Below are 57,671 nucleotides of genomic sequence, written 5' to 3'. Positions count from 1 at the left end.
GACATTATTGAAGCCTATATTATGGAAGAAGTTAAACGCGTTTAATGATTGTTTATGCAGAGGTTGAATTTATGATTCAAACTGCCCATTCGTTGAAGGAAAAACGTGCTGTCTTACAGCGTATGCTTACCCGCACAAAGCAAAAATTTAATGTATCCATTGCGGAAGTTGACCATCAAAATGTATGGCAGCGCACGAAATTAGCGCTTGTTGCTGTTTCTTCTTCAAAAGAAGCAGCCGAGCGTGAAATGAATCACGCGCTGCACTACTTACAGTCAAATCCGGCTTGGGAACAGTTAAATGTGTGGCGAGACTATTTATAAGTAACATTAAAAGTTGTGTTGTATGATTTAGCCATACCTTGTATGTAACTATATGTGCAAGTGAAGACATAACTTTCTGTACATCGAAATTGAGGTGACAAACTATGTCTCTACGCTCAAACCGTGTCGCTGAGCAAATGAAAAAAGAACTCGGTGATATTATTGGACGTAAAATAAAAGATCCGCGTGTTGGTTTCGTTACTGTTACTGGTGTTGAAGTGACAGGTGATTTACAACAAGCGACAATTTATATTACAACTCTAGGCAATGAACGTGAAAAAGAGGAAACATTAAAAGCTTTATTAAAGGCTTCTGGTTTCATTCGTTCAGAAATCGGGTCACGAATCCGTTTACGTCGTACACCAGAACTAATCTTTGAATTCGATTCATCGATTGAATATGGTAACCGTATTGATTCATTGCTACGTGGTTTAAACGAAGAATAAGCTTAACTTAAAAAAGTCTGCCTATGCATGTTCATGCAGGCAGACTTTTTACATTCATTAGAATGTAACACTTTTTTTGGCTCAGCTTTCGTGCAGAGCTTACCTATATGTTTTGGCGACCGCCCGCCAGTTTTTTTCGGTAGGTGTGTCAGGCATCCACTTCTATCTTAAAAGTGGATTTATCCTCAAAAGTCGTGGATGACAATTGTTAAAACATATACTATGTAAATAAGTTGATTGGAGTGTGAGACTGGGCGCCTCCTTGGGGATTAGCAATAGAGGAACGAAGGCTAAAAGCATCACATCCTGTGATAACGCCTTCATGACCAACATCGTGTTGGCCCGAGACCCTGCAGCGAAGCGGATGTTTTCTGTGCGAAAGCGTAGTGTTAACGTAGCGGCAGCACCAAATGTTTTCTGTAGCGAAAGCGAAGCGGCAGCACCAAATGTTTTGACTGTGCGAAAGCGAAGCGGCAGCAACAAATGTTTTTTCTGTGCGAAAGCGAAGCGGCAGCAACAAATGTTTTTTCTGTGCGAAAGCGAAGCGGCAGCAACAAAGCGCCCAGTCGGAACGGAAATCAACCACACGTTTTGGTGATGAACCTAAAAGTGATGAAAATCTAACGAAGATCAAAATTGCTAAAAATGAATTGATTTTAGGAGGAAATTTATGAACGGTATTTTACCGCTTTGGAAAGAACGTGGCATGACAAGTCATGATTGCGTTTTTAAATTACGAAAAATTTTACGTACTAAAAAAGTTGGCCATACAGGCACACTTGATCCAGGTGTTGAGGGAGTTCTTCCCATTTGTATTGGTCAAGCAACACGCATCGCAGAATACTTAACTGATGCAGGGAAAACCTATGAAGCTGTTATTTCAATTGGCCGTACAACGACAACGGAGGATGCAGAAGGAGAAACGGTTGAGCAAGATAGAACGGCTAAAAAGTTCACACGTACTCAATTGCAAGAAGTTTTAGCATCGCTAACAGGTGTTATTCAACAAACGCCACCGATGTTTTCAGCTGTCAAAGTAAATGGTAAACGTCTCTATGAATATGCTCGAAAAGGCGAAATTGTCGAAAGACCTACACGTCAAGTTACCATTTATGCATTAGAACTACTAGATGATGTAGAAATATATGAAGGGCAAGAAATTACATTCCCAGTACGTATAGCGTGTAGTAAAGGGACGTATATTCGAACACTAGCTGTGCAAATCGGAGCGGCACTTGGCTATCCAGCACACATGAAAGAGCTCGTACGGACAGCCTCAGGTACATTTACGCAAGAGAATTGCTTTACGTTGGCACAAGTTGCTGAACTGATGGAAGGTGAACAAATTGATACATGCATTTTACCAGTTGAGTATGCATTAACAGATTATCCATATATGGAGATCACTTCCGCAAATGAAAAAGAAATTTTCAATGGACAAGTGCTTCCCGCAGATGCATTATTAAAGATACATGATAAAATTGTTTTTGGAATTAGTGGGAAAGCAATTGCGGTCTATCATGCCCATCCTACAAAGGAAGGGTTTATGAAGCCACATAAGATGTTTCCGACGATAGAGTAGGAGGATTTTTAGTATGGAGGTCATTCATTTAAAATACCCACACCAACTACAGCAACGAGAAATCATGCAGCCATATTCATTGGCACTTGGTTTTTTTGATGGTGTACATAGAGGGCATCAGGCAGTTATTAAGGCAGCGAAAGAAGAAGGAGACAAGCGTCAAATTCCAACGGCTGTTATGACATTCGATCCACATCCTTCTTTAGTGCTTGGCGGACGTAATGAAAAAGTATTTTATATAACGTTATTACAGCAAAAATTGCAGCTTTTTGAAGAACAGGGTGTTGATACAGTATTTGTTGTGCATTTCACATCTGATTTTGCAAAGCTTTCACCTGATGCATTTATTGATACATTTATTCGTGGGTTGAACATTCAACATGTTACAGCAGGCTTTGATTATTCTTTTGGTGCATTTGGGAAAGGTACAATGGAAGAAATGCGTGCATTGAGTAATGGAGATTACGGCGTAACGGTTGTTGAAAAGAAAACTGATGATATTGAAAAAATTAGCTCTACACGTATCCGTAAACTTTTGCAAGAGGGAGATATGGAGGAAGCAAGATTACTCCTAGGACGTCCATTTGAAGTTACGGGAATCGTTGTACATGGTGATAAGCGAGGACGCACAATAGGTTTCCCAACTGCAAATGTCCAAGCGTTAGAGGGAACTTATATTCCAGCAAGCGGTGTATATGCGGTTCGAGTACTTGTACAAAATAACTGGTATGATGGTGTATGTAATGTAGGCTATAAACCAACATTTAAAGATCCGAACGACAAACAATTATCCATCGAAGTCCATATATTAAACTTCGAAAAAAATATTTACGGTGAAGAAGTGCATGTCGCTTGGTATAAACGTATAAGAAGTGAACGAAAATTCGATGGCATTGAAGCGTTGAAAGCGCAAATCGAAAAAGATAAACAGGAAGCAATTCAATATTTTACACTTATTGCCGAAAATTAAAACATACGTCATGACTTATGTTGAGTGAAATGGCTCATCGGACGCTCCCAGCCGGAACGAAAATTAACTACACACATTGTAGTGATGAGCCATTTTTGTCGAGTTAATGCAAATTAAATGTGCTTTAACATTTGAATTGACTTATGTTAACGCTTGCTTGACCTATTGATTTATGGTAACATTCATAAGTGCATAATATGCTTATCCTTAGCTCGGTATATCGATTACTCCAACGTGTACTGTGCTAATGGGGATTAACAATTATTTAGGAGGTCCATACAAAATGGCTATTTCAAAACAACGTAAAAACGAAATTATTGCTGAGTTCCGTACTCACGAAAGTGACACTGGTTCTCCAGAAGTACAAGTTGCAGTGTTAACAGAGGAAATTAACGCTCTAAACGCTCACTTACGTACACACAAAAAAGATTTCCACTCTGAGCGTGGTCTTCTTAAAATGGTAGGTCGTCGTCGTCACTTATTAAAATATCTACGTGAAACTGACGTACAACGTTACCGTGAACTAATCACTCGTTTAGGCTTACGTCGCTAATTGTCAATCGAAAAGCGGGATTAATCCCGCTTTTTCTTTATGTTTATAAACATAAACAAGGTAAGCTTTACTATTGAGATAAAAGCATGTATGATATGAACTTTAAGCAAAAAAACACTGTTTCAATCAAATACAGAAATAAATCCTAAATAAATTGGCAATAACTGAATTTAAATGTATTATTATTTCATGAAATATTTAGCATAGAACAAGCATTTTTGGTACACTTACTATTAGTACATACAGACGCAGTAAGTGTTTTTATAATAGAGAGGGGTTCATTGAATGAACGAAAAGAAAGTCTATTCCTATGAATGGGCTGGCCGTCCACTTGTAATCGAAGTTGGACAGTTAGCAAAACAAGCAAATGGGGCCGTATTAGTACGCTATGGTGATACATCCGTACTTTCAACTGCAACAATGTCAAAATCACCGAAACCACTTGATTTCTTCCCATTAACAGTAAACTACGAAGAACGTTTATACGCAGCGGGTAAAATTCCTGGTGGCTTTATTAAACGTGAAGGACGTCCATCTGAAAAAGCAATACTAGCAAGCCGTTTAATTGACCGTCCAATTCGTCCAATGTTCCCAGATGGTTTCCGTAATGAAGTACAAGTTATTTCAATGGTTATGTCTAACGATCCGGATTGCACGTCTGAAATGGCTGCAATGGTTGGTTCATCATTAGCGTTAGCTATCTCGGATATTCCATTCGACGGGCCGATTGCAGGTGTACAAGTTGGATATATTGACGGTAAATTTATTGTGAACCCGACAGTGGAACAAGCTAATCAATCGACGATCCATTTATCTGTAGCAGGTAACAAGGATGCTATCAACATGGTTGAAGCAGGTGCACTAGAAGTACCGGAAGAAGTAATGCTAGAAGCCATTATGTTCGGTCATGAAGAAATCAAAAAAATTATTGCTTTCCAAGAGCAAATTGTTGCAGAAGTAGGGAAAGAAAAATTACCGGTAACATTATTTGAAATTGATGAAGCGATTCAAGCAGATATAAAAGCAGCTTGTGAGACTGACATGCATGATGCAATTCAAACTGCAGAAAAACATGCACGTGATGAGGCGATTCAAGCAGTAAAAGACCGTGTTATTGCTTCTTATGAAGAGCAAGAAGCGGATGAAGTAACAATGAAGCAAGTTTACACAATTTTAGATAAAATGGTTAAAGACGAAGTACGTCGCCAAATTACAGAAGATAAAGTTCGTCCAGATGGTCGTAAGTTAGACGAAATCCGTCCACTTTCTTCTGAAACAGGCTTATTACAACGTACTCACGGTTCAGCATTATTTACGCGTGGTCAAACACAAGCTCTTTCTATTTGTACATTAGGTGCACTTGGTGATGTACAAATTATCGACGGTTTAGGTGTGGAAGAATCAAAACGCTTTATGCATCACTATAACTTCCCGCAATTCTCTGTAGGGGAAACTGGCCCAATTCGTGGACCAGGTCGTCGTGAAATCGGTCATGGTGCACTAGGAGAGCGTGCTCTTGATGCGGTTATTCCAGATGAGTCTGTATTCCCATATACAATCCGTTGTGTATCGGAAGTACTTGAGTCAAACGGTTCTACATCTCAAGCTTCTATCTGTGCTTCAACATTAGCGATGATGGATGCTGGTGTTCCATTAAAAGCACCTGTAGCAGGTATTGCGATGGGTCTTATTAAAAAAGGCGAACATTACTCTATTTTAACTGATATACAAGGTATGGAAGACCACCTTGGAGATATGGACTTTAAAGTTGCTGGTACAGCTAAAGGTGTAACAGCACTTCAAATGGACATTAAAATTGATGGTTTATCACGCAATATTTTAGAAGAAGCATTAACACAAGCTAAAATTGGCCGTATGCACATTTTAGAATCAATGCTTGCTACTCTTGCAGAACCACGTGAAAAATTATCTACGTTTGCACCGAAAATTGTCATCGTGAAAATCAATCCTGATAAAATTCGCGATGTCATCGGACCTGGTGGTAAACAAATTAATAAAATTATTGAAGAAACTGGCGTAAAAATTGATACTGAGCAAGATGGTACAATTTACATCTCTTCTGCAGATGAAGAAATGAACGCTCGTGCAAAACAAATCATCGAAGACATCGTACGTGAAGCAAAAGTTGGCGAGTACTACTTATCAACAGTTAAACGTATTGAAAAATTCGGTGCGTTCTGTGAAATATTCCCTGGGAAAGACGGCTTACTTCACATCTCTGAAATTCAAGAGGAACGTACAAAACAAGTTGAAGATGTCTTAAAACTTGGCGATCAATTACTTGTAAAAGTTATTGAAATTGACAAGCAAGGTCGTGTGAATTTATCTCGTAAAGTTGTGATTCAAGAGGAAAAAGAACGCGCTGAGCAAGATAAATAATAAATTGTAGAAAAGGCTGCGTATAATGCGCAGCCTTTTTTAAATCAAGTATAAGGAATTTGGTTCTATAAGGAATAATTTTGGGGAAGCTTCACATTATGGTTCATCACTAAAAGACGTGGATGACTTTTGGTAAAACGTATATTATGTAAATAAATTGATTGAAGTGGCTCATCGGACTTAAAGCTATGATCTGTGCGAAAGCGAAGCGGCAGCAACAAATGTTTTCTATAGCGACAGCAACAAATGTTTTCTGTAGCGCCAGTCGGAAATCTACCACACGTTTTGGTGATGACCCCACATTATGCCTTTGATGTAGAACCAGAGATAAATTGGGGGAGATTTTTTGGTACAAGTACATACATGTCAGAATGGTGTTCGTATTGTGTCTGAGCAAATCGATCATGTAAGATCTGTTGCGCTAGGCATTTTTGTTAATGCAGGATCTCGTTATGAGCTTCCTGAGGAAAATGGCATTACGCATTTTATAGAACATATGCTTTTTAAAGGGACAAAAACTCGAACAGCTCGCCAAATCGCTGAAGAATTTGACCGAATTGGTGGAGAGTTAAATGCCTTTACATCTAAGGAAAATACTTGTTATTATGCAAAGGTTTTAGATCATCATGCGGAGCTTGCAGTTACAATATTAGCGGATATGTTCTTTAATTCTACGTTTGCAGAGGAAGAGTTAGAGAAGGAAAGACAAGTGGTACTAGAGGAAATATTAATGAGTGAAGACGCAGCGGATGACGATGTTCATGAAAAGCTTTGGGGAGTCATGTATCCAAACGATGCACTCGGTCGTCCAATTCTAGGAACAGCGGCTACTTTAAAAACATTTACAGCAGATATGATCCGTAATTACATGGCGAAACATTATGGTCCAGAATCAGTTGTTATTTCAATAGCGGGAAATATTTCTGCGAAGCTCATGCAAACAATTGAAGACTTATTTGGCCAATATCAGCCATCTCCACTTGCGGTAGAGCCTGTGCTTTCGAATCCTCATTTTTATCCAGGAGAGATTTCAAAAACTCGCGATACGGAGCAAGCGCATTTGGCCATTTCTTATCCAGCAATTGGTGTGAAAAATCCAGATATGTATAGCTTTATTGCACTTAATAATATTATTGGTGGTAATATGAGCTCTCGTCTGTTCCAAGAAGTACGCGAAGAACGTGGTTTAGCCTATTCAATATTTTCTTACCAATCTTGTTATGCGGATGTTGGAGCATTTACGATTTATGGTAGTACAAGTCGTCAACAATTATCACAGCTTCAACACACAATTGATGCGACATTACTTGATATCGTAGCAGGTGGCGTGACAGAGGAAGAACTTATGAATGCGAAGGAACAGCTTAAAGGTAGTTTTGTACTCGGTCTAGAGGGGACAGGTGCTCGTATGAATCGCAACGGTACAAGTGAGTTAGTACATCGTAAACATCGTTCAGTAGATGAAGTATTAGCGTCAATTGATGCTGTCTCAATGGAATCGATCGATCGCTTAATCGCTAAAATTTTGAAAGCTGAACCAGCTATTTCAATTATCGGTCCCGAAGATTAAAACAAGGTTGCCGTTAATAGGCAACCTTTTCTCGATTGTGTTGCTTTAAAAAACCTCTCTTGCTAAATATAACGTATGGCTTTGACGAAAAATAAAATTACTAATGAGTAAACTTATAAGTGTAGGAATTAACATAATGATCAAATTTTCGGCTATTTGAGATAAATAGTAATGAATAGGGAAATTAATTATAAAAATAAGGAAGATGGCTATTATCATTCTGAAATAACGCATCCGCTTTTCTAGATGATGGATATAAAACTGGATGGAGATGAGTAAGGAAGCACTGCTAATATAGGCGAAGTACATGGCAAAATGCTCCGGAAAATTATTATCAGCTGCTGTTTGTGAAAAATAAGTAGGTGCTATTACAACAAAAAGTAGCATCACGATGCAGTGACAATATAGAAAATCAGCTTGTAGCTGTGTTTTTCTTGTCAAAGGTAGACTATTCACAAACAATTCCCAATTTACTTTTTGATCGTCCTTATAGATTCCTTCCACAATGGAAGCAGAAAAAACTGCCGCAAATATTACTATTGCGGGATTATCTAAAAAAGGTATTTCCATATAACTTATGATTGTACAAATAAGAACTGCAAAGAGAATGGACCATTTTTGGATCATTATTCTTTGTAAAAGTAAAGCCTGCATTGACTCTTTCCCTCCTAGAATTCTTTGTGTTGATAAATTGCGGTTGAAATGAGAGAGGACAACCATAAAATTAAAAGTCCAGCAAAAGGAGCAAAAAACATAAACTGTTTTAAGTTGGATAAAATGACTGTCATATCTGGAAAATACTCTTTTAAAAGACCAAATAAGAAACCAGGTACGAAGCAAAGAACAATAAGAACCATTCTTCCCTTTATCGAACCGAATTTAATGTAGATCGGTAATAAAAGCGCAAGTATACAAAAGGCTAATGTCACAAGAAGATTAAATGTTGGAAAAAACGCTGCTGATGCCCAGTTATTCGTAAAACGATGAATAATAAAGACAATCGGTAGTGCGATTATAAGCCCAAAAAGCATAAGGAGGATACTAAGTATATATTTACTGAGTACTATGTCCCCTTTTGAAATGGGTAAAGTATTTGCATATTTATCCCAACTGCTTTGTTCATCATAGGTAAGAGCAGTTATAGTTTGAAAGGTCACGATAAATATAATTATTGTAAAGAGCATTAACCCTTGTTCCATAAAAATTGATATAAATAGGAAAAAAATTAGCACGAAAGCCTGTGTTTTTAGTTGACGTTGAATCGTCATTAAATCTTTTAAGATAAGACCTGCCATGTTTAAACACTACCTTTCACATAAAATAGCATGATATCTTCTATAGATGGCTTTTCAAGGGAGAATACCTCATTTACTTCATTTTTTAGTACTAAGACTTCTGTTCCAAAGGTTCCATTACGTTTTCTTATAATGGCATGTTCTGGTATTACACTTACTTCTTCATGATCTCCTTTAAATATGCCGTATTCATAGATAAGTACATCTTTACTTTCGCTAAATAAAATTTCCCCATTATGAATGAATGTAATGTAGTCAGCTATTTTTTCTAAATCACTTGTTATATGAGAAGAAAATAGGATGCTATGTGTTTCATCCTGCATAAACGTTAAAAACAAATCGAGAATTTCATCACGAATAATTGGATCTAGCCCACTCGTAGGTTCATCTAAAATTAATAGCTTTGGATGATGCGACATGGCTAATGCAATGGACAGCTTCATCCTCATTCCTCGAGATAATTCTTTTACCTTCTTCCTCACTGGAATTTTAAATTGTGCTAATCGTTCGAAATAATAGCCTGAATCCCATGTTTTAAATACTTTTTTCATAAATTTGTCGAGCTGCGTCGCATTGAGCGTTTCAGGGACATGTAAATCGTCAAAAACTACACCGATGTCGTTTTTTATCGATAATTCATGTTCGACAACATCCTTACCAAATAGCAAAATTTCGCCATGTTCTTTTTTGAGTAAGTTAAGTATGCATTTAATTGTAGTAGACTTCCCAGCACCGTTTTCTCCTACAAAACCCATGACAGTGCCTTGAGGTACTGAAAAACTTACATCATTAAGAGCAAACCCTTCAAAGCTTTTCTGTAAATCATAAACTTCAATAGCATTCATTTAGTTGTCCTCCTCCAAAATTAATGAAAGTAACTCCTGTAATTCCTCTTTTGTCAGCCCTGCAGTTTTGGCCGTTTTCACTGCCAGTTGCATATGCTTTTCAACTTGACGTAATAATTCCTCGCGCAGAAAATCCTGATTTCGTTCTGTAACAAAACTTCCTTTACCAGCTACTGTTTCAATAAATCCATCTCGCTCTAAATCAGCATAAGCTCGCTTCGTTGTCATAACGCTAATTTTTAAATCCTTTGCAAGTGCACGAATAGATGGTAGTGCGTCACCTGCTTGTAATTTATTGGCTAGTATCGCTTCCTTAAGCTGTACGGTTATTTGCTCATAGATAGGTTTATCACTAGCGTTGCTTAAATGAATATGCACAAATTTCTCACCTCACCAAACTGTATATACACACTATACACAGTTTGGTGAATAAATGCAATATTTTCATACTTTGGGTAAGGGTCACGAATTGCAAAAACTCGGCATATATTGGGGTAACGGTTCAAGGAGGGAGATGAGGCATGCTACTATCAGAGATGGTGGATAAAGAGTTAATTCAAATTGAGGGTGGCGTACATTTTGGTATATTGGCACATACAGAATGTCTATTAGATGTGCAAACAGGAAAAATTCATGGTTTTGAGATTGTTAAAGATAAATTGCCATTCCAAAAAAAGAAAGTAAAAGTTAGTGAAATGATACCTTGGCATGAAATTATACTAATTGGAGAAGATCGAATTTTATTTAACAAAACAACGACGGTACAGTCAGAATTTTTACAGTGAGGTGAGCTTTTGGAAAATGAAAAATGGCTTGTTATCGGTGAGGATCTAAGGTTAAAGGAATTAGCTACTATGCTAAGAAGCCCATCGAGAACGGTATTTTATAAAAGAACATCAGTTTGGAATGAAGAGTTAAATAAGCTTGTATTAGAATTCCAACCAAATAGAATTATTCTTCCCATCCTTCCACTAAAAATTGAAGTGGAACAGCTTTATGGGATATCCCAAGTTAAGTTTTATACAGGGCGTTTGACTATGCATTGGAAGCAATTGCTTGAGAAAAATGAAACAAATTGTTATTTACAACAAGAATCTTTTATTTGGCAAAACGCAAGATTAACAGCCGAAGGGTTTATCGCCACGTTTTACGGACTCGAGCAAAAATGCATTTACGGACAAAACTTTACGATCGCAGGTTTTGGACGCACAGCTAAAATGCTTGCCTCTTTACTCGTTAAGATGGGCGCTAATGTCCATATAGTTGCGCGTTCAGTTGTACAAGTGAGTGAAGCAAAGGCATATGGTTATAAAGCTACGAATTTAGACGACCGCAAATGGTCAGTTAATGATGGGATTTTTATCAATACGATTCCAGCTAAATGGATTACAGAATCATTCCTAGATCATGTCCCAGCTGTCCTATATGATTTGGCTTCAGAGCCTGGTTGTTTAGATATAGACACTGAGCAATTACAAACGTACGTACTATTGCCATCATTACCTGGGAAATACTTTGCACATGATGCAGCTACAATATTGTGCAAGGCAATAGAGGAGGAAGAAAATTGCTAACGGGTAAACGAATTGGTTTAGGTATTACAGCCTCTCACTGTACGTATGAGGATGTAGTACCTAAAATTCAAAACTTTATAGATGCAGGAGCAACAGTTATTCCAATAATTACGCATTCTGTGTTACATGCGGCTACGCGTTTTGGTACCGGAGAGGAGTGGATTGCAAAAATAGAGGAATTGACTGGAGAAAAGGTAATAACCTCTATTAAAGAGGCAGAACCATTCGGACCATCCAATCCATTGGATGCGATGGTCATAGCGCCGATGACTGGCAATAGTATTAGTAAATTTGCTAATGCAGCAACAGATAGTCCAGTATTGATGGCTGCTAAGGCAACATTGCGTAACGGTTCGCCTGTTGTTCTAGGCATCTCAACAAATGATGCGCTTGGCTTAAATGGTATGAATATTATGAGGCTGCTAAATGCTAAAAACATTTACTTTATTCCATTCGGGCAGGACTCCCCGCATTCCAAGCCAAATTCCTTGATTGCTGATTTTGATCAAATGGTCGCAACTGTACATGAAGCGATTACGGAGAAAAAACAATTACAACCACTGTTTATACAATATTTCAAATAATTCACGAATTACACACAATTTTCAGTATTTTTGTGATACAATAGCACACATTATGGAACATGTATTCAAGGAGAGATGACAGATGACAAAGCAGTTAGTAGTTGCGGTTGTTGGAGCAACAGGGGCAGTAGGCACAAAAATGATGGAACAGCTAATTAAACGGAACTTTCCAATCGGAGATATAAAATTTTTAGCTTCTGCACGTTCAGCAGGGAAACCAATCGAATTTAATGGTAAAACATATACAATTGAAGAAGCGACACCTGAAGCTTTTGAAGGCGTCAATGTCGCTTTATTCTCAGCTGGTGGTTCTGTTTCAGCGGTACTGGCGCCGGAAGCGGCAAAACGTGGTGCCGTAGTAATCGATAATACGAGCCATTTCCGCATGGATCCAGAGGTACCACTAGTTGTGCCTGAAGTAAATCGTGGCGATCTTGCTAAGCATAAAGGGATTATTGCGAATCCAAACTGCTCTACAATTCAAATGATGGCTGCACTTGAACCTATTCGTAATGCATTTGGCTTAACTAAAATTATTGTATCAACATACCAAGCCGTTTCAGGTGCAGGTATTTCTGCTATTCAAGAATTAAAGGCACAAAGTGAAAATTGGGATGCAGGTAAGGATGTAGAAGCAAATATTTTACCTTCTGGTAGCGACAAACGTCATTATCCAATTGCTCGTAATGTCATTCCACAAATTGATAAATTTACAGACAATGGCTTTACATACGAAGAAATGAAAATGATTAATGAAACGAAAAAAATCATGCATGCACCAGAACTAAAAGTAGCAGCAACTTGTGTTCGCGTGCCAGTCGTTTCAGGACACTCTGAATCTGTTTATATTGAAGTAGAAAAAGAAGCAACGGTACAGGAGGTTTTTGAAGTATTACGCAGTGCACCAGGAGTAGTATTACAAGATGATATCGCAACACAAACTTACCCAATGCCTATCTATGCAGAAGGGGAAGATGCTACTTATGTAGGACGTATCCGTCAAGATTTAGACAATAAAAAAGGATTCCACCTATGGATCGTTTCTGACAATCTTTTAAAAGGCGCTGCATTAAACTCTATTCAAATTGCAGAAGCAATGCTGGAGGATAATTTACTATAAGAGGGGTGTAAGGATGAATTTAGGTCGAATTGGAACGGCGATGATTACGCCGTTCAAAGAAGATGGCACGATTAATTATCCAGAACTAGAACGTATTATTAATTATTTGATTGATAATGGTACAGATTGTATTGTCGCATGTGGCACAACCTCTGAAAATCCAACTATGTCCACAGAAGAAAAAATTGAAGTTGTACGCTTTACAGTAGAAAAAGTAGCAGGCCGTGTACCTGTAATTGCAGGTACAGGGGATAACGAGACTGCTTACTCTATTGCAATGACGCACAAGGCTGAAGAAAATGGTGCAGATGGTATCATGCTTGTAGCACCGTATTATAATAAGCCAAATCAACGCGGTATTTTTGCCCATTTTGAAACAATTGCAAAAGAAACAAGTTTACCTGTCATGCTTTATAATGTGCCAGGACGTACAGGCGTCAATATTGCCTATGAAACTTCCGTTGCTTTAAGTAAAATTCCTAATATTTCCTGGATTAAAGAAGCGAGTGGCAATTTAGATCAAATGGGCGATATTATTGAGAATGTTGATTCAGATGATGATTTCTTCGTTTATAGTGGGGATGATGGTTTAACACTTCCGCTACTAGCAATAGGCGGAGCGGGAATTATTTCTGTTGCTGCTCATGTTGTTGGAAATGATATGCAATTAATGATTAAAGCGTTTGAAGAAGGAAATCACGAGCTAGCAGCCAAAATTCACCGAGCATTACTACCACTTGTACGTGCGTTGTTCGCACAGCCAAACCCATCGCCTATAAAATACGCGATGACAAAATTAGGCTTTGATACACTTAATGTTCGTCTGCCAATGATGGAAATGACAGATGAAGAAAAAGCAAACTTTGACCGCATTTGGGATACGTATCAAGAAAAAGCGAAAAGCTTTAGAAAAATAAGTACCTTTAGTTAAATCCTCAGACCGTAAACAAACGTGAGATTTTTTAGTTTGTTTGCGGTCTTTTTTCTTTTTGTTAAAAATATAAAGATCATTGCTCGAAGGGATGCCCCCCTCATGGTAGATAGTATCCGCTCAAGCTCTGGAACAACCTTACAGAGAAAAGGCTTACAATCCGCGATATACCCATTGCCAAAAGCTTACGTCGCTAAATAAAAGGCAAAAATTAAACCTTTCACAATGCTACATACTTATCAAGCTTTCCATCTATTAGTAATAAAATTAGCAAAAAATTTCTGTTTCCTTCATGAAAGTTGAATTTTTAATTTGTGCAAAAGCTTTGCAAACCGTATAATAAATCTTAAGTGGTTGCTGTTCGGGATATTTTTTAGGAGGAAATAAATTGACAAAAAAGAAAAATGAATTAATTCGCATCATCCCACTTGGTGGCGTCGGCGAAATTGGGAAAGCAATGTACGTAGTAGAAATTGACGAAGAGCTATTTGTAGTGGATAGCGGCTTAATGTTCCCTGAAGACGAAATGCTGGGCATTGATATCGTGATTCCGGATATTACGTATTTAGAAGAAAATAAAGATCGTGTGAAAGGGATTTTCCTAACACATGGTCATGAAGATGCAATTGGCTCGATTGCCTATGTATTACAAAAAGTGAAAGCGCCAGTGTACGGATCAAAATTAACAATTGCACTTGCCAAGGAACATTTAAAGGAGTTGCCTGCACCACATCAGGTGAAATTCTTTGAGGTGACGAACCGTAGTCGTATGAATTTTAACTCAACGTATGTGACATTCTTCCATACAACACATAGTATTCCCGATTCGTTAGGGGTAGTGTTCCATACATCTGAAGGAGCAATTGTTCATACAGGGGAGTTTAAATTCGATCAATCAGCGACAGGTAAATTTAAGCCTGATTTAGCAAAAATGGCTCAGTTAGGAGAAGAAGGCGTATTTATTCTATTATCTGAGTCGAGTGAAGCTGAGCGACCAGGTTATACGACATCTGAGATTGTCATTGAAGAGCAATTATCAAAAACATTCCATTCAGCACCAGGTCGTATTTTAGTTGCTGTTTATGCATCGAATTTTATTCGTATTCAACAAGTAATTACACAAGCTCAAAAGTCTTTCCGTAAAGTAGTCATCGTAGGAAAACCTTTAGAGAAAGCTGTAGATTTAGGTGTACAGCTAGGTTACTTAACGGCTGAGGAAGATACAATCATCCCTATTTCTGAAATGCAAAAGTATCAAGATGATGAGATTATTATTATTGCTACAGGTAATAAAGGGGAGCCACTTGATGCATTAGAGAAAATCGTCCGTAAACATCACCGAGACATTAAAATAAAGCAAGATGATACCGTATTAATTACTTTTACACCATCACCTAGTATGGAAGTACAGATGGCTAATACGATGAACTCTATTGCAAAAGCAGGCGCTGAAATTTTAACATCTAGCAAAAATGTACATGTGTCGGGTCACGGTAGCCAAGAGGATTTAAAATTAATGCTAAACTTAATGCAACCGAAGTACTTTATCCCTGTGCAAGGTGAGTACCGTATGCTTATTGCTCACTCTAAGCTTGCTCAACAACTAGGTATGCAAAAATCACAAATTTTTATCGCCGATAAAGGGGATATTGTAGAATATAAAAATGGTAAAATGCGGATGAGTGGCCGTGTACAAGCTGGTAATGTATTAATAGACGGTATTGGTGTTGGAGATGTAGGCAACATCGTACTTCGCGATCGTAAGTTATTATCGCAGGATGGTATTTTCATTGTTGTTGTAACGTTAAACCGTGCTCAAAAGAAAATTGCATCTGGTCCAGAAATTTTATCGCGTGGTTTCGTATATGTACGCGAATCAGAAGAATTGATGGTAGAAGCTTCTGAGATTGCGAAAACTGTTATTGAAAAATACGTTGGTAAAGATACATTTGAATGGACAAACATTAAACAAGAAATTCGAGATACACTGAATACGTATTTATTCCAAAAAACGAAGCGCCGCCCAATGATTATCCCAATCATTATGGAATATTAACTTCTTTCAGCAAATCACTTTTGTACCGAAAGCGTAGCGGCAGGTACAGAAGTCTCCCCCTCTATAGGTGGTGAGATGAATGCGAATGTAAGCTATTTTTCAGCGGGTGTCCAAACGGCGCTGAAATAAAGGAACTCAGTCTAAGAACGCCACATCCTGTGGCAACGACTGAGTGACCAACGTCATGTTGGCCTAAAGCCTCCGGCGGATGTCATGGAATCGGAAAGGAGTTCGCATAGGATGTTAGCCTAAAATCATCGCATCCATGCGATAACGGCTAACTGACCTACATCACGTAGGCCTAAGCACAAAGCCGATTCCAGACGCAATTATGCCAAGGCACAATTGATAAGTGAAAGATCATCGTTGAATGAAAAAGGATTTTCTAACCGAATGTAAACGGTGGAAAATCCTTTTTTTGGCTCGAACCTAATGGTGAGAATATATTTGTTAAAACGTATGTCATTTATTTTCATTGAGTAGAAGACTCCCACCTCTGAACCTACGTTGGTAAAAATGCCATGTCCTGTGGCATTACCGAAATGACCAACATCGTGTCGGTCCTCGTACAGGCCTGCGCACAATGCAAAATTGTTTATTTGTAGCGAAAGCGAAGCGACAGCCACAATTACGCCGAGGCAAAATTGATCAGAAAGTAGATTTCCGTTCCGGCTGACGCCTCCAGGAAAGCCCAGCCGGAACGAAGATTAACGACACGTTATGGTGCTGAGTCTATTTTTTGAAATAAACAAGTTCTACATGATATTATTCGCTACATATATAGAATGGATTACAAAAGAAGGTGAAATAGATGGCCACTAGAAAAAAAAGAAAAGTCACGAAAAGTAAAACGTCTACAGAAAAAAAAGAAATGCATCCACTTATGTATGAAATTTTAGGACTTATCTTCATTGCATTAGCGGTAATTATGATGTTTGAATATGGCATGATTGGACGTGTTCTCCAAACAATAGCAATGTTTCTTTTAGGAAATTTACATTTTGCTGTGCCATTTATGTTGATATTTGTTGCGTTATTACTAATGATTGGGCGGAAAAAAGTGAGCATTTATGATCGTCTCATATTAGGGATGCTCCTCATTGTTATGAGTTTAACAATTTTTAGTCACGGTATTCTTTTTGAACAATTATCAAAATCTGGTGGATTATTATCCGACTCTGTGTTGCGAGAATCTTGGCGAATATTAATTAATTCAGAGGGTATTATCCATCGAAGTAATGCACTTGGCGGAGGTATGATTGGTGCACTGTTATTCAGCGCTTTACATGTATTATTTGAGGCAACAGGTGCGAAGGTCGTTGCATGGGTTATTTTCTTTATCGGCTTAATTTTAGTGACAGGAAAGGCGCTTGTTCCATATTTAGCAGAAAAAATGCCTGACCTTTTTGGGAAATGGCAAAAGAAACATCGTGAAAAGAAAAAAAATATGCCAAAGAAATCTAAAAATCGCCGTTCAAAAGTAGAAAGCAAGGATGAAATCGCAGCTGTTGAACAGGAGCTAGAGGTACAAGAGGAAGAAGAAGATTCTTATGAACCAATCATCTCTGCCTTTACTCAAAATGTATCTCATGAACGGGAAGAATATGCAACAGCTGAAAATGAAGATATTGAACATGGAGATATGGTTGATGATGTCCATATCGAAGGGGCAGATGCTGTAGAAAATGCAGATTATCAACTACCGTCTTATAATCTATTACAATTACCGCCACAGCATGATCAAAGTGGCGAATATTCTGTTATTCAGGCCAATGCGAAAAAGCTTGAGCAAACGTTGCAAAGCTTTGGTGTAAAAGCAAAAGTAACGCAGGTTCATTTAGGCCCAGCTGTCACGAAGTACGAAATATTACCGGATATAGGTGTGAAAGTAAGTAAAATTGTAAACTTACAGGATGATCTTGCCTTAGCACTTGCTGCAAAGGATATTCGTATGGAAGCACCTATTCCAGGGAAGTCTGCAATCGGCATTGAAGTACCAAATAGTGAGGTAGCAATTGTTACATTGCGGGAAGTGTTAGAGTCTAAAGATGGTGCAAAGCCAGAAGCTTTATTACAAGTCGCATTAGGTCGTGATATTACTGGACAAGCAGTACTCGCCGAGCTCAATAAAATGCCACATTTACTTGTTGCAGGTTCGACGGGAAGTGGGAAAAGTGTGTGTATAAATGGTATTGTCGTATCAATCCTAATGCGGACAAAACCACATGAAGTAAAGCTCATGATGATAGACCCGAAAATGGTGGAGTTAAATGTTTATAATGGAATTCCTCATCTACTGGCACCAGTTGTTACGGATGCTCGTAAAGCGTCTCAGGCGCTAAAGAAAGTTGTGGCTGAAATGGAGCGCCGCTATGATCTATTTTCGCATACAGGTACTCGTAATATCGAAGGCTACAATGGTCATGTACAAAAAGTTAATGAGCAAACGGATGAAAAACATCCGAAATTACCTTATATTGTGGTAATTGTGGACGAGTTAGCAGACTTAATGATGGTTGCCTCAAGTGATGTAGAAGATTCTATTACACGTTTAGCACAAATGGCACGTGCAGCAGGGATTCATTTAATAATTGCAACCCAACGACCAAGTGTTGATGTATTGACAGGTGTTATTAAAGCAAATATTCCTTCGCGTATTGCCTTTGCAGTTTCATCAGCAATCGATTCTAGAACGATTTTAGATATGGGTGGAGCGGAACGTTTACTCGGACGAGGCGATATGCTGTTTTTACCTGCCGGTGCATCTAAACCGAAACGTGTGCAAGGTGCCTTTTTATCAGATCAAGAAGTTGAGTCAGTTGTTACCTTTGTTATAGAACAGCAAAAAGCACAGTATCAGGAGGAAATGATTCCGACCGAAGAAGAGACAATTTTAGAGGAAACCGACGACTTATTTGATGAGGCTGTACAGTTAGTTGTGAGTATGCAGACGGCCTCTGTTTCGATGTTGCAACGCCGCTTCCGTATCGGCTATTCGAGAGCTGCTCGTATTGTCGATCAAATGGAACAACGCGGTATTGTCGGGCCTTCAGAGGGTAGTAAACCTCGACAAGTGCTCATTAATCAATACGATAATTAGTGCAAAACAACGACAAAAAAATGAATAATGTTGAATATATTAAGTAGGCCCAAATTCATTTCAAAATTCGGAAGCAATTACGCTAAGGTGTAATTGCTTTCAGTCTATAAAAATGTTATATTTATGAACGATTAGTAGGAATGTTGTACATCAGATGTCTGATCTCTGATATTGGTGGTGATATATGTGACTATTAAAGCAGATCATCGTCATCTCTATCTTCAAGTAATTGATCGTTTAAAGTCTGACATTGAAACAGGCATTTTTAAAGAAAATGAAAAACTGCCTTCAGAGTTTGAATTATCGAAATCACTAGGAGTCAGTCGAGCAACTCTTAGAGAAGCGCTACGACTGTTGGAAGAGGAAAATGTTATTGTGCGTCGACATGGGGTGGGTACATTTGTAAACCCTAAGCCTTTGTTTACATCAGGTATCGAGCATTTATCGAGCATTTCTTCTATGATCGAGGCAGCAGGTATGGAACCCGGTTCCCGCTTTTTAAAGGCGACGGAAAGTATACCTTCTGAGGAAGATTTAAAACGCTTCCAATGTGATGGCGAAGATAAAATACTCACAATTGAACGTGTCAGAACAGCGGACGGCGAGCCGGTAGTATACTGCATAGACAGATTACCAGCAAGTTTCCTGCCAACTGACTTTGTTGAAAAAAAAGAAGTTTCACTTTTCTCTGCACTTGAACAATCTGGTAAAATTCATGTTGCCTATGCCGTTACATATATTGATCCAATCGGGTATCATGAGCAAGCTTCACCGATTTTAAATTGCGGGCGTGAAACAGCTCTTTTAGTATTAAAGCAGTTGCATTACGATGATCATGATCAAGTAGTGCTGTATTCAAAAAATTATTTCCGAGCTGATAAATTCAGCTTCCATGTAGTTCGTAAACGGGTGTAGAACATTTCTAAATATTTTCCTGCTAATTACAATACCTTTGGGGGGTTAACAGAATGAAGAAACGTAAATTTGGCTTAGTATTATCATCAGTTTTAGCTGCAAGTGCAATTTTAGGTGCATGTGGTACGAAAGACGAAGAAAAACCTGCAAAAGACAATGGAAATGCATCATCAGGCGAAAGCAACAAAGAAGAAGCATTCTCAGTAGCAATGGTTACTGACACTGGTGGTGTTGATGATAAATCATTCAACCAATCTGCTTGGGAAGGCGTTGAAGCTTTCGGTAAAGAAAATGGCCTAAAAAAAGGTGATGGCATCGACTACTTACAATCAAAAACAGACGCAGACTATGAAACAAATTTAAATCTATTATTACGTCGTGATTTTAACTTAATCTATGGTATTGGCTATTTGTTAAAAGACGCTGTCGAAGCTGTAGCAACTGAAAACCCAGATAACCATTTTGTAATAGTTGATGAAGAAGTAAAAGCTGATAATGTTACATCAGTAAAATTCAAGGAACAAGAGGGTGCATTCCTAGCTGGTGTTGCAGCTGCAAAAATGTCGAAAACAGGTAAAATAGGATTCGTAGGTGGTATGGATATTCCTGTTATCAACCGTTTCCACGCTGGTTTCGTTGCAGGTGCTAAAGCTGTTAACAAAGATATTGAAATTCAAGAAAAATATACTGGTGCTTTTGATAAAGCGGATCTTGGTAAAATTACTGCAAACAGCATGTACACTTCAGGTGTAGATATTATTTTCCATGCTGCTGGTGCAACTGGTAAAGGTGTTTTCTCTGAGGCAAAGGAACGTAAGAAAAAAGACCCTAATGCTAATGTATGGGTAATTGGTGTAGACGCTGACCAATATGAAGAAGGTAAAATAGATGATAAAACAAATGTTACTTTAACTTCTATGTTAAAAGGTGTTAATGCTGCAGTAGTAGATATTTCAAATAAAGCGAAAAACGGTGAATTCCCAGGTGGAAAAACACTTATTTATGGTTTAGCTGAAGACGGCGTGAAACTTGCCGATTCTCGTGGTGCTATCCCAGCAGACGTACAAACTGTCATTGATGAATATAAGGAAAAAATTGTTAAAGGTGAAATTAAAGTTCCAGAAAAAGTGAAAAAATAATTCATCTTTTGATCATCATAAGGGACTTTAACAAGGCCCTTATGATGATTTTTCAATCTATCGTTATATTTTGACTATTTGCAATACTCTATCGGATTCTATTTGTTTACCATAGAGGTAGTAATTTTTCTATGAGTTTATCGAAAGAATAGTAATGATGGTAACAAGTTAATAGAAGAAAGGTTTCTAACGATGACCTTTCCTGTATTAATTTATCTTCATTCAGAAGAATATCTACCTCTATTAGTGGGACAAGGTATGTGTGAATTTTTTGTTAATAGGGTACATAATGCAACTGAACGAAGATGGAACCGCTGGCTGAGGTCATTGCTGTCGATGTGAAAAAACGTTGAACTAACAGTGACTATAGCTAGTATTAAGTTTGTCTCAAACAAATAACGGTTTCAAAAACAGGACGTATTGTTTATCTGTGCGAAAGCGGAGTTTTAACGAAGCGTAACAAATGTTTACTGTGGCGAAAGCAATGCAACAGCCACAATTACGCAAAGGCGAAATTGATAAAAGTGCCTATTAAGGGAGTGACAAAATTGGATTACGTGATAGAAATGCTAGGAATCCGAAAAGAGTTCGGTAATTTCGTGGCGAATAATAACATCACCCTCCAACTGAAAAAAGGCGAAATCCATGCATTACTAGGTGAAAATGGTGCAGGTAAATCGACTTTAATGAACGTCCTTTTTGGTTTGTATCAACCAGAGGGTGGCGAAATTCGAGTTCGAGGGAAGGCTGTTAAAATTACAAACCCGAATGTGGCCAATGATCTAGGGATTGGTATGGTGCATCAGCACTTTATGTTGGTGGAAAATTTTACAGTAACAGAGAATATTATTTTAGGCACTGAACCTACAAAAATGGGTGTTATTAATATTAAAGATGCGGCAAAGAAAGTACAGGCACTTTCTGAAAAATATGGTTTAGATGTTGATCCATATGCCAAAATCGAGGACATTACTGTAGGGATGCAACAGCGTGTTGAAATTTTAAAAACACTATACCGTGGTGCAGAAATTTTAATTTTTGACGAACCTACGGCATCCTTAACACCACAGGAGATTACAGAGCTTATTCAAATAATGCGTCGGTTAATTGAAGAGGGCAAATCCATTATTTTAATTACCCATAAGCTAAAAGAAATTATGGACGTCTCTGACCGTGTGACGATTATCCGAAAAGGGGAAGGAATTGGAACAGTTATAACTGCTGAAACAAATCCAAACCAATTAGCTGAAATGATGGTTGGACGTCAAGTCGAATTTAAAACAGAAAAAACAGAAGCAAAACCAACTGATGAAGTACTTTCAATCGACAATTTGGTTGTTACAGACTACCGTAATATCGATAAAGTAAAAGGCTTAAACTTAAAAGTACGTAAAGGTGAAATTGTTGGTATTGCAGGTATCGATGGTAACGGACAATCTGAGTTAATCGAAGCCATCACTGGTCTACGTAAAATTAAGAGTGGTACTGTTAAATTAAATGGCAAAGATATTACAAATATGAAACCTCGAAAAATTACAGAGGAAGGTGTTGGGCATATCCCTCAAGACCGCCATAAGCATGGTCTAGTATTAGATTTCCCAATAGGTCATAATATTGCACTACAAACATATTATCAGTCTCCAATCGCTAAGGGCTTTGTTATGGACTACAAGAAGGTGTCTGAAAAAGCACGTCAAATCATTGAAGAATATGATGTGCGTACTGGTAATGGTGAAATGACGCCAGCACGTGCCCTTTCAGGTGGTAACCAGCAAAAAGCGATTATCGGTCGTGAAATTGATCGTAATCCAGACTTATTGATTGCTGCTTTACCAACACGTGGTCTTGACGTAGGGGCAATTGAATTTATTCACGCTCGCCTGATTGAGCAACGTGACAAAGGAAAAGCCGTACTGTTAATTTCATTTGAATTAGATGAGGTCATGAATGTTTCGGATCGTATTGCTGTTATTTATGACGGTCAAATTGTGGATGAATTAAATCCAAAAGAAACAACAGAACAAGAGCTTGGTCTATTAATGGCAGGACAAAGTAATAAAAATAACATGAATGATGCGAAGGAGGGGAACGACTAATGTCAAATCGTGTCATTAATATTCTCGTTCCTATCATCTCTATCATTATCGGTTTAATTGTTGGGGCTATCGTGATGGTAGTTAGCGGCTATGACCCAGTACTAGGTTATAGCGCCCTTTGGACAGGTATTTTTGGAGATTCATATTCTATTGGGAACACAATCCGTCAAATAACACCGTACATATTGGCGGGTCTAGCGGTAGCATTTGCCTTCCGCACAGGTTTATTTAACATTGGTGTAGAAGGTCAGTTAATTTTAGGTTGGCTAGCAGCAGCTTGGGTCGGCTATGCGTTTGATCTACCTAAAATCATTCACTTACCATTAGCTTTACTGGCTGCAGCAGCTGCAGGTGCATTTTGGGCCTTTATTGCAGGTTTCTTAAAAGCGAAATTTAAAGTTCACGAAGTTATAGCGACAATTATGTTAAACTACACTGCCCTTTATATTGCGAATGCAGTGATTAAAAAATTGTCTGACGGGAGCTTTAAAACAGAACGTGTTCATGAATCGGCTTCTTTACGTTCTCCGTTTTTAAGAGAGCTTACAGACAATTCAAGTCTTCACTATGGGATCATTATTGCACTGTTAATGGTAGTAGTAATGTGGTTCATTTTAGAAAAAACAACACGCGGGTATGAGCTTAAAGCGGTCGGCTTTAATAAGAATGCAGCAGACTATGCTGGTATGAATGTTAACAAAAACATTATTTTAGCTATGACGATTTCTGGTATGTTCGCAGGTCTTGGTGGTGCTATGGAGGCACTAGGTACTTTCGGAAACGCCTCTATTAAACCAGGCTTTACTGGTATAGGTTTCGATGGGATCGCTGTGGCCTTACTTGGTGCTAACACGCCACTAGGGGTTGTATTTGGAGCCTCATTATTCGGCTCACTTAAATACGGAGCGCTAAATATGCCGAATGCGGCTGGTATTCCAGAGGAAATCGTGTCTATTATTATCGCGTTAATTATTTTCTTCGTGGCATCAGGCTATATTATTCGAGTAGCATTACAAAAGTTGAGCAAGAAAAAGGAGGGACAATAACATGGGCTTTTTAGAAATGTTATATTTCATCATCCCTTCTGCAATTCTTTATGCAACACCGTTAATTTTTACGGCAATCGGTGGTGTATTCTCTGAACGTTCAGGTGTAGTAAACATCGGACTAGAAGGTTTAATGATTGTCGGCGCATTCGTTGGTATTTATGTCAACTTAGAATATGCTTCAACATTCGGTGCTGCAACAATTTGGGTGGCAATGCTGGCAGCTGTTATTATTGGGGGAATCTTCTCACTTCTCCATGCTGTTGCTTCGATTTCCTTCCGTGCCGATCAAACGGTATCGGGGGTTGCTATAAACTTATTAGGTATAGCAGTATCCGTATTCTTGGTGAAAATGATTTATGATAAAGGTCAAACGGATACGATTACCCAAACAATAGACCGTTTTGCTATTCCTTTTTTACAGGATATCCCGTTCTTTGGTCCGTTATTATTCCAAAATGTCTATAGTACATCAATTTTAGCTTTTGCAGTAGCTATTGGGGCATGGTTTATCATTTATAAAACACCATTTGGCTTACGTTTACGCGCTGTCGGTGAACATCCAATGGCTGCAGATACGATGGGTGTAAAAGTGAATAGAATGCGTTATATTGCTGTTGTCATCTCTGGGGCATTAGGTGGTCTTGGTGGTGCAGTGTACGCGCAATCAATTACAGGCGATTTCTCACATGCAACAATTGCTGGTCAAGGCTTTATGGCCATTGCTGCAATGATTTTTGGGAAATGGCATCCGATCGGTGCATTAGGTGCAGCTTTATTCTTTGGAGTAGCACAAACGTTAAGTGTTGCAGGTAGCGGAATTCCTTATATTCAAGACATTCCTGCTGTTTACTTGCAAATTTTACCGTATGTATTAACAATCCTTGCATTAGCAGGATTTATCGGTAAAGCAAATGCACCAAAAGCTAGTGGTCAACCTTATATTAAAGGGAAACGCTAATAACAAACGATTAAAGACTGGGCGAAAATGCTCAGTCTTTTTCCTTGTACATATTTCAAGTGTTTGGGAAAATAATGGTTGGTGGTTGATCTTTATTTGCTTGCATGTACAGGTTCCTCAACAACCAAATGTAATTTCACACATTTCATATACATACTTTGGATTCTTTTTGCAATTATAGACAATAGACATGTATAGTATGTGTAGTACTTTGTTATATTAAGAAAGATAAGGAGGGTTCTATATATGTTTAAAACAATACCTTTTGCAAAAGGTGTCAATTTGCATATCCGACAAACGACCCAATTTAAAACCGTAAATTTTTCAATTAAATGGAGAAAAGCATTAACGGCGACAAATGCGTCTGAACGTACAGTATTAACAAATGTTTTGCAACACAGTAATGCGAAATATCAGACAACAGCTGCATTCCGAAGTTTCCTGGATGACTTGTATGGCACAGTGTTATATTTCGACACATCTAAACGTGGTAATGAACATACAGTATTGATGAATGTAGAAGCTGTTAATGATCATTATTTGGCAAATACTAGTGTTTTAAACGAGGTACTCGATTTATTGCATACAGCAATATTTGAACCGAATTTAGAAAATGGTGTATTTAAGGAATCGATTGTGGAACGTGAAAAGAAAACAGTCATTCAGCGTATTGAGTCCATTTTTGACGATAAATCTCGTTATGCGCAGCAACGCATTCAACAAATTTTACGTCCAAATGAACCGGCCTCTATTTCTGCGAATGGAACTATCGAGGACATTCAAAAAATTACCCCTACATCATTGTTTGAAGCATATCAATCCATGCTTGCTAACGATAAAATAGACATTTATGTCGCGGGTGATATTAATGAAGAAGAAATCGTAGCGAAGCTAAAAGAAGCGCTACCATTTAATGATCGTACACCTGAAGAAATTCCTGCTGTACTTCCACAACAGCATCCACAAAATGATTATGTACGTGAACAACAAGAAATGAAGCAAGGCAAGCTGCATATTGGCTTTAGTACACCAGTACGATTTGGTGACGCTGATTTTGCCAAAATGCAAATCTTTAACGGCGTATTTGGTGGCTACCCTCACGCCAAATTATTTATGAATGTTCGTGAAAAGGAAAGTTTAGCCTACTATGCGTCTAGCTCATATGCATCACATTATGGCTTAGTCTTTGTTGTATCTGGGATTGAACCAAAGAATGAGGAAAAAGCGTTATCACTAATTAAGGAACAACTTGCTGTTATGCAAGCGGGCGATATTACAGATTTAGAAATAGAGCAAACAAAGGCAATGCTAACGAATCAGCTAAAAGAAGCATTGGATTCTGCTCGAGGGCAAATAGAAATTTTCGACCAATATAAAGATTTACCCGAAGAGTTCTCTGTTGAGACTTGGGCAAATAAATGGCAAGCTGTGACAAAGCAAGATATTGTTGAAATGGCGAAGCAAGTACAGCTAGAAGCGGTCTATTTCTTAAGTGGGAAGGAGCAAGCCGCACAATGAAAACAATTGAATTCAAACAATTAGATGAAACATTGTATTATGAAAAACTAGAAAATGGCTTAGATGTCTATATATTACCGAAAAAAGGCTTTTCTAAAACTTTTGTAACGTTCACCACAAAATATGGTTCTGTTGACCGTACTTTTGTGCCAATTGGTGGAACTGAAAGCATTACAGTACCAGATGGCATTGCCCATTTCTTAGAGCATAAAATGTTTGAAAAAGAAGATGGAGATGTCTTCCAAAAGTTTAGTGAATTCGGCGCTTCAGCCAATGCGTTTACATCATTTACACGTACTGCGTATTTATTTTCTTCAACTAACAATATTTATAACAGCACAGAAACATTATTAAATTTTGTTCAAGAGCCTTACTTTACAGAAGCAACTGTTAATAAGGAAAAGGGCATAATTGGCCAGGAAATTACGATGTACGACGATCAGCCGGATTGGCGCTTATATTTTGGCACAATCGAAAATATGTATCATAATCATCCAGTGAAAATTGATATCGCTGGTACAATTGAGTCAATTGATGGAATTACTGCCGACCATTTATATACGTGCTATAATACATTTTATCACCCGTCCAATATGTTATTGTTTGTCATTGGTGCAGTAGATCCTAATGAAATGATGACGTTTATTCGTGACAATCAAGACAAAAAAGAATTCCCTGAACCAACACCAATTCAACGCTTTTTCGATCAAGAGCCGACAGAAGTTGCTATTAAAGAACGTGAGTTGCGTATGGATGTACAAAAACCTAAAGTCTATATCGGCTTAAAAGCAAAAGAAACAAATCTTTCTGGGCGTGACATGTTAAAGCATGAGCTGTCTGTTCAAATTGCACTTGAACTTATTTTTGGACGTACATCTAAATTTTATGAGAGCGTTTATGATAACGGATTAATAGATGAAACATATGCATTTGATTTCACGTTAGAAAAAGGCTTTGGGTTTGCAATGATTGGCTCAGATTCTACAGACCCTGCTGCATTAGAGAAAGCTATTAAGGAAGAATTAGCAAAGTATGATGGGGATGCCCATTTTGAAAGTACCGATTTAGAACGAGTAAAACGTAAAAAAATAGGTTTCTTCCTACGTGCACTAAACTCTATTGAATTTATCGCCAACCAATTTACACGTTATTCGTTTAATGATATGAATTTGTTCGACGTTGTGCCTGTACTAGAAGAACTAACGATTGAAGATTTGAAAAAAGCGTTTTCTTCAGTTCAAGGTGAATCTCAACAAACTGTCTTTAAAATTTTACCTACTGAGAAGGGCGTACAGTGAAAAAGTTTGCGCTCGTTTTAGGTGCATCTGGTGAGATTGGCCGTGCTATTTGTCGAAGTCTGGCAGAAGACGGTTGGTCCATCTACATACACTTTTCAAACAATGAAAAAGCAGCACAGGCTCTATACTGCTCCCTTTCAGAAAGTTTCCCTGCACAGGAGTTTATGCTTGTACAGGGAGATTTTTTGAAAGCGTCCGGGGCACAATTGCTAGCATCTCAAATTTTTAATGTGCAAGCGATTGTCTTTGCAAATGGTCAAGCACATTATTCGCTACTGGAAGATACTACGGTGGAGGATATGGAGGCATTATGGCGTGTCCATGTACAAAATCCAATGCGTCTTACGGCATTGCTGTCATCAAAGCTACGCGCTCATGATGTCAGCTATGTGCTTTTTATTGGTTCAATTTGGGGAGAGGCTGGATCAGCTGGTGAAGCACTTTATGCCACTGTGAAAGGCGCCCAACATGCTTTTGTGAAGTCATATGCGAAAGAAGCTGCACTGTCGCATATTCGTGTTAATGCCATTGCACCTGGTTTTATTAATACCTCGATGAACAGTCATTTAAGCGAAGAGGAGCTTGAATATATTTTAGAGGATATTCCACTAGGTGTAACTGGGCAAACAACGGATGTTGCTGAAATGGTACGTTTTTATCTTTCTGGAAAAGCAGATTATGTAACGGGGCAAGTTATTAGATTAAACGGTGGCTGGTACATATAATGCTCTTTTTTGCACATACTACATGTGTAAAGGAGGAGGAACATATGACTATTTTAGAAAACTGGCAAAAATGGACATCGTTTTTAGGTCAAAATGTTATGCGAGCAGAATCAAGCGGTATGCCATCGCAAATGATTCAACAAGCTGCTGTACAAATTGGAGAATATTTGGCGACAAATGTCGATCCTAAAAACGAACAAGAGCGAGTGCTGTCGGATTTATGGGGCGTTGCCTCTGAAGAGGAAAAACACGCACTGGCGAATTGTGTCGTTAAACTTGTACAAAATAAACATGTACAGTAAAAAAAGAGGAGAGCGATCTCCTCTTTTTTCTATATATAAAAGCAATTTTTACATAGAAAAGGGAACGTATGTAAGCCTATTTCGTACGTTCAAAAAAAAAATAGTAAGTTTTTAAAAATAACCCCATAATTCCATGTATTCTAACTTTCCATTACATAAAAAATCAGCTATGATGGAACTTATAAAGGATTTTTTACGTTAACTAATAGGAAGGGAACGAGTGTGTTTGAGCGATTGGTACTTTGAATATGAAATTCAGGTGAATCGCCCTGGATTATTAGGAGATATTGCTTCACTTTTAGGGATGCTTCGTGTCAATATTATTTCAATAAATGGTGTCGATGAGGATCGACGTGGTATGTTAGTGCATACAGACAACGATGAGACAATTGAGCGTTTTCGTACAATTGTTTCGACAATGGAACATATTAACGTTACCAAATTTCGACAACCTAAGCTCCGTGATCGTTTAGCCATTAGGCACGGTCATTATATTCCTCGAGATGCAGATGAAAAAAATACCTTCCGCTTCGTACGAGATGAACTTGGTATTTTAGTTGACTTTATGGCTGAACTTTTTAAAAAAGACGGGCATAAGCTTATTGGGATACGTGGAATGCCTCGTGTTGGAAAGACTGAATCAATTGTAGCAGCAAGTGTATGTGCCAATAAAAAATGGATTTTTTTATCGTCTACAATGATTAAGCAGACTGTTCGTAATAAACTTGCTGGTGATGAATTCAGTAACAATAATATTTTTATATTAGATGGTATTGTGACACGTCAATCATCTGATGAGAGACATTTGCAACTAGTGCGTGAAATGATGAGTATGCCTTCCATTAAGGTCATCGAGCATCCAGACATGTTTGTTCAGCATTCAGAATATAAGATAGAGGATTTTGATTATATCATTGAATTGCGTCATCACCCAGATGAAGAAATTACGTATGAAATAATGGAAAAAAGCCAAATGATGTCCGAATCTAATTCATTTGGTGGATTTAATTTTTAATTTGAAATTAAAGTAGGTGTTATTAGTGGCAGAATTAGGGACTCGACTGAAAGAGGCGAGACTGTCTAAAGGCTACAGCTTAGACGATTTACAAGAAATAACGAAAATTCAAAAGCGTTACTTAATAGGTATTGAAGAAGGAAATTATTCGATTATGCCTGGTTCGTTTTATGTACGAGCTTTTATTAAACAATATGCTGACGCTGTTGGTTTGGACGCAGAGGAGCTTTTAGAAACTTATAAAAGCGAGCTACCAGGTACTCCAAACAATCAAGTAAGTCAATCGATGACGAGTAGTCCAAGTAGAAGAAAAGTTTCGAAAGGTCCTTCTACTAAAATGATGGAGGCAATGCCGAAAATAACCGTTGGTTTATTTATCATTGTCATTATTGTGGTGATTTGGGTGCTAATGCAGTCTAAAAATAAAGCAGTGCCAGATGGTGCTGTAGACGATACGCCATCAGAAATAGAATATGATACAAAAGTAAAACCAATAGATACAGAAAAAGATAAAGAGCATAAAAAAGCTCAAACAAATGACAAACAAGACTCAGCAGATTCAAAAGATTCAACACAGGAAACACCTGATGAAAAGCAAACTGAAGAGGTTAAGCAATCGATTTCAGCTGGGGCTATTGAAGCGGATGGTGCAACAACTTCTTATACGTTAACAGGTACGGATGCATTTAAAATACGTATTGAAGTGTCAGGTCCAACATTTATCGGTATTCGTAACCAACAGCAACAAGAATTACTATCAGATACTCGTGTATATAATGCAGGAGAAGTAGTAGAATTCGACGCAACATCTCAAAATTACGCCCGTATCCGCTTAGGTAATTCAGCGCAAGCTAAAGTATACATTAATGACGAGCCTTTAACGTATGCACAGCAAATTGTAACGCAAAACATCGTCATCAATTTCAATAAAGAATAGTAGTCATCTAGTGATGACTACTTTCTTTCATCATGAAAGGTGTTAGAAAAATGAACATTCCAAATAAAATTACCATCTCTCGAATCTTACTTATTCCGTTCTTTGTCATTGTTATGATGTTTGATTTTGGCTGGGGAACAATGTCACTATTCGGTGCGACGATGCCTGTTCATCATTTTGTAGGTGCACTTATTTTTATTATTGCTTCAACGACTGATTGGGTGGATGGTTATTATGCACGTAAGTACAATCTTGTGACAACATTTGGGAAATTTTTAGACCCACTTGCTGACAAGTTGCTAGTTTCAGCGGCTTTTATTTTAATGGTAGAACTTGATATGGCGTCTGCATGGATAATAATCATTATTATTAGTCGCGAGTTTGCAGTTACTGGCCTTCGTTTAATATTGGCTGGTGAAGGAGAAGTTGTTGCGGCCAACCAGCTTGGCAAAATTAAAACATGGGCTCAAATTGTGGCCATCGGTGCAGCACTTTTACACAATACAATTTTTACACTTATCGGTCTTCCATTCGATAAAATTATGCTATATATTGCATTGTTCTTTACGCTATGGTCTGGATGGGATTATTTCTATCTAAATCGACGTGTCTTACTTGAGTCTAAATAAGAGAGGTCTTGAGGGTCATGAATGCTGAAATTCTTGCAGTTGGCTCAGAGTTATTGCTTGGTCAGATTTCGAACACAAATGCAAGATTTATTTCTAGTCAGTTGTCAGAGTTGGGAATAAATGTGTATTATCACACTGTTGTTGGAGATAATGCACAACGTTTGGAAGAAGCTATTTCCATTGCAGAGACTCGTGCTGATTTAATCATTTTCTCGGGTGGGCTTGGGCCTACAAAGGATGATTTAACAAAGGAAACGATTGCGCGTCATCTTGACGTTTCTCTCGAAATTGATGATATCGCACTGGCTAATATTGAGCAGTTTTTTGCACAACGAGGACGTCCAATGACGGATAATAATCGTAAGCAGGCTTTAATACTAGCGGGTAGTGAGGTGCTTGCAAACCATCACGGTATGGCACCTGGCATGATATTAACTAAGGATGAACGTACGTATATTTTACTGCCCGGGCCACCTAAAGAGCTTGAGCCAATGTTCCAGTTTGAAGCAAAGCCAAAGCTTGGTGCTATGTTAAACGCTGGAGGGGTAATTACATCGCATGTTATGCGTTTTTATGGAATTGGAGAGGCGGAGCTTGAGGTTCGTGTCCAACATATTTTAGATGCGCAAACAAATCCAACTGTTGCTCCACTTGCTTCTGACGGCGAGGTTACATTGCGTGTAACTGCTAAAGCAGAAACGGAGCAAGAAGCGCAGCATCTTATTGCCGCAAAGGTAACAGAGATTCAAGCGCTTGTTGGGAACTATCAATACGGTATAGATGACGATTCACTTGCCTCTAAAACAGTAGAAATGTTACTAGACAATCAGTTAACAATTTCTGCAGCGGAAAGTTTAACAGCAGGATTATTTCAGTCAGAACTTGCTGAAATACCGGGTGTAGGGGATGCCCTTGTTGGTGGCGTTGTTACGTATACGGAAGAGGCTAAAATTAAGCAACTCGGTATTTCAAAAGAATTTTTAACTACACATGGGATTGTAAGCAGTGAATGTGCGGCGGCTATGGCTAGTGCTGTACGTAAAAAGTTTGATACGGATATTGGTATTGGATTAACAGGTGCGGCGGGTCCTACAGCCCATGATCATCAACCAGCGGGGACGGTTTGGATTGGTATTGCCATTGGTGATGAAAAACCAATAACGTATTTACTTCATTTATCAGGTATGCGGAATACAAATCGACTGCGCGCGGCGAAATTTACTTGTCATTATTTAATGCAACTTTTGGAAGAAAGAGGCTTTAAAAAACGTTAATCCATTATTCTTCGGTAAACTTGTAGCTGACGCTTTGCTTTCGCTACAAAGAAGTTAAATATGTTGAAAATAGAAATTTGGGTAATGGAAAGTTACCCAAATTTTTATTTTGAAGAAAAACGAATAAATGTTCGCTTTTTTCTTGCGTCTTCTCTTAAAAACAAGTATAGTAGAGATAGAGAAAAACAGTGAACAGTTTTCAAAGGAGGAAAATGAATGAGTGATCGTAAAGCTGCCTTAGAACAGGCGTTAAAACAAATTGAAAAGAATTTTGGTAAAGGTTCCATCATGAAACTTGGCGAAAAAACCGATTTAGAAATCGCTACATCTTCAAGTGGTTCGCTAGCACTTGATGCTGCATTGGGTGTTGGTGGATATCCACGTGGACGTATTATTGAAGTATATGGCCCAGAATCATCAGGTAAAACAACAGTTGCTCTTCATGCGATTGCAGAAGTGCAGGCAAATGGTGGACAAGCAGCATTTATCGATGCTGAGCATGCACTAGATCCAATTTACGCACAAAAATTGGGCGTCAATATTGATGAACTTCTATTATCTCAACCAGATACGGGAGAACAGGCGCTTGAAATCGCAGAAGCATTAGTGCGTAGTGGTGCTATCGATATCATCGTTATTGACTCCGTAGCAGCACTAGTTCCGAAAGCAGAAATCGAAGGAGATATGGGTGATTCGCATGTTGGTTTACAAGCCCGTTTAATGTCTCAGGCCTTACGTAAGCTTTCAGGTGCTATTAATAAATCTAAAACGATTGCTATTTTCATTAACCAAGTGCGTGAAAAAATTGGTGTTATGTTCGGAAACCCAGAAACAACACCTGGTGGACGTGCGCTTAAATTTTACAGCTCAGTACGTTTAGAGGTTCGTCGTGCGGAAGCTATTAAACAAGGCAATGACATTATGGGTAACCGTACAAAAATTAAAATTGTGAAAAACAAAGTAGCACCACCATTCCGTACAGCTGAAGTTGATATTATGTACGGTGAAGGGATTTCAAAAGAGGGCGAAACAGTTGATTTAGGTGTTGAACTAGACATCGTTCAAAAAAGCGGTTCTTGGTATGCTTACGGTGATGAGCGCCTAGGTCAAGGTCGTGAAAATGCTAAACAATATTTAAAAGAAAATCCAGCAGTACTAGACGACATCGCAAATAAAATCCGTGCTTCTTACGGTATTGCATCTTCATCTTACACAATTGCTGCGCATGATGAAGAGGAAGATATGGATGAGGAATTAAAGCTTCTTCTTGAAGATGAATAATATAAATGCATTGTTCCCACTCTTTATAGTGAGAGCAATGCATTTTTTTATTTACGCAGACTGAAGAATAACGGTTTTGTTGTTAGGTAATCCATATATTCTTCAAAAGTTGTGAATGACATTTTTGAGAAATAATTCCTATGTACTACTTCTACGACATTCATGATAAAAGATAAAATAAGCGTTAGTGTAAAAAGTATTAGGTAATTAATTCTCCAAATGGATATGACTTACTTTTTTTCTTACGAGGGCGAACAGATGCCCTACTATCCTTGACAGAGCTTAAGGCTAGCTATACAATTAAAAATGTATAATTTCTGAATTATGACTTTAAATAGGCAGTACATTCTGACTTCATTAATAATGGCTTTTGAAGATCTATTAAATGAAGATGAAAACTTTGGCAGATGTCTATGATTATGCCAAGGCAAAATTGATGTATGCGCCGACTGAAACTGTAATACCCAAATAGCAAGAGGAGGTGTTCATATGGATGGAATTACTATCATCTCCGCTTTGCTTGGACTCATCGTTGGTGCCGCTGTTAGCTATATCTACATGAAAAAAGTGAATGACTCAAAAATCACTGGTGCTAAACATGTCGCTGAAACAATCGTTGAAGAAGGAAAACGAGAAGCGGAGGCATTGAAGAAAGAAGCACTACTTGAAGCCAAAGATGAAACTCACAAATTTCGTACTGAAGCAGAAAATGACATTCGTGAACGTCGTTCAGAACTTCAGAAACAAGAGAACCGTTTATTGCAAAGAGAAGAGAATCTTGATCGCAAAGATGATGCTCTAAATAAGAGAGAAGCAGGTTTAGAGCGTAAAGAACAAGCTCTAAGCGAAAGACAACAGCATATTGAACAGATGGAAAGCAAAGTGGACGAGCTCGTTGCCTCGCAAAAATCAGAGCTAGAGCGAATTTCTGCTTTAACTAGAGATGAAGCAAAAGCTATTATCTTAGGAGAAGTAGAAAAAGAGCTAACAACTGATATTGCTGTGATGACGAAGGAAGCTGAGACACGTGCGAAGGAAGAATCAGATAAAAAAGCACGTGAAATTTTATCACTGGCATTGCAACGTTTTGCAGCAGATCATGTTGCTGAAACAACAGTATCTGTCGTGAACTTGCCAAATGATGAAATGAAAGGTCGTATTATTGGTCGTGAAGGTCGTAACATCCGAACTTTGGAAACGTTAACAGGTATAGATTTAATAATTGATGATACTCCAGAGGCGGTTATTTTATCAGGCTTTGATCCGATTCGTCGTGAAACGGCTCGACTTGCACTTGAAAAACTTGTACAGGATGGCCGCATTCACCCTGCTCGAATTGAGGAAATGGTGGAAAAATCTCGTCGTGAAGTGGATGAACAAATCCGCGAAACAGGTGAGCAGACAACATTTGAAATTGGCATTCATAATTTACATCCAGATTTAATGAAGATTTTAGGCCGCATGAAATATCGTACAAGTTATGGACAAAACGTCCTAAAACATTCCATTGAGGTCGCATATTTAGCAGGCTTACTCGCTGCTGAACTTGGTGAAGATGTAGCATTAGCTCGCCGCGCAGGCTTATTACATGATATTGGTAAGGCAATTGACCATGAAGTTGAAGGTAGCCATGTCGAAATCGGTGTGGAATTGGCCACAAAATACAAGGAACATCCGGTCGTTATAAACAGTATTGCTTCCCACCATGGTGATACAGAAGCAACATCTGTCATCGCGGTATTAGTGGCTGCAGCTGATGCACTATCAGCAGCTCGTCCAGGTGCTCGAAGTGAGACGCTTGAAAACTATATCCGCAGACTTGAAAAGTTAGAGGAAATTTCTGAAAGCTATGATGGCGTAGAAAAATCCTTTGCGATTCAGGCTGGTCGTGAAATCCGTATAATTGTACAACCTGAAAAAATTGATGACTTAGCTTCACATCGCTTAGCGAGAGATATCCGTAAGCGAATTGAAGAAGAACTTGATTATCCAGGTCATATTAAAGTAACGGTTATTCGTGAAACACGTGCCGTGGAATATGCGAAATAAAATCATTAATAGATTTTATTTCAAAAGAAAGAATAGAATTTTCGAGTCGATATGCTAGGTAGGTATTTGTACCACATAATTACAGGAAAACTGTCGCGAATTGCGGGCTCGAAATATTTTAAAACTTTAGCAATAATAAGTTACTTTCGTGAAAAGATAGGCAACTTCTTGTTCGATTTCGAACAAAGAGTTGCCTATTTTTATTGGTTCTTTAGTTATCCAATAACCATTTCTTTAATAGTCCTCATAATATTTATAGATTTAGCATAATAAAGTATTGGACTTTTTCTAATTAGGGAGGAGGATATGGATGGTTGATATGCATAGTCATATTTTATGGAACGTGGATGATGGACCAAAAACGATGGCAGATACTATGCGATTGTTTGAACAAGCGGTAAAAGAAGGAGTTAAAGAAATAATAGCCACTCCTCATTGCTATCACCCACAATATCATGCAAATTATAGCACAGTGAGAAATCAAATCCACTTACTACAATCTGAACTCATAAAAAAGTATTCCTCTAACACTTTTTACCGGGCATGAAGTACGATTATCAGAAAAAATCATTCCACTCTATAAAACAAATCAAATCCACACATTAGCAAGCTCTAATTATATGTTGTTAGAATTACCATCCTATACTGTACCTGCTTATACAATAAAAATTATTCGTACATTACTGTCTGATGGAATTACCCCGATTATTGCGCATCCAGAAAGAAATAAAGCCATTGTTGAAAGACCTGTTTACTTAGAACGATTAATTTGCGAAGGAGCAAAAGCACAAATAACTGCTGGTAGCTTAGCTGGTTATTTTGGTCGCACAATACAAAAGCGCTCACTTGAGCTAGTAAGGGCTAATTTAGTTCATACGTATGGATCGGATGTTCACAATCTATCATCTCGACCATTTTTTTTTGATGCAGGGCTTTGTTATTTAGAAAAGAAAAAAGAGTTAGATGCCATTGATGTGTTACTGGAAAATAATGTACGAATAATTGAAAACCAACCTTTTGTTATACAAGAACCTCGTAAAATCGAAGTGAAGAAATGGTGGAAGATTTTTTAGGATTAAGAGAAGAACTGAACTCTTGAGAAATATGTAAGTAAAAATACGGAAAGCTTTAATGTCAGTATTGAAATCATTGATGGTAAATAAAGATTAACTATGTCCAGATGGGGGTTGTCGACACCATATGGAGCTAGGAATCCATGCGACAACTGTAAACTTCTCTGCAGATTTACATGCCATTGGAACTATTGAATGAACAGAAGGTGTCATATTGAGTATAGTAGAAGATCGTTACAGGCAATGGATAGAGGAAGCTGTTCCTTTCTATTTAAAAGAAGAACTATTAGCCATTGTAAATGATACAACACAAATTGAAGATCGATTTTACCAATACCTACAATTTGGTACAGCAGGTGTGCGTGGTGTGTTAGGGGCAGGTACAAATCGAATGAATATCTATACAATTCGCAGAGCTGCATACGGCCTAGCGAAGTATATCACAGAAAACGGGGAAATAGCCAAACAGCGTGGTGTTGTCATTGCCTATGATACAAGGCATTTCTCAAAGGATTTTGCTATTGAAACAGCTCAAGTTCTGGGGGCATTTGGGGTGAAAGTATTCGTATTTCGCGATGCACGCCCAACACCTGAATTATCTTTTGCAGTAAGGTATTTAAACGCTTTTGCAGGTGTGGTCATTACCGCTAGCCACAATCCAAAACAATATAATGGTTTTAAAGTTTATGGGGAGGACGGGGCGCAACTGACGCCTTCTGCCATTCAAACTATCGTTGAAAAATTCGATGATATCCAAAATATTTTTGACATTCCAACAACATCATGGCACACATTAGAGCAGCATGGAACTGTAGAATGGCTGTTACTTAAAATTGACCAAGCATATCAAGAAAAATTACTCGGTTTAAAACAACGTACCAATATCGACTTCACGATACCAATTGTATACTCACCTCTTCATGGTGCAGGTCTAATATCGGTACAACAAGGTTTACAAGCATTTGGTTTTACAAATGTCCATATTGTAGAACAGCAATCTGTACAAGATGGAGATTTTCCAACAGTTCCTTATCCAAACCCAGAGGAAGCAGCAGCCTTTACGTATGCAATACAAAAAGGTAATGAAACAGGTGCACAAATACTATTAGCAACCGACCCAGATGCCGATCGATTAGGTGTGGCAGTAATAACAGAGGGTGGTTATCAATTATTAACAGGTAATCAACTAGGTGCACTTATCTTACAGTATTTGCTTGAGGCGAAAAAAGAAAAAAATGAGCTACCTGAAAACGGCGTATTACTCAAAACAATTGTTACCTCTGAACTTGGTGCAGTAATTGCTCAACAATACGGAGTTGAAACTGTGAACACACTGACAGGTTTTAAATATATTGCAGAAAAGATTGCTGAGTATGACCAATCAAAAGAAAAAACATATCTATTTGGTTATGAAGAAAGTTATGGCTATTTGGTCCAAAGCTTTGTGCGAGATAAAGATGCGGTCCAAGTTGCATTGGTAGTAGCCGAGATGGCGGCTTACTACGCAACAAAACAACAAACGTTACTAGATGTTTTAGACAGTTTATTTAATCAATATGGCTATTATGAAGAAGTATTACAGTCCAAAACATTTGAAGGCATTACAGGTCAGAAGGAAATGCAAGTCTTATTACAATACTTTAGAGAAAATAGAATTTATGAAATTGCTGATCAAAAGGTACTTGTAGTAGAAGATTACTTAACCCACCAAGCCATTTATCTAGATGGCTCCATTACAAAACTCAATTTACCGAAAGAAAATGTCTTGAAGTTCATATTAGAAGATCAATCATGGATAGCGATTCGCCCTTCAGGAACAGAGCCAAAATGTAAGTTTTACTTTGGTACAGTAGCTAGAACGAAGGAACAAGCACAACAAAAGCTAAAACAATTACAAGTAAGCTTTATGAAAAGTCAAAAAAGCAATCATCCCAGCAGCGGGTATTAGTTTTTGGCTTGATTCAAAAATATTTTTTATACTATAAAATCTGTACTTTTAACAAAAGAATATATAGATCCAAAGATATTAATATGCCTTTGTTTATAGGGCAAGATGAACCTAAAAGGAGAAATGGCGGATGAATATTCTTATTAGCTGTCTCGGAAGAAGAGTAGAAATGTTAGAAGTATTTAATCGTGAATTTGCCAAATTTAACATGGGGATAATAGCTACTGGAAATTCAAATATACTACCAGCCCTGAATGATGTTAAAGCAATTCTAACTATGTTAGATAAAGATAAATGGTTCTCTCTAAAAATATTGATAAATTTATAGAAATTGGGGTTATCCCATTCTTACCTAATCTATGTGCTGCCGAGATTTGTGATAACAAATATTTAACGTATGAATTTTTGACAACAAATGGGATTCGTTGTGCAAAGTCATACAATGATTTAGAAACTTTTGAAGATGCTTATAGTAAAAATAAAATCTCGTTCCCTGTAATCGTCAAACCAAAAAGTGCTGATGGTAGTAGAGGAGTTATTACATGCACTAATATGAAAGAACTAGAAAAGAGTTTTCATAATGGACATAAAAATATAATACAGGAGTTTTTAAATGGTGCTGAGTATGATATAGATGCATATATTGATATTTATTCACCAAAAATGGTATCGATATTTGCAAAGGAAAAACTCTCAATGACTCTAGGAGGTGCTGATAAAGTCATTTCTTATAAAGATCAGAAATTATTTGATTTTATTGAAGATTTATCTAATAAACTCCATATTACTGGCCCTATTGATGTAGATGTGTTCAAGGTTAATGGAGAATATTATATAGGGGAAATCAATCCTAGGTTTGGTGCGAACTATATATGTGCTTACGGGTGCGGTGTCAACTTCCTTGAATTATTAATAAACAATATAAATGGTAAAACGAATGTGAAGGATATTGGCAACTACAGTGATGGTATTTTAATGATGAAATATGAAAGGATAATGTTTAAAGCACCAAACGAAATAAAAGGTGTTTAGAATTTACAGAGAGGGAGCAGATATTTTTCGCGTAAACTTATCCATGCTTATGTCCTTTATTTTGGATTTGGATGATTTACTACCACCCAACCATTATAAAGGCTTTTTTATGTCTAGCATCAAATACTACTAGGATATAAGGATAGTCGAATAAAGATTATTAATTTGACACAAAACGATGGTGTTGGGAATGCTAGAAATGCTGGAATTGAAAAAGCAAAAGGACAATTTTTAGCTTTTCTTGATAGTGATGATTTGTGGCATCCTGAAAAATTATCCAAACAACTCAACTTCATGTTGGAACATGATGTGGCATTTTCCTATACACAATATCAAGAAATAACAGAAAGTAATAAAAGAACACGGAAAATCGTTAAGATATGCAAAGAACCAGTGGATTATAAAAAATTATTGCGTGCTAATTACTTTGGATGTTTAACAGTTGTATTAGATACACGTAAAATTGCTAAACCACTTTTTAAGAAGACTAAGCATGAAGATTATGCCCTTTGGCCTAGATATTTTAAAAGATTATGAGATCAAGGCTTACGGAATGAATGAAGTACTAGCCTATTATCGAATTACACCAGGTTCCTTAAGCAGAAATAAATTCAAAGGCTTAACGTGGAACTGGAAAATTTATAAAAATCACCTTGGTATGACAACGGTTCAATCTGTCTATCGGATGTGTATATTCTTCTTGTTTAATATTTCGATAAAATACGTTTCAACTAGATTGACAGGTTAAGAATGGTGAAAAGGCTAACTTGAAAAATTAGACATAGAAAAACACCTTTCGTTGAAAACGGGTAGTGTACTTTATCAAATCAACGTGGAGGCGTTTTTCTATGGGGACAAGGGTGAGTTATCTAGTTGAAATGAAAGCAATAGAAATAGATTAGCGGGGATTCCCATCAAACAAGTATTAGAATAAAAACATAGATGAAATGGCGAATTACATCGTCTTGAACAACCTGTAGGAATGAGAACGAAAAGTGTAATCTTTTGTAATATCTACTGCAAAAGGTAGCATTCTTATAATTACTAACTATCCTATTGGAAAAAATGACGAATTTGAATAAAAAGCAATCGTTATTAATATATTGAAAAGTAAAATAAACCCGCTAATTAATGTTAAATAAAGTAAAGCAACTTAGGGAGAGTCACTTCGAATTAAAATAATTTACGCTAGTAGGAATTCCAAATTATAGGATTGGAAGAGATGATTTGACGATTCGTACTATTCAAATGAGCATTTTCAATTTTGAAATCACTAAGCAAGATTGGTCAATATATGAGGCGGAGGTAGAGTGGATTCACCGTCATTTAGCAGAAAGTAGCGAGCTGTTAACGGGTTGGTTACAAGTGCCTCTTGAAAATCAGCGCGCTTTATTGCGGCGTATTGAAGATACTAAGCGAGAAATTCATGCGTATGCAGATGTACTTGTTGTTATCGGTGTGGGGGGATCATTTTTAGGGGCACGTGCCATCCAAGATGCGTTGTCACCTTATTTTACTCGTTCTACTGATGGGATTGAAGTGATGTATGTTGGACAAAATATGAGTGGTTCCTATATTAATAGTTTGCTTCAATATTTAGCGAATAAAAGTGTGTATGTGAACGTCATTTCGAAGTCTGGGGAAACGATGGAACCAGCACTCGCCTTTCGTGTGTTGCGGCAGTTTATGGAAAAACGTTACGGGGAAGAGGCTGTTGACAGAATTATTGTGACGACAGATGCGGAAAACGGACGTTTGAAGCAGATAGCAGATCGCGCAGGTTATAGACAATTTACCATTCCATCCGATATTGGTGGTCGCTATTCGGTGTTAACTTCTGTAGGGCTGTTACCAGCAGCGGTTGCAGGTGTTGATATTCGGATGCTTATGGCAGGTGCTAGGGATGCTGCGTTAACATTGCAAGATACAGCACTAGAGCGTAATGAAGCCTATCAATATGCGGTGTTGCGGCATTTGATGTTTGAACGAGGGTATAAAGTGGAGTTGCTCGCTTCATTTGAACCTGCATTATGTAAGTTCCATGAATGGTGGATGCAGTTGTTTGGTGAAAGTGAAGGGAAACAGCGAAAAGGTCTATTTCCTGCGACAGTTAATTATTCGACTGATTTACATGCTATAGGTCAGTTTATTCAAGAAGGAAGTCCGATTTTATTTGAAACATTACTGCATTTTAAGGAAATAGATAATGATTTTAAAGTGCCATATGATGTGCGCGATGAGGATGGTTTGAATTATTTATCGAAACGAACATTCAATGAAATTAATGGGCTTTCCATGAATGGAACAGCACTTGCTCATGCAGAGGGTGGTGTACCTGTCATTCAATTGATGCTCCTAAAACTGGATGCCTATCACATAGGTTATTTAATCTATTTTTTTATGAAGGCATGTGCAATGAGTGCAAGTTTACTAGGAGTGAATCCGTTTGATCAGCCAGGTGTAGAAACGTATAAACAAAAGACGTTAGAACTATTACAAACGTTTAATAGTTCCATCAACAATGAATAGCTATTGAAATTATAATTGAATGTGCTTAATGGGAATTTTTGAAATTAATGGTTCGACACTTAAATCTGTTCACAACATAGAAACAGTACTTGGAGCGAAGAATGGCGAGTGTAGCTACGCCTTTTGCTACAGAGCAAAACTTCCAGCGGGAAAGTAGTCATGTTTTTCTATGACAATGTGTAACGTCAGTCATACAAGCTGAAAGCCCTAAAGAGAAGCTTCTGGATAAACGATCCAATAGATGTTTGGTGAAGAATCGAAGGAAATCGAACTATTAAAGTGCCGAACAATACGAAAGTTAAACATAATCGTTTAGTTGATTCATCGACAATGGTTTGACGAGGGAGGGAATTTAGGTGGAAGAAGTAATGGACTTAAAAAAATATTTAAAATACTGCGAAAACGTATATACCTTATTCTAAGTCTTACTATTGTTGCGATTGGCATTACGGCGGCTCTAAGTTACTTTGTAATTACGCCTATCTATCAAGCACAAACTCAATTTTTAGTGAATCAAACAGTTAATGATCAAGAAGTGTATGCAAGGGCACAACAGCTAGAGACGGATTTACAATTAATCAATACGTATAATGTCATCATTAAGAGTCCGGCTATTTTAAACAAAGTTATTGATAAGCTGGATCTAAACATTCCAACAGAAAAGTTGGCTGAGCAAATAATCGTATCTAGTGAAAGTAACTCCAAAGTGGTTAATATTAAAGTTTTACATACAGATTCAGAAAAAGCAGTTACCATCTCGAATACAGTTGCTATAGTATTTAAAGAAGAAATACCGAAACTAATGAGTGTTGATAATATAAATATTTTATCAGAGGCAAAAATAAGTAAAGATTCAAGCCCTGTGAAACCAAATAAATTACTTAATATTGTTTTGGGCGCCGTCATTGGATTTGTAATTAGCGTAGGGTTCGCTCTATTGTTGGAGTTTTTAGATACAACAATAAAGACGGAGTCGGATATTGAAGAATTAGCATTGCCTGTTATCGGGTTGGTGGGTGTTTTTCCCACCGAAAAAAATTATAAATCCCGTAAAGCTAGGAGGGCATAGAAATGTTTCATTCTAAAAAGAAAAAGAACCAGAAGCTGTTAACAAAACCGCGACAACTTCTTACAGCTTTGGATGCAAAATCAATGATTTCTGAGCAATTTAAGACAATTCGTACGAATATTAAGTTTGCTATGCCAAAGCAAGGTCTTAAAACGATATTAGTTACGTCTACTATACCAGGTGAAGGAAAATCAACAAATGCTGCCAATCTTGGTGTTGTTTTTGCACAAGAAGGAAAACGAGTATTACTCGTAGATGCTGATATGCGTAAACCAACGTTGCATAATATATTTAATATTATCAATTTATTTGGGTTATCATCAATATTAGAAAGAAAATGTCAGTATGATGAAGTATTACAGGACACATCTGTGGAAGGGTTGTTTATTATTACGAGTGGACCAATCCCAACGAATCCAGCGGAATTACTGTTATCCCCTACTATGGATAGATTTTTAGAAGAGGTAAATCAAAAATTTGATCTTATCATTTTCGATACCCCCCCGCTATTACCTGTAGCTGATGCTCAAATTGTATCGAATAAATGTGATGGTTCGCTATTAATTGTCGGTACGGGTAATGTAGAAAAAGAGGATGTAAGAAAAGCGAAAACACTCTTAGCTGCTTCGAAAGCCAACATTATTGGTGTTGTGTTAAATAAATATAGCATGCCGAAAAGCCAATATTATTATCAATATACAGATAATTGAAATTAAATAACTTTCTTAGTCGCAAATCTAGGATGGGTTTGCGTTTTATTTTGCGATTTACTAGGAGTAGATGGTAAACTAAAAGGTGCTAATTAAAGAAAGAGTGGTCTTGTCAAATGAAAGTACTATTTATTGGAGATATCGTCGGTTCGATTGGCCGCGATGCAGTGGAAAAATATTTACCACGCTTAAAGAGAAAATATAACACAGACGTTGTTATTGCCAATGGTGAAAATGCAGCAGCAGGACGTGGTATAACACGAAATATTTATAATGATTTACTACAAATGGGTGTGGATGTTATTACGATGGGTAATCACACTTGGGATAATAAAGATATTTTTGATTTTATTGACGATGCGGATTATTTAATCCGTCCAGCGAACTTTTCGAGTGAGGCGCCAGGTAAGGGAATGGTGCAAATTTCGAAAAATGGTGTCACATTATCGGTCATTAATTTACATGGTCGTGTCTTTTTACCGCCCCATGAGGATCCTTTTGCGATGGCAGATGAATTAGTCGAAGAAGCTCGTAAAACGTCACCGCTTGTGTTCGTTGATTTCCACGCGGAAGCAACAAGCGAGAAAATTGCACTTGGCTGGCATCTAGATGGAAAAGCATCAGCAGTCGTTGGTACACATACACATGTGCAAACAGCGGATGCACGTATTTACCCAAATGGGACAGCCTATATTACGGACGTTGGTATGACAGGTCCATACGATGAAATTTTAGGGATGACGAAGGAAAGTGTCATTTATAGATTCCAAACAAATATGCCATCTCGTTTCGAAGTGCCTAAAAAAGGCCGCGATGTGTTAAGTGGTTTCTTTGTAGAGATTGATGATAAAACAGGAAAAGCTAAACATTGTGAGCGAATATATATAAACGAAGATTATCCGTTCCAAGCATAAGAAGAGAAACTATTGTGTGTTAAAAAATGCACAATAGTTTTTTGTTTTGAAAATTTGTTAATTCAATTAAAGCGTCATAATAAAAAATGACTCTTCGGCAAAACGAGGGGTTGATTTCCACTCCGACTGGGCGCTTTGTAGCTGACGCTTCGCTTTCGCTACAGAAAACATTTGTTGCTGTCGCTACGCTTTCGCACAGAGCAGAGCTTCCTGGGGGCGTCCGATGAGACGCTTCACTCGCGTTCCTCTATTGCTAATCCCCAAGGAGTCGCCCAGCCTCCACTCCAATCAACCATTTCACAAGCTTGTACCTTCTGGCATGTCACTCAAAATTTATAGTGATAAAACGAAACTTCAACAAAGGGGTTTGTCTGTGCAAAAGTTCAGAAATAACAGGTGTACAATTGTGTCACTATTATAAGTCTTTTCTTTTCGTTTATAATAAGTAGCAATAGTGTTCACTTTTGAAATGATAAAAACTTATAAAAGCTCTACACTATCGCTGATTGGAGTGGAAGGCTACTCGACTCCCGTGGGAAAGCGAGACAGGCGAGACCCTGCACGGAGCGTAGCGAAGGAAGCGGCTCGGCGCTCGCCCACAGGAAAGCGAGTAGCCTGGAACGGAAATCATCCCACGTTTTGCAAAGGAGCCCTAATTTATTTATAATGGCGTATTTATTTCAATGACAAAGTAATTTTTTAACTGTAAATATCAGTCTTTTTTGATTGTTTTAATATATAAGAAATGAAAATAGTCTATTTTCTTCTTACCGAGCATAAAATGACCTATCGACAATAACTTAAGGTCCAAAAAAAAGGGGGACATGAGTTGTTGAGCGTAAACACTATTCGCGAAACGGGGAGGAATAATTGTGGATTCATTAAAAGTATCATCACGCTCTAATCCAAATTCAGTTGCAGGTGCATTAGTCGCGGTAATCAGAGAAAAAGGGCAAGCAGAAATGCAGGCAGTTGGGGCAGGTGCACTTAACCAAGCCGTGAAAGCAGTGGCCATTGCACGCGGATTTGTAGCGCCAAGTGGCACAGATTTAATTTGCGCACCGGCGTTTGCCGATATTTTAATTGCTGGTGAGGAACGTACAGCTTTAAAGCTTCTTGTGGAAAAACGTATTCGATAAAAAAGTAATGAAGTAAAATGTCTTGCACATAATAAGCTGCAAGGCATTTTTTTCGTTTTTATTGACAATCGGAATTTGAGGAAGAGAATCCTACATGCTCTACATACAAATATGTTAAATGTCACTTGAAATCGGCAAATACATTTTTTAAACTTAGTTGATTTGAAAATTACAACTTTATGAACGCCATTTTCAGTCAAAGGTCTGATTTTCGTTTAAATCGAGGAATAACAATAGTGTAGACCGTTTCTTCGTGTTAAACTTATGAAGGAAAAATAATAGTATATACAATGGATCTAAGGAGTTGTTGACATGTTACATCAGCTTTCATGGAAAGTCGGTGGGCAACAGGGTGAAGGGATAGAAAGTACAGGCGAAATTTTTTCAACGGCAATGAATCGTTTAGGCTACTTCCTATACGGTTATCGTCATTTCTCTTCTCGAATTAAAGGTGGCCATACGAATAATAAAATTACAGTTCGTCCAACAGAAGTACGTTCAATTGCGGATGATTTAGATATTTTAGTAGCGTTCGACCAAGAAACAATCGACGTTAATTATAAAGAATTAACAGAAACAGGCGTTATTTTGGCGGATTCAAAATTTACTCCAGTGAAGCCAGAAGATTCAAAAGCGCCATTATTTGTAGTACCTTTTACAGAGGTAGCGGCAGAGCTTGGTACTTCGTTGATGAAAAATATGGTGGCGATCGGGGCAACAGCTTCATTGCTAAATCTAGAGGACGAAGTGTTCCAAAATGTTGTAGATGATATTTTTGGCAAAAAAGGTGAAGAAGTTGTTCAGAAAAATATGGAGGCCATTGCACGTGGTCATGAATTAATGAATGAGCTGTTAGGAGATCGTGTAGGTGACTGGGCTTTAGCACCAGCAGATGGTAAACGCCGTATGTTCATGATCGGAAACGATGCAGTTGCACTTGGTGCACTTGCAGCTGGGACACGCTTTATGGCAGCCTATCCAATTACACCAGCTTCTGAGATTATGGAATATCTTATTAAAAAATTACCGAAATTCGGTGGTGCGGTTATTCAAACAGAAGACGAAATTGCTGCAGCGACAATGGCAATTGGTGCAAACTTTGGTGGTGTTCGTGCTTTTACAGCTTCTGCCGGCCCTGGTCTTTCATTAATGATGGAAGCACTTGGTCTTTCAGGTATGACAGAGCAGCCACTAGTTGTTGTTGATACACAACGTGGTGGTCCATCAACAGGATTACCAACAAAACAAGAGCAATCAGATTTAATGGCGATGTTATATGGTACACATGGTGAAATTCCGAAAGTAGTAATTGCACCTTCTACAATGGAGGAAGCATTCTTTGACACAATCCAAGCGTTTAACATTGCAGAGGAATTACAATTACCAGTTATTTTAATGACTGACTTGCAATTATCTCTAGGTAAACAATCTGTAGAGCCATTCGATTACAATAAAATTGAAATTCGTCGCGGTAAAATTGTTACAGGCGACATTGAAGAAGCAGCCGATAAAGCATACTTCAAACGTTATGAAGATACGGAAGATGGTATTTCACCACGTGTGCTACCTGGTACATTGAATGGTATTCACCATGTAACAGGTGTTGAGCATGATGAAACAGGTAAACCATCTGAAGCATCAGGTAACCGTCAAGTACAAATGGGTAAACGTTTCCGTAAGCTAGCGGCATTGAAATTTGATAATCCAGTATATTCAAACGCGCCACACGAAGAAGCCGATGTTTTATTAGTGGGCTTTAACTCAACACGTGGAGCAATTGAAGAAGTACAAGAACGCTTAAATGCTCAAGGCATGAAGGTGAACCATGCACATATTCGTTTAATTCACCCATTCCCATCTGCTGAGGTGGCACCACTTGTAGCAAAAGCGAAAAAAGTAATCGTTGTAGAAAATAACTACACAGGTCAATTAGCAAATATTATGAAGATGAATGTTGGTGGTCACGATAAAATCGAGACTATTACAAAATATGATGGTACACCATTCTTGCCAGGTGAATTAGAAAATCGTGTGAAGGAGTTGACTCGCTAATGGCAACATTTAAGGATTTTCGTAATACAGTGAAACCAAACTGGTGCCCAGGCTGTGGCGACTTCTCTGTTCAGGCAGCGATTCAACGTGCCGCGGCAAACGTCGGTATTGAACCAAATGAATTAGCTGTTATCTCTGGGATTGGCTGTTCTGGTCGTATTTCAGGCTACATTAATTCATATGGCTTCCACGGTATTCATGGTCGTGCATTACCAATTGCACAAGGCTTAAAAATGGCTAACCGTGATTTAAACGTTATTGCTTCTGGTGGTGACGGAGATGGATTTGCGATTGGTATGGGTCATACCATTCATGCTATCCGTCGTAATATTGACATCACATACGTTGTGATGGATAACCAAATTTATGGTTTAACAAAGGGGCAAACATCTCCACGTTCCGCTGCAGGATTTATTACAAAATCTACGCCAGGTGGTGCGATTGAGCCGTCATTAAAACCGTTAGAAGTAGCTTTAACAAGCGGAGCTACTTTTGTCGCACAAGGATTCTCAACGGATATTAAAGAATTAACAGCTTTAATTGAAGCGGGCATTAATCATAAAGGCTTCTCATTCATCAACGTATTCTCACCTTGTGTTACGTATAACAAAGTGAATACGTACGATTGGTTTAAAGAAAACTTAACGAAGCTTGCTGATATTGAAGGCTATGACAATTCTGACCGTGGTATGGCAATGCGTACAGTAATGGAGCATGAAGGTTTAGTTACAGGTATTATTTATCAAGATACTGAAACAACTTCCTATCAAGAAAAAGTACCTGGCTATTCAGAGCTACCATTAACGGATATTGATATTAAAATGAGCGAAAATGATTTTAATGAATTAGTGAAAGAATTTATGTAAATTAAATTTTATATTGCATGACAAAAAGCATTTGGACTTCTTCCAAATGCTTTTTGTGTTTTAAAGACTGCAATTAAATAAAGTGTGGTTCTTCTGCAAAATAAGGGGTTGATTTCCGTTCCGGCTGGGCGCTTTCCTGGGGGCGTCCGATGAGCCGCTTCACTCGCGTTGCTCGCTCCAGGGTCTCATCTGTGACGCTGATCCCCGAGGAGTCGCCCAGCCTCCACTCCAATCAACTATTTCACAAAGCATTTCACTCTAATATATAGTTATAAAACGAAAACTCAGTAAGGGAGGCGTCTGTGCAAAAGTGAAGCACTACAAAATTCACAAGCCTTGGCAAAAATTATTTTTTTAGTGATGCTCCACAAAATTTTTCGTTATCCTTATAAAATCCTTATAATCATTTTTTACACTATAATCATCGAAAGGAAGATGATTATAGATGGAAGATATTATTTTACAAACAGAAGAACTTAGTAAAAGCTTTAAGGGACAAAAAATTGTGGAGGACTTGTCGTTAACGATACCTCGCAATACTGTTTACGGTTTACTCGGTCCTAATGGTGCAGGGAAATCGACAACGTTAAAAATGATTACGGGTATGCTGCGTCCGAATGCTGGAAAGATACTTTTTAATGGACGTGAATGGAATCGCAATGATTTAAAAGACATTGGTGTATTAATTGAAACACCATCACTTTATGGAAATTTAACGGCAAGAGAAAATCTAAAGGTTCGAACGATTGCTCTCGGGTTGCCCCAGTCACGTATTGACGAAGTATTAAGAATCGTAGACTTGACTAACACAGGAAAAAAACGTGCAGGACAGTTTTCGTTAGGGATGAAACAGCGTCTTGGAATAGCTATTGCGCTATTAAACTATCCAAAGCTTTTAATTCTGGATGAGCCGACAAATGGTCTAGATCCAATCGGTATTCAAGAGCTTCGAAAGCTAATCCGATCTTTTCCAGAGCAAGGGATTACAGTCATTTTATCTAGCCACATCCTGTCAGAGGTAGAGCAGGTTGTTGATGAAATTGGTATCATTGCAGGAGGGAAATTAGGCTATCAGGGAGTTGCTCCACAAGGTCAGGAATTAGAATCATTATTTATGCAAGTAGTGTCTGCTAATGGAAAGGTAGGCATGTAACATGATTTCAATTATGAAGGCTGAAAGATTAAAATGGAAAAAAACTTTTATTCCTAAATTAGTTTGGCTAGCACCCATTGTGGCGATAGTACTAACCGCATTTTTAATGGGCGGCAGCTATTTTCAAAAGGGTGCTTATAATTGGTGGTATACAATGCTCTTACCAGGCGCTCTGACGATATGTTGTGCAGTAGTGGTGGAAAAAGATGCTAAATTGAAATATCATAGTATTCTCGCAATGCCGATTGATCTGAAGAAGATTTGGTTTGGCAAAATACTTGCATGTAGTGCCTGGTTGTTATTCATTTCACTTATTTTCTTTGCAGGAATTACTGCTGGTGGAATACTTTTTGGCAATAGCTTTTCTTTCATAAATAGTCTTACAGGTAGTTTGTTAATTTTCGTCACGTTTTTATGGCAAATTCCACTTTGTTTATTCCTTGCAGCAAGATTAGGGACTTATACGGCTATTTTTATAAATTTAGTCGGCAATATTGCTGGTATGATTGCGTTTTCAAATGGGGATTTTTGGTATAGTGTTCCTTACGCTATTACAGCAAGACTAATATGTCCAACATTAGAGATTTTACCAAATGGTTTGCCAGTGCCTGCGGGTAGCCCGTTATTAAGCATGTCGGTTATAGTTCCAGGTGTATTAATTGCTTTAGCATGGTTTGCATTAATTAGCTTCTTTACTGCACGTTGGTTTCAAAAAAGGGAGGCGAAATAGTGTATGGTAATGTTAAGATTACTGAGAGCAGAGTTTCTTAAAGTAAAAAGAACGCCATTTTTACTAACTCATCTCCTTGTACCGATTATTTTTTCTGGGCTATTTTTAGCATACTATTCTTATTCACCATGGAATTTTGAGTGGAAAATATCCGGTTATTTTCAGGCTCTTTCATGCGGGTTTCCAATTATTATTGGATTAGTTTGTGCAATGGCAGCGGAGCAAGAAGCAAATGCAGGGCATTTTCAGGGAATGCTAACCGCTACTAAAACAAAAATAGTGTCCTATTTAAGCAAGTTGCTACTGTTATTGTTATTTAGTTTTGGAGCAATATTACTGTCCTTCGGTATTTTTAGTGTTGGTTTTATTGAACTTTTGCATGAAGATACTTTTGGTTATCAATTTTATGTTATAGCTGGATGTATTCTATTTGTAAGCTTTGCATTTTTATATATTTTACATTTTTTTGTTAGTTTTCATTTTGGTAAAGGTGCCTCAATCGGATTAGGTATTGTGGGATCACTTTTAGTCGCCCTACTGCTTACTGGACTTGGTGATGGTATTTGGTCATTTATACCCTATGGTTGGGGTGGTCACTTTGTTTCATTATGGGCAATGAAGGCGTCCGGCCTTGATCTATCGACGGTGGAAATAGGACTACAGGAAGGTATTATTGCTTCAGTTTGCGGGACATTGCTTGCATTAGTCCTATCTTGTTTATGGTTTTGGAGATGGGAAGGAAGAAAAACAGAAAGCTAGGGAAAATGATGAGGGTAGAAGTATGGCAAAAATATTAGCAGTAGATGATGAAAAAGATATTTTAATATTGATAAAAAATGCATTACTAAAAGACGAACATTTAGTAACGACAATCTCAGATGCGACAGCAGTAAGTAAAATGAATCTTGGTGCCTTCGATTTAATTTTATTGGATGTGATGATGCCCGAAATTGATGGATTTACTTTATGTGGCCAAATACGTCATGCTATAGATTGTCCGATCCTTTTTTTAACGGCTAAATCATTGGAGGAAGATCTAATGTATGGACTTGGTCTTGGCGCAGATGATTATATGATCAAGCCGTTTGGCATTGGGGAGCTGCGTGCAAGAGTGAATGCTCATTTGAGACGCGAAAAAAGAGAAAGACGTAGTATTCTCTTTGTAGATAACGTTCACTTCAATTTATCCGGCAAAGAGCTGTTTGTAAATGAGGAAAAGGTAATGCTGACAAAAAGCGAATATGAAATATGCGAATTTCTAGCTCGAAATCGAGGACAGGTGTTTTCGAAAGAAAAGATATATGAAACTGTTTTTGGCTTTGATGGGAAAAGTGACAGTACGGCTATTACGGAGCATATTAAAAATATTCGTTCAAAGCTACATACGTTTAATATTGACGCCATTGACACTGTTTGGGGGATTGGATATAAGTGGAGACAATAAAGCCCACTAAAGGCACTCGACTACATACTTTTTTTCTACGATATCTCTTTTTCCTAAGTTTAGGCGTCATTCTGTTAGTAGTACTACTGCTCGGTTTAACGTTGCTTGCCCTTTCTGCCAACATCGTATTACCAGCAAATTATGCAGAAACGCAAATTTCATTATCAAGGGATCGTATTGCGTCTAGTAGATCAGTCACAGCTGATATGATCCCAGACCTTGTTGATTACGCAGTCTTCTCTAAAGAAGGTGAACTTCTTGCAGGAAATCTTTCAGAGAAGGAAGCTTTTAAAGCTTGGGATGCAATGAAAAAAGAACAATCTAAAAGTATCACCCAATTTTACTCGTTTATAGAGCGAGAAAATGAAATTTGTATATTACGGTATGATTTAGTGCCACAGTATCGTTCGGCTATTATGAGGAAGTATTTACCTAATCCACAACTGTTAGATATTCTATTGTTTATTATAGGGGTTATAACTCTAGCAACTTTACTTGCTATTCATTTTGGAAGAAATCTTAAGAAAAAAATGTTTGGCTTGCAGGAAGCGATTGAAAAAATACAAAATCAAAATTTGGATTTTACAATAAATACTTCAGGAATCCGTGAAATAGATGAAATATCCATTTCTCTTGAGCATATGAGGGAGGCATTAAACAGCTCTTTAAAACAGCAATGGGAATCAGAACAGACCCGTAGAGAACAAATTTCTGCTCTTGCCCACGATCTGAAAACACCTCTTACAATTATTCGGGGGAATGCAGAGCTTTTGCAGGATACAGTTCAAGATGATATACAAAGGGAATATAATGACTATATTTTAAAAAATACAATGGAATTAGAAAAATTCACGAAAGAGTTGATTGATTTATCGAAAATGGAGAGAAAGACCACTAGAGAAAAAACGCATGTTAAAACAGATGCATTTATGACAGAAGTAGAACAACAAATGAGAGCTCTTTCGTTGGAAAAACAGCTTCAAGTAGATGTCCAAAAGGAAATGCTTCCTGCATTTATATTGATTGATGAAGAGCGGTTCTATCGAGCGATTTTAAATGTCATTGCCAATGCTGTAGAACACACACCTGAAAACGGAAAGATGACATTAACTGTTCAAAGCGCTGTTGACTTTTTTCAGTTAACCGTTACAGATAGCGGCCGTGGATTTTCTCCGAGAGATTTAAATGAGGCTACCAAACAATTTTATCGCGGAGATCCAAGCAGAAATGCAGGAAATCACCATGGGATGGGACTTTATATTGCCCAATCCATTGTTCAGAGTCATGGTGGCACACTGCTAATTGGCAATGATTTAACATCTGGTGGGGGAAAAGTGACCATTACAATCCCAATCAAAGAAGCGCCCAGCCAGAACGGAAATCAACCCCACGCTATGATGACGAGCCTTTAATTAACAAAATGGCTGGTTAACACACCTTATAAAATACCTTGAGAAAAGAATGATTATGGCAAATTTGCTAATATCATTCTTTTTGTTTTGATAAAAGGGAAAAAATGGGGAGCGTGTTCGGGCAATAGTATTGTAAAAAATGCTACAATAAAAGAAAAAAAGAAGAGGCGATGCACGTGGATAACGTCATTGATTTTATTGCAAAGAAAAAAGAACGAGAAGAAAGACAGCGCACACAGAATTTGGAAAGGTATGTTGCGACACAATGTAATTTTCAGCAACCGGAAAATATTGATGCACTTGTTGATGGAAAAATGATTGAAGTCAAGGACCATACGTTGTTTTTAGGTTTTCTCTCGATATTAAATGATCAAAACATTGATCCACTTGATATTTTTCAAGATGTTTTTACATTAGCACCTGCCCACTTTGAGATGTCCTACAATATGAAATGGTGGTCAGTTGTACAGCTTGCCTTTACATTTTTAACAATTTTAAAAGAAAACGAGCCGCATACATATGCAGATTTTCTTGGTTTATAAAATGAATCTAGAGTGTGTGCACGTCTTAGAAAGCTACATAACGTGCGCATACAGGCTAGATTCCTACTTACTCCTCTAAAACTTTTACAATCCCCCTCTAATTAATAATCATTTATAGATTTTCATAATTCCTTCATAATTTTTACTGAATATTTTAATGTCCTCCATACTTGCTTAATGTTTGTTTCCTAACATAAATGTTGTAAGGCAAATGAAAACAAACATAAACAAATGGAGGTTCCAACTCATGGCAATTCAAAAGTTGTGGAAGAAAGGTCTAATTGGAGCATTAGCAATTTCAATGTTGGCAGCTTGTTCCGACGGTTCATCAAGTTCAAATGAAGTGAAAAGTGATTTGACACTTGAAGAGATTACAAAAAAAGCAAAAGAAGAAGGCACTGTAAATTCTGTCGGAATGCCAGATACATGGGCTAACTGGGTAGGGACTTGGGGTGATCTTGGTACTGAATATAGCCTTAAGCATAAGGATACAGACATGTCGAGTGCTGAGGAGCTAGCGAAGTTTGAGGCGGAAAAGGATGATGCCACTGCGGATATTGGTGACGTCGGAATTGCTTTTGGACCGATTGCCAAGGACAAGGGTTTAACATTACCGTATAAAACATCTTATTGGGATGAAATACCAGGCTGGGCAAAGGATAATGAAGGCCATTGGATCGTGGGTTACACTGGAACTATTTCATTTTTAACTGATAAAAACAACGTCAAAAATGCCCCGAAATCATGGGAGGATATTAAAAACGGAAATTACACGGTCAGCATTGGTGATGCTTTAACAGCAAATCAAGCCCAGTTTGCAATTTTAGCAGCTGCAATGGCATTTGGTGGCGATGAATCGAATATTCAACCAGGAATAGACTTTTTTGCAGACTTAGCAAAACAAGGGCGTTTAAAAGGAGATCCAACTGTAGCGAATTTAGAAAAAGGTGAGATTGATGTAGCCATCTTATGGGATTTTAATGCACTTGGCTATCGACACCAAATTGATGAGAAACGTTTCGATGTCGTCATTCCATCAGAAGGCTCTGTAACATCAGGCTATGCAACAATCATTAATAAATATGCTAAAAATCCTCATGCAGCAATGCTAGCTCGTGAATACATTTTATCTGATGCAGGACAAGAAAATTTAGCGAAGGGTTATGCTCGTCCAATTCGTGACAAGGTTCAATTACCTCAAGATGTTCAGAAGCTATTATTACCTGCGGAAATGTACAAAAATGCACAGCCAGTAAAAGACCAAAAGAAATGGGAAGAAACAACAAAGCAAATTCCACAACAATATCAGGAGCAGGTATTAATTCATGGAAAATAATAAAGTTGTCTTAATTGTCGTAGATGCACTTCGCTTTGATACAGCTTGTACCCATATGGGATTTATGCACCATTTAGTTGAACGAAAAATAGCAGCACGCTACAAGGTTTGCTCAGAGGTCCCCTCACTATCAAGGCCTTTATATGAAACGATTTTAACGGGGACACCACCCATTGTACATGGAGTAACGAGCAATATGACAGTGCGTTTATCGACGCAACATAGTTTATTTCATTTAGCGAAAGAAAACGGTCTTTCAACAGCAGCTGCTGCCTATTATTGGGTAAGTGAGCTATATAATCGTGCACCATTTGTGCATATGGAGGACAGGCTACAATTAGATACTCAATTGCCGATTGAGAATGGTCTGTTCTACTTTGAGGATCACTATCCAGACAGTCATTTATTTGCTGAAGCTGCTTGGCTAATGGATCAAAAGCAACCAGATTTCTTATATATTCATCCGATGAATATAGACGATGACGGTCATAAATTTACGGCTGACTCGGCACAATATCGAAATCGTGTTTTAGCAGTTGATGCATTATTATCTTTATTTATCCCAAAATGTCTTGCGCAGGGCTATGAAGTGATCGTGACAGCAGATCACGGGATGACGAGTGATGGTAATCATGGAGGCACAACAGCTGAGGATCGTCATGTACCAATGTTTGTTATTTCGGATCACGTTAAAGCAGGCATTAACGATGAGATTGTATCACAGTTACAAATTGCTCCGCTATGCTGTCATTTATTGAATATCGAACCTTCCGATGAAATGGTTCCCCTGTTATTAGAAGGGATGCATTCATTAAAAAAGGTTTAATCATCAATATTAATATAGGGCGTGTTTGGGAAGCTTCCAGCAGGGAAATTCTATTTGCTCATCATCAAAAGTTTTTAAAATATTTGTAATGTGTTAGTTAATTGAAGTGAAGACAGGGCGACTCTGGGGATCAGCGAAGGGCAACGAAGGCTAAAACCATCACGTCCGGTGATAACGCCTTCGTATCCAACATCATGTTGGCCCGAGATTCTGCAGTGAAGCGGATGTTTTCTGTGCGAAAGCGAAGCGACAGCAACAAATGTTTTTTCTGTGCGAAAGCGAAGCGACAGCAACAAATGTTTTTTCTGTGCGAAAGCGAAGCGACAGCAACAAATGTTTTTTCTGTGCGAAAGCGAAGCGAC

General features: G+C 37.9%; 55 protein-coding genes and 1 pseudogene (1 of these 56 cut by a window edge). 51 read left to right on the top strand and 5 right to left on the bottom strand.

Annotated elements, in window-relative coordinates; translation table 11 throughout:
- From infB to ACIQ7N_RS03450, 8 genes are all read left to right on the top strand, one after another.
- A protein-coding gene (gene infB, locus ACIQ7N_RS03485; RefSeq protein WP_132357401.1) for a translation initiation factor IF-2 crosses the window boundary here: on the top strand, nt 1-45 show its 3' portion. Its footprint begins 2,208 nt before the window's first position; only the last 45 of its 2,253 coding nucleotides appear in the window; the start codon falls outside the window, past its left edge; it ends in the stop codon at nt 43-45.
- Complete coding sequence (locus ACIQ7N_RS03480; protein ID WP_248718208.1) at nt 45-323, top strand: DUF503 domain-containing protein; 279 nt, start codon at nt 45-47, stop codon at nt 321-323. Before infB ends, ACIQ7N_RS03480 begins: the two co-directional genes overlap by 1 nt.
- 104 nt (nt 324-427) lie before the next feature.
- On the top strand, nt 428-769 hold the full coding sequence (rbfA, locus tag ACIQ7N_RS03475) for a 30S ribosome-binding factor RbfA (protein ID WP_402930343.1): 342 nt from the start codon (nt 428-430) through the stop codon (nt 767-769).
- 670 nt (nt 770-1,439) lie between these two features.
- Nucleotides 1,440-2,351 carry a tRNA pseudouridine(55) synthase TruB gene (truB, locus tag ACIQ7N_RS03470; protein ID WP_402930342.1) on the top strand — a complete coding sequence of 304 codons (912 nt, stop codon included), beginning with the start codon at nt 1,440-1,442 and terminating at the stop codon, nt 2,349-2,351.
- A gap of 13 nt (nt 2,352-2,364) precedes the next feature.
- Nucleotides 2,365-3,321, top strand: coding sequence for a riboflavin biosynthesis protein RibF (gene ribF, locus ACIQ7N_RS03465; protein ID WP_402930341.1), 957 nt, complete (start codon nt 2,365-2,367; stop codon nt 3,319-3,321).
- 283 nt (nt 3,322-3,604) lie between these two features.
- On the top strand, nt 3,605-3,874 hold the full coding sequence (gene rpsO, locus ACIQ7N_RS03460; RefSeq protein ID WP_068983113.1) for a 30S ribosomal protein S15: 270 nt from the start codon (nt 3,605-3,607) through the stop codon (nt 3,872-3,874).
- Between the two features lie 285 nt (nt 3,875-4,159).
- On the top strand, nt 4,160-6,274 hold the full coding sequence (gene pnp, locus ACIQ7N_RS03455; protein ID WP_402930339.1) for a polyribonucleotide nucleotidyltransferase: 2,115 nt from the start codon (nt 4,160-4,162) through the stop codon (nt 6,272-6,274).
- 346 nt (nt 6,275-6,620) lie between these two features.
- The gene (locus ACIQ7N_RS03450) at nt 6,621-7,844 is read left to right on the top strand and encodes a M16 family metallopeptidase (RefSeq protein WP_402930338.1); all 1,224 of its coding nucleotides are present in this window, start codon (nt 6,621-6,623) and stop codon (nt 7,842-7,844) included.
- Between the two features lie 45 nt (nt 7,845-7,889).
- On the opposite strand, the gene ACIQ7N_RS03445 is transcribed toward ACIQ7N_RS03450, so the two are convergent.
- The 4 genes from ACIQ7N_RS03445 to ACIQ7N_RS03430 are packed head-to-tail and all read right to left on the bottom strand — an operon-like array spanning nt 7,890 to nt 10,362.
- On the bottom strand, nt 7,890-8,498 hold the full coding sequence (locus ACIQ7N_RS03445; protein ID WP_402930336.1) for an ABC-2 transporter permease: 609 nt from the start codon (nt 8,496-8,498) through the stop codon (nt 7,890-7,892).
- A gap of 14 nt (nt 8,499-8,512) precedes the next feature.
- Nucleotides 8,513-9,139, bottom strand: coding sequence for an ABC-2 transporter permease (locus ACIQ7N_RS03440; RefSeq protein WP_402930334.1), 627 nt, complete (start codon nt 9,137-9,139; stop codon nt 8,513-8,515).
- A 2-nt stretch (nt 9,140-9,141) separates the two neighbouring features.
- Nucleotides 9,142-9,984 (bottom strand): ABC transporter ATP-binding protein, encoded by an 843-nt coding sequence (locus tag ACIQ7N_RS03435; RefSeq protein WP_402930333.1) that lies wholly within the window; start codon nt 9,982-9,984, stop codon nt 9,142-9,144.
- Nucleotides 9,985-10,362 (bottom strand): GntR family transcriptional regulator, encoded by a 378-nt coding sequence (locus tag ACIQ7N_RS03430; protein WP_142507427.1) that lies wholly within the window; start codon nt 10,360-10,362, stop codon nt 9,985-9,987.
- Between the two features lie 143 nt (nt 10,363-10,505).
- Here ACIQ7N_RS03430 and ACIQ7N_RS03425 point away from each other — a divergent pair, with 143 nt between their 5' ends.
- The 43 genes and pseudogenes from ACIQ7N_RS03425 (at nt 10,506) to ACIQ7N_RS03215 (ending at nt 57,309) form a co-directional block, all read left to right on the top strand.
- A complete protein-coding gene (locus ACIQ7N_RS03425) occupies nt 10,506-10,769 on the top strand; it encodes a YlmC/YmxH family sporulation protein (protein WP_132357391.1) in 264 nt (87 codons plus the stop codon).
- A gap of 9 nt (nt 10,770-10,778) precedes the next feature.
- Entirely contained in the window at nt 10,779-11,558 is a 780-nt protein-coding gene (locus tag ACIQ7N_RS03420; RefSeq protein WP_402930331.1) for a dipicolinate synthase, read from the top strand.
- A complete protein-coding gene (locus ACIQ7N_RS03415) occupies nt 11,552-12,142 on the top strand; it encodes a dipicolinate synthase subunit B (protein WP_402930329.1) in 591 nt (196 codons plus the stop codon). Before ACIQ7N_RS03420 ends, ACIQ7N_RS03415 begins: the two co-directional genes overlap by 7 nt.
- 82 nt (nt 12,143-12,224) lie before the next feature.
- Nucleotides 12,225-13,262: an aspartate-semialdehyde dehydrogenase gene (locus tag ACIQ7N_RS03410; protein WP_132357388.1), complete on the top strand. Its 1,038-nt coding sequence runs from the start codon at nt 12,225-12,227 to the stop codon at nt 13,260-13,262.
- A 13-nt stretch (nt 13,263-13,275) separates the two neighbouring features.
- Nucleotides 13,276-14,193: a 4-hydroxy-tetrahydrodipicolinate synthase gene (dapA, locus tag ACIQ7N_RS03405; RefSeq protein ID WP_132357387.1), complete on the top strand. Its 918-nt coding sequence runs from the start codon at nt 13,276-13,278 to the stop codon at nt 14,191-14,193.
- A gap of 388 nt (nt 14,194-14,581) precedes the next feature.
- Nucleotides 14,582-16,249 carry a ribonuclease J gene (locus tag ACIQ7N_RS03400; protein ID WP_132357386.1) on the top strand — a complete coding sequence of 556 codons (1,668 nt, stop codon included), beginning with the start codon at nt 14,582-14,584 and terminating at the stop codon, nt 16,247-16,249.
- An 811-nt stretch (nt 16,250-17,060) separates the two neighbouring features.
- Entirely contained in the window at nt 17,061-19,349 is a 2,289-nt protein-coding gene (locus tag ACIQ7N_RS03395) for an FtsK/SpoIIIE family DNA translocase (RefSeq protein WP_402930327.1), read from the top strand.
- 186 nt (nt 19,350-19,535) lie between these two features.
- A complete protein-coding gene (locus tag ACIQ7N_RS03390; protein ID WP_132357384.1) occupies nt 19,536-20,264 on the top strand; it encodes a GntR family transcriptional regulator in 729 nt (242 codons plus the stop codon).
- A gap of 53 nt (nt 20,265-20,317) precedes the next feature.
- Nucleotides 20,318-21,403 carry a BMP family lipoprotein gene (locus ACIQ7N_RS03385; protein WP_402930326.1) on the top strand — a complete coding sequence of 362 codons (1,086 nt, stop codon included), beginning with the start codon at nt 20,318-20,320 and terminating at the stop codon, nt 21,401-21,403.
- Nucleotides 21,404-21,951: 548 nt separating this feature from the next.
- Nucleotides 21,952-23,499: an ABC transporter ATP-binding protein gene (locus tag ACIQ7N_RS03380; protein ID WP_402930325.1), complete on the top strand. Its 1,548-nt coding sequence runs from the start codon at nt 21,952-21,954 to the stop codon at nt 23,497-23,499.
- Entirely contained in the window at nt 23,499-24,545 is a 1,047-nt protein-coding gene (locus tag ACIQ7N_RS03375) for an ABC transporter permease (protein ID WP_402930324.1), read from the top strand. Before ACIQ7N_RS03380 ends, ACIQ7N_RS03375 begins: the two co-directional genes overlap by 1 nt.
- A gap of 1 nt (nt 24,546) precedes the next feature.
- Nucleotides 24,547-25,506: an ABC transporter permease gene (locus tag ACIQ7N_RS03370; protein WP_402930323.1), complete on the top strand. Its 960-nt coding sequence runs from the start codon at nt 24,547-24,549 to the stop codon at nt 25,504-25,506.
- A gap of 246 nt (nt 25,507-25,752) precedes the next feature.
- Nucleotides 25,753-27,024, top strand: coding sequence for an EF-P 5-aminopentanol modification-associated protein YfmF (gene yfmF, locus ACIQ7N_RS03365; protein ID WP_402930321.1), 1,272 nt, complete (start codon nt 25,753-25,755; stop codon nt 27,022-27,024).
- Complete coding sequence (gene yfmH, locus ACIQ7N_RS03360) at nt 27,021-28,322, top strand: EF-P 5-aminopentanol modification-associated protein YfmH (RefSeq protein WP_402930319.1); 1,302 nt, start codon at nt 27,021-27,023, stop codon at nt 28,320-28,322. The genes yfmF and yfmH overlap by 4 nt, the downstream gene beginning before the upstream one ends.
- Entirely contained in the window at nt 28,319-29,047 is a 729-nt protein-coding gene (gene ymfI / locus ACIQ7N_RS03355) for an elongation factor P 5-aminopentanone reductase (protein WP_402930317.1), read from the top strand. Before yfmH ends, ymfI begins: the two co-directional genes overlap by 4 nt.
- Before the next feature lie 44 nt (nt 29,048-29,091).
- Nucleotides 29,092-29,349, top strand: coding sequence for a DUF3243 domain-containing protein (locus ACIQ7N_RS03350; RefSeq protein ID WP_132357376.1), 258 nt, complete (start codon nt 29,092-29,094; stop codon nt 29,347-29,349).
- Between the two features lie 226 nt (nt 29,350-29,575).
- On the top strand, nt 29,576-30,364 hold the full coding sequence (locus tag ACIQ7N_RS03345) for a DUF3388 domain-containing protein (protein ID WP_132357874.1): 789 nt from the start codon (nt 29,576-29,578) through the stop codon (nt 30,362-30,364).
- 16 nt (nt 30,365-30,380) lie between these two features.
- Nucleotides 30,381-31,301, top strand: coding sequence for a helix-turn-helix domain-containing protein (locus ACIQ7N_RS03340; protein WP_402930315.1), 921 nt, complete (start codon nt 30,381-30,383; stop codon nt 31,299-31,301).
- Nucleotides 31,302-31,351: 50 nt separating this feature from the next.
- Nucleotides 31,352-31,930 carry a CDP-diacylglycerol--glycerol-3-phosphate 3-phosphatidyltransferase gene (gene pgsA / locus ACIQ7N_RS03335; RefSeq protein WP_323652686.1) on the top strand — a complete coding sequence of 193 codons (579 nt, stop codon included), beginning with the start codon at nt 31,352-31,354 and terminating at the stop codon, nt 31,928-31,930.
- Nucleotides 31,931-31,947: 17 nt separating this feature from the next.
- Nucleotides 31,948-33,204, top strand: coding sequence for a competence/damage-inducible protein A (locus ACIQ7N_RS03330; RefSeq protein ID WP_402930313.1), 1,257 nt, complete (start codon nt 31,948-31,950; stop codon nt 33,202-33,204).
- Between the two features lie 216 nt (nt 33,205-33,420).
- On the top strand, nt 33,421-34,485 hold the full coding sequence (gene recA, locus ACIQ7N_RS03325) for a recombinase RecA (protein WP_132357372.1): 1,065 nt from the start codon (nt 33,421-33,423) through the stop codon (nt 34,483-34,485).
- 489 nt (nt 34,486-34,974) lie between these two features.
- The gene (gene rny / locus ACIQ7N_RS03320; RefSeq protein ID WP_132357371.1) at nt 34,975-36,534 is read left to right on the top strand and encodes a ribonuclease Y; all 1,560 of its coding nucleotides are present in this window, start codon (nt 34,975-34,977) and stop codon (nt 36,532-36,534) included.
- Nucleotides 36,535-36,844: 310 nt separating this feature from the next.
- Nucleotides 36,845-37,607 (top strand): annotated as a pseudogene (locus ACIQ7N_RS03315) (tyrosine-protein phosphatase).
- Between the two features lie 214 nt (nt 37,608-37,821).
- Nucleotides 37,822-39,555, top strand: a complete 1,734-nt coding sequence (locus tag ACIQ7N_RS03310; RefSeq protein WP_402930310.1) for a phospho-sugar mutase — start codon at nt 37,822-37,824, stop codon at nt 39,553-39,555.
- 130 nt (nt 39,556-39,685) lie between these two features.
- Complete coding sequence (locus tag ACIQ7N_RS03305) at nt 39,686-39,883, top strand: hypothetical protein (RefSeq protein WP_402930308.1); 198 nt, start codon at nt 39,686-39,688, stop codon at nt 39,881-39,883.
- Nucleotides 39,850-40,587: an ATP-grasp domain-containing protein gene (locus ACIQ7N_RS03300; protein ID WP_402930307.1), complete on the top strand. Its 738-nt coding sequence runs from the start codon at nt 39,850-39,852 to the stop codon at nt 40,585-40,587. Before ACIQ7N_RS03305 ends, ACIQ7N_RS03300 begins: the two co-directional genes overlap by 34 nt.
- Before the next feature lie 123 nt (nt 40,588-40,710).
- Nucleotides 40,711-41,124 (top strand): glycosyltransferase family 2 protein, encoded by a 414-nt coding sequence (locus ACIQ7N_RS03295; protein WP_402930425.1) that lies wholly within the window; start codon nt 40,711-40,713, stop codon nt 41,122-41,124.
- 16 nt (nt 41,125-41,140) lie between these two features.
- Nucleotides 41,141-41,335 carry a hypothetical protein gene (locus ACIQ7N_RS03290; RefSeq protein ID WP_402930306.1) on the top strand — a complete coding sequence of 65 codons (195 nt, stop codon included), beginning with the start codon at nt 41,141-41,143 and terminating at the stop codon, nt 41,333-41,335.
- Nucleotides 41,336-41,814: 479 nt separating this feature from the next.
- A complete protein-coding gene (locus ACIQ7N_RS03285) occupies nt 41,815-43,116 on the top strand; it encodes a glucose-6-phosphate isomerase (RefSeq protein ID WP_402930305.1) in 1,302 nt (433 codons plus the stop codon).
- A gap of 316 nt (nt 43,117-43,432) precedes the next feature.
- On the top strand, nt 43,433-44,185 hold the full coding sequence (locus ACIQ7N_RS03280; RefSeq protein ID WP_402930304.1) for a YveK family protein: 753 nt from the start codon (nt 43,433-43,435) through the stop codon (nt 44,183-44,185).
- 2 nt (nt 44,186-44,187) lie between these two features.
- Complete coding sequence (locus tag ACIQ7N_RS03275; protein WP_402930302.1) at nt 44,188-44,895, top strand: CpsD/CapB family tyrosine-protein kinase; 708 nt, start codon at nt 44,188-44,190, stop codon at nt 44,893-44,895.
- A 116-nt stretch (nt 44,896-45,011) separates the two neighbouring features.
- Entirely contained in the window at nt 45,012-45,809 is a 798-nt protein-coding gene (locus ACIQ7N_RS03270) for a TIGR00282 family metallophosphoesterase (RefSeq protein ID WP_402930300.1), read from the top strand.
- Between the two features lie 872 nt (nt 45,810-46,681).
- Nucleotides 46,682-46,948 carry a stage V sporulation protein S gene (locus tag ACIQ7N_RS03265; RefSeq protein ID WP_004224903.1) on the top strand — a complete coding sequence of 89 codons (267 nt, stop codon included), beginning with the start codon at nt 46,682-46,684 and terminating at the stop codon, nt 46,946-46,948.
- A 312-nt stretch (nt 46,949-47,260) separates the two neighbouring features.
- Entirely contained in the window at nt 47,261-49,000 is a 1,740-nt protein-coding gene (locus ACIQ7N_RS03260) for a 2-oxoacid:acceptor oxidoreductase subunit alpha (protein ID WP_402930298.1), read from the top strand.
- Nucleotides 49,000-49,866 carry a 2-oxoacid:ferredoxin oxidoreductase subunit beta gene (locus ACIQ7N_RS03255; RefSeq protein WP_402930296.1) on the top strand — a complete coding sequence of 289 codons (867 nt, stop codon included), beginning with the start codon at nt 49,000-49,002 and terminating at the stop codon, nt 49,864-49,866. Before ACIQ7N_RS03260 ends, ACIQ7N_RS03255 begins: the two co-directional genes overlap by 1 nt.
- 445 nt (nt 49,867-50,311) lie before the next feature.
- Complete coding sequence (locus ACIQ7N_RS03250; protein ID WP_402930294.1) at nt 50,312-51,019, top strand: lantibiotic protection ABC transporter ATP-binding protein; 708 nt, start codon at nt 50,312-50,314, stop codon at nt 51,017-51,019.
- A 1-nt stretch (nt 51,020) separates the two neighbouring features.
- Entirely contained in the window at nt 51,021-51,749 is a 729-nt protein-coding gene (locus tag ACIQ7N_RS03245; protein WP_402930292.1) for a lantibiotic immunity ABC transporter MutE/EpiE family permease subunit, read from the top strand.
- A gap of 3 nt (nt 51,750-51,752) precedes the next feature.
- Nucleotides 51,753-52,508 carry a lantibiotic immunity ABC transporter MutG family permease subunit gene (locus tag ACIQ7N_RS03240; protein WP_402930290.1) on the top strand — a complete coding sequence of 252 codons (756 nt, stop codon included), beginning with the start codon at nt 51,753-51,755 and terminating at the stop codon, nt 52,506-52,508.
- 22 nt (nt 52,509-52,530) lie between these two features.
- Nucleotides 52,531-53,193 (top strand): response regulator transcription factor, encoded by a 663-nt coding sequence (locus ACIQ7N_RS03235; RefSeq protein ID WP_402930288.1) that lies wholly within the window; start codon nt 52,531-52,533, stop codon nt 53,191-53,193.
- Entirely contained in the window at nt 53,181-54,605 is a 1,425-nt protein-coding gene (locus ACIQ7N_RS03230) for a sensor histidine kinase (RefSeq protein ID WP_402930286.1), read from the top strand. The genes ACIQ7N_RS03235 and ACIQ7N_RS03230 overlap by 13 nt, the downstream gene beginning before the upstream one ends.
- 170 nt (nt 54,606-54,775) lie before the next feature.
- On the top strand, nt 54,776-55,147 hold the full coding sequence (locus ACIQ7N_RS03225) for a 2-oxoglutarate ferredoxin oxidoreductase subunit beta (protein WP_402930284.1): 372 nt from the start codon (nt 54,776-54,778) through the stop codon (nt 55,145-55,147).
- 247 nt (nt 55,148-55,394) lie between these two features.
- The gene (locus ACIQ7N_RS03220; protein ID WP_402930282.1) at nt 55,395-56,483 is read left to right on the top strand and encodes an ABC transporter substrate-binding protein; all 1,089 of its coding nucleotides are present in this window, start codon (nt 55,395-55,397) and stop codon (nt 56,481-56,483) included.
- A complete protein-coding gene (locus tag ACIQ7N_RS03215; protein ID WP_402930280.1) occupies nt 56,473-57,309 on the top strand; it encodes an alkaline phosphatase family protein in 837 nt (278 codons plus the stop codon). Before ACIQ7N_RS03220 ends, ACIQ7N_RS03215 begins: the two co-directional genes overlap by 11 nt.
- Before the next feature lie 130 nt (nt 57,310-57,439).
- Here ACIQ7N_RS03215 and ACIQ7N_RS03210 read toward each other — a convergent pair.
- Nucleotides 57,440-57,671: hypothetical protein (locus ACIQ7N_RS03210; RefSeq protein ID WP_402930278.1), on the bottom strand; the 232-nt coding region annotated here is incomplete at its 5' end.

The sequence above is a fragment of the Lysinibacillus sp. NPDC095746 genome, assembly GCF_044763535.1.
In the GTDB taxonomy this organism is placed as follows: Bacteria; Bacillota; Bacilli; order Bacillales_A; family Planococcaceae; genus Lysinibacillus.
Note: the sequence above shows the minus strand (reverse complement) of the source record. Positions and strands in the feature narration are given on the sequence as shown.

What these genes read in the sequence shown, in the direction of transcription:
- ACIQ7N_RS03480 (WP_248718208.1), top strand. Translation starts at nt 45, where the DNA reads ATGATTGTTTATGCAGAGGTTGAATTTATGATTCAAACTGCCCATTCG.
- rbfA (WP_402930343.1), top strand. Translation starts at nt 428, where the DNA reads ATGTCTCTACGCTCAAACCGTGTCGCTGAGCAAATGAAAAAAGAACTC.
- truB (WP_402930342.1), top strand. Translation starts at nt 1,440, where the DNA reads ATGAACGGTATTTTACCGCTTTGGAAAGAACGTGGCATGACAAGTCAT.
- ribF (WP_402930341.1), top strand. Translation starts at nt 2,365, where the DNA reads ATGGAGGTCATTCATTTAAAATACCCACACCAACTACAGCAACGAGAA.
- rpsO (WP_068983113.1), top strand. Translation starts at nt 3,605, where the DNA reads ATGGCTATTTCAAAACAACGTAAAAACGAAATTATTGCTGAGTTCCGT.
- pnp (WP_402930339.1), top strand. Translation starts at nt 4,160, where the DNA reads ATGAACGAAAAGAAAGTCTATTCCTATGAATGGGCTGGCCGTCCACTT.
- ACIQ7N_RS03445 (WP_402930336.1), bottom strand. Translation starts at nt 8,498, where the DNA reads ATGCAGGCTTTACTTTTACAAAGAATAATGATCCAAAAATGGTCCATT.
- ACIQ7N_RS03440 (WP_402930334.1), bottom strand. Translation starts at nt 9,139, where the DNA reads ATGGCAGGTCTTATCTTAAAAGATTTAATGACGATTCAACGTCAACTA.
- ACIQ7N_RS03435 (WP_402930333.1), bottom strand. Translation starts at nt 9,984, where the DNA reads ATGAATGCTATTGAAGTTTATGATTTACAGAAAAGCTTTGAAGGGTTT.
- ACIQ7N_RS03425 (WP_132357391.1), top strand. Translation starts at nt 10,506, where the DNA reads ATGCTACTATCAGAGATGGTGGATAAAGAGTTAATTCAAATTGAGGGT.
- ACIQ7N_RS03410 (WP_132357388.1), top strand. Translation starts at nt 12,225, where the DNA reads ATGACAAAGCAGTTAGTAGTTGCGGTTGTTGGAGCAACAGGGGCAGTA.
- dapA (WP_132357387.1), top strand. Translation starts at nt 13,276, where the DNA reads ATGAATTTAGGTCGAATTGGAACGGCGATGATTACGCCGTTCAAAGAA.
- ACIQ7N_RS03395 (WP_402930327.1), top strand. Translation starts at nt 17,061, where the DNA reads ATGGCCACTAGAAAAAAAAGAAAAGTCACGAAAAGTAAAACGTCTACA.
- ACIQ7N_RS03385 (WP_402930326.1), top strand. Translation starts at nt 20,318, where the DNA reads ATGAAGAAACGTAAATTTGGCTTAGTATTATCATCAGTTTTAGCTGCA.
- ACIQ7N_RS03375 (WP_402930324.1), top strand. Translation starts at nt 23,499, where the DNA reads ATGTCAAATCGTGTCATTAATATTCTCGTTCCTATCATCTCTATCATT.
- ACIQ7N_RS03370 (WP_402930323.1), top strand. Translation starts at nt 24,547, where the DNA reads ATGGGCTTTTTAGAAATGTTATATTTCATCATCCCTTCTGCAATTCTT.
- yfmF (WP_402930321.1), top strand. Translation starts at nt 25,753, where the DNA reads ATGTTTAAAACAATACCTTTTGCAAAAGGTGTCAATTTGCATATCCGA.
- yfmH (WP_402930319.1), top strand. Translation starts at nt 27,021, where the DNA reads ATGAAAACAATTGAATTCAAACAATTAGATGAAACATTGTATTATGAA.
- ACIQ7N_RS03350 (WP_132357376.1), top strand. Translation starts at nt 29,092, where the DNA reads ATGACTATTTTAGAAAACTGGCAAAAATGGACATCGTTTTTAGGTCAA.
- pgsA (WP_323652686.1), top strand. Translation starts at nt 31,352, where the DNA reads ATGAACATTCCAAATAAAATTACCATCTCTCGAATCTTACTTATTCCG.
- ACIQ7N_RS03330 (WP_402930313.1), top strand. Translation starts at nt 31,948, where the DNA reads ATGAATGCTGAAATTCTTGCAGTTGGCTCAGAGTTATTGCTTGGTCAG.
- recA (WP_132357372.1), top strand. Translation starts at nt 33,421, where the DNA reads ATGAGTGATCGTAAAGCTGCCTTAGAACAGGCGTTAAAACAAATTGAA.
- rny (WP_132357371.1), top strand. Translation starts at nt 34,975, where the DNA reads ATGGATGGAATTACTATCATCTCCGCTTTGCTTGGACTCATCGTTGGT.
- ACIQ7N_RS03305 (WP_402930308.1), top strand. Translation starts at nt 39,686, where the DNA reads ATGAATATTCTTATTAGCTGTCTCGGAAGAAGAGTAGAAATGTTAGAA.
- ACIQ7N_RS03300 (WP_402930307.1), top strand. Translation starts at nt 39,850, where the DNA reads ATGGTTCTCTCTAAAAATATTGATAAATTTATAGAAATTGGGGTTATC.
- ACIQ7N_RS03290 (WP_402930306.1), top strand. Translation starts at nt 41,141, where the DNA reads ATGAATGAAGTACTAGCCTATTATCGAATTACACCAGGTTCCTTAAGC.
- ACIQ7N_RS03275 (WP_402930302.1), top strand. Translation starts at nt 44,188, where the DNA reads ATGTTTCATTCTAAAAAGAAAAAGAACCAGAAGCTGTTAACAAAACCG.
- ACIQ7N_RS03270 (WP_402930300.1), top strand. Translation starts at nt 45,012, where the DNA reads ATGAAAGTACTATTTATTGGAGATATCGTCGGTTCGATTGGCCGCGAT.
- ACIQ7N_RS03260 (WP_402930298.1), top strand. Translation starts at nt 47,261, where the DNA reads ATGTTACATCAGCTTTCATGGAAAGTCGGTGGGCAACAGGGTGAAGGG.
- ACIQ7N_RS03255 (WP_402930296.1), top strand. Translation starts at nt 49,000, where the DNA reads ATGGCAACATTTAAGGATTTTCGTAATACAGTGAAACCAAACTGGTGC.
- ACIQ7N_RS03250 (WP_402930294.1), top strand. Translation starts at nt 50,312, where the DNA reads ATGGAAGATATTATTTTACAAACAGAAGAACTTAGTAAAAGCTTTAAG.
- ACIQ7N_RS03245 (WP_402930292.1), top strand. Translation starts at nt 51,021, where the DNA reads ATGATTTCAATTATGAAGGCTGAAAGATTAAAATGGAAAAAAACTTTT.
- ACIQ7N_RS03240 (WP_402930290.1), top strand. Translation starts at nt 51,753, where the DNA reads ATGGTAATGTTAAGATTACTGAGAGCAGAGTTTCTTAAAGTAAAAAGA.
- ACIQ7N_RS03235 (WP_402930288.1), top strand. Translation starts at nt 52,531, where the DNA reads ATGGCAAAAATATTAGCAGTAGATGATGAAAAAGATATTTTAATATTG.
- ACIQ7N_RS03225 (WP_402930284.1), top strand. Translation starts at nt 54,776, where the DNA reads ATGCACGTGGATAACGTCATTGATTTTATTGCAAAGAAAAAAGAACGA.
- ACIQ7N_RS03220 (WP_402930282.1), top strand. Translation starts at nt 55,395, where the DNA reads ATGGCAATTCAAAAGTTGTGGAAGAAAGGTCTAATTGGAGCATTAGCA.
- ACIQ7N_RS03215 (WP_402930280.1), top strand. Translation starts at nt 56,473, where the DNA reads ATGGAAAATAATAAAGTTGTCTTAATTGTCGTAGATGCACTTCGCTTT.